50 protein-coding genes, 9 tRNA genes, 4 rRNA genes, 2 pseudogenes and 1 other annotated feature (1 of these 66 running past the window's edge) are annotated in these 56,963 nt (G+C 50.0%); of the genes and pseudogenes, 42 read left to right on the top strand and 23 right to left on the bottom strand.

Translation table 11 applies throughout. The annotated features are described in order from the left end of the window. The first annotated feature begins 271 nt into the window (after nt 1-271). Nucleotides 272-367 carry a protein MgtS gene (gene mgtS / locus O1Q98_RS19775; protein ID WP_164512957.1) on the top strand — a complete coding sequence of 32 codons (96 nt, stop codon included), beginning with the start codon at nt 272-274 and terminating at the stop codon, nt 365-367. Nucleotides 368-481: 114 nt separating this feature from the next. On the opposite strand, the gene O1Q98_RS07255 is transcribed toward mgtS, so the two are convergent. After that, nucleotides 482-1,075, bottom strand: a complete 594-nt coding sequence (locus tag O1Q98_RS07255; protein WP_125258472.1) for an ankyrin repeat domain-containing protein — start codon at nt 1,073-1,075, stop codon at nt 482-484. A gap of 105 nt (nt 1,076-1,180) precedes the next feature. Continuing rightward, nucleotides 1,181-2,668 (bottom strand): catalase KatB, encoded by a 1,488-nt coding sequence (gene katB, locus O1Q98_RS07250; protein WP_240632720.1) that lies wholly within the window; start codon nt 2,666-2,668, stop codon nt 1,181-1,183. A 111-nt stretch (nt 2,669-2,779) separates the two neighbouring features. On the opposite strand from katB, the gene O1Q98_RS07245 reads away from it, so the two are divergent. Continuing rightward, a complete protein-coding gene (locus tag O1Q98_RS07245; RefSeq protein WP_125258474.1) occupies nt 2,780-2,965 on the top strand; it encodes a hypothetical protein in 186 nt (61 codons plus the stop codon). Between the two features lie 261 nt (nt 2,966-3,226). Here O1Q98_RS07245 and O1Q98_RS07240 read toward each other — a convergent pair whose 3' ends face one another. Further along, nucleotides 3,227-4,000: a (S)-acetoin forming diacetyl reductase gene (locus tag O1Q98_RS07240; RefSeq protein WP_125258475.1), complete on the bottom strand. Its 774-nt coding sequence runs from the start codon at nt 3,998-4,000 to the stop codon at nt 3,227-3,229. A gap of 443 nt (nt 4,001-4,443) precedes the next feature. Here O1Q98_RS07240 and O1Q98_RS07235 point away from each other — a divergent pair, with 443 nt between their 5' ends. From O1Q98_RS07235 to cybB, 3 genes are all read left to right on the top strand, one after another. Then, nucleotides 4,444-5,097 (top strand): hypothetical protein, encoded by a 654-nt coding sequence (locus O1Q98_RS07235; RefSeq protein ID WP_125258476.1) that lies wholly within the window; start codon nt 4,444-4,446, stop codon nt 5,095-5,097. Between the two features lie 23 nt (nt 5,098-5,120). After that, a complete protein-coding gene (locus O1Q98_RS07230; RefSeq protein ID WP_125258477.1) occupies nt 5,121-5,750 on the top strand; it encodes a LysE family translocator in 630 nt (209 codons plus the stop codon). A gap of 457 nt (nt 5,751-6,207) precedes the next feature. Then, nucleotides 6,208-6,741, top strand: coding sequence for a cytochrome b561 (gene cybB, locus O1Q98_RS07225; RefSeq protein ID WP_125258478.1), 534 nt, complete (start codon nt 6,208-6,210; stop codon nt 6,739-6,741). Nucleotides 6,742-6,840: 99 nt separating this feature from the next. On the opposite strand, the pseudogene O1Q98_RS07220 reads toward cybB, so the two are convergent. After that, nucleotides 6,841-7,333 (bottom strand): annotated as a pseudogene (locus O1Q98_RS07220) (SRPBCC family protein). 874 nt (nt 7,334-8,207) lie between these two features. Then, nucleotides 8,208-8,720: a GNAT family N-acetyltransferase gene (locus tag O1Q98_RS07215; protein ID WP_125258479.1), complete on the bottom strand. Its 513-nt coding sequence runs from the start codon at nt 8,718-8,720 to the stop codon at nt 8,208-8,210. 354 nt (nt 8,721-9,074) lie between these two features. On the opposite strand from O1Q98_RS07215, the gene pncC reads away from it, so the two are divergent. From pncC to luxS, 13 genes and pseudogenes are all read left to right on the top strand, one after another. After that, complete coding sequence (gene pncC, locus O1Q98_RS07210; RefSeq protein ID WP_125258480.1) at nt 9,075-9,563, top strand: nicotinamide-nucleotide amidase; 489 nt, start codon at nt 9,075-9,077, stop codon at nt 9,561-9,563. A 146-nt stretch (nt 9,564-9,709) separates the two neighbouring features. Further along, nucleotides 9,710-10,787, top strand: a pseudogene (gene recA, locus O1Q98_RS07205) (recombinase RecA). Between the two features lie 87 nt (nt 10,788-10,874). Further along, nucleotides 10,875-11,351, top strand: coding sequence for a regulatory protein RecX (locus tag O1Q98_RS07200; protein WP_125258482.1), 477 nt, complete (start codon nt 10,875-10,877; stop codon nt 11,349-11,351). 138 nt (nt 11,352-11,489) lie between these two features. After that, on the top strand, nt 11,490-14,117 hold the full coding sequence (gene alaS / locus O1Q98_RS07195) for an alanine--tRNA ligase (protein WP_125258483.1): 2,628 nt from the start codon (nt 11,490-11,492) through the stop codon (nt 14,115-14,117). 319 nt (nt 14,118-14,436) lie between these two features. Next, nucleotides 14,437-14,622, top strand: coding sequence for a carbon storage regulator CsrA (gene csrA / locus O1Q98_RS07190; protein ID WP_005972168.1), 186 nt, complete (start codon nt 14,437-14,439; stop codon nt 14,620-14,622). A 358-nt stretch (nt 14,623-14,980) separates the two neighbouring features. Further along, nucleotides 14,981-15,073: transfer RNA gene (locus tag O1Q98_RS07185), tRNA-Ser, on the top strand. A gap of 8 nt (nt 15,074-15,081) precedes the next feature. Continuing rightward, a tRNA-Arg gene (locus O1Q98_RS07180) sits at nt 15,082-15,158 on the top strand. Between the two features lie 62 nt (nt 15,159-15,220). After that, nucleotides 15,221-15,297: transfer RNA gene (locus tag O1Q98_RS07175), tRNA-Arg, on the top strand. A 47-nt stretch (nt 15,298-15,344) separates the two neighbouring features. Then, nucleotides 15,345-15,421 (top strand) — tRNA-Arg (locus O1Q98_RS07170). A gap of 265 nt (nt 15,422-15,686) precedes the next feature. Further along, nucleotides 15,687-16,253: a fructose-1-phosphate/6-phosphogluconate phosphatase gene (yqaB, locus tag O1Q98_RS07165; protein WP_125258484.1), complete on the top strand. Its 567-nt coding sequence runs from the start codon at nt 15,687-15,689 to the stop codon at nt 16,251-16,253. Then, nucleotides 16,250-16,672, top strand: a complete 423-nt coding sequence (locus O1Q98_RS07160) for a YqaA family protein (protein ID WP_125258485.1) — start codon at nt 16,250-16,252, stop codon at nt 16,670-16,672. Before yqaB ends, O1Q98_RS07160 begins: the two co-directional genes overlap by 4 nt. A gap of 79 nt (nt 16,673-16,751) precedes the next feature. Further along, nucleotides 16,752-18,335 carry a glutamate--cysteine ligase gene (gene gshA / locus O1Q98_RS07155; RefSeq protein ID WP_125258486.1) on the top strand — a complete coding sequence of 528 codons (1,584 nt, stop codon included), beginning with the start codon at nt 16,752-16,754 and terminating at the stop codon, nt 18,333-18,335. 179 nt (nt 18,336-18,514) lie between these two features. Then, nucleotides 18,515-19,030 (top strand): S-ribosylhomocysteine lyase, encoded by a 516-nt coding sequence (gene luxS, locus O1Q98_RS07150; RefSeq protein WP_125258487.1) that lies wholly within the window; start codon nt 18,515-18,517, stop codon nt 19,028-19,030. 99 nt (nt 19,031-19,129) lie between these two features. On the opposite strand, the gene O1Q98_RS07145 is transcribed toward luxS, so the two are convergent. Then, nucleotides 19,130-19,924, bottom strand: coding sequence for a cytochrome C assembly family protein (locus O1Q98_RS07145; protein WP_125258488.1), 795 nt, complete (start codon nt 19,922-19,924; stop codon nt 19,130-19,132). A gap of 173 nt (nt 19,925-20,097) precedes the next feature. Between O1Q98_RS07145 and ffh the strand changes: the two genes are divergently transcribed. The 5 genes from ffh to rplS all read left to right on the top strand — a co-directional run bounded on the left by ffh (nt 20,098) and on the right by rplS (nt 23,636). Beyond that, a complete protein-coding gene (ffh, locus tag O1Q98_RS07140; protein ID WP_125258489.1) occupies nt 20,098-21,459 on the top strand; it encodes a signal recognition particle protein in 1,362 nt (453 codons plus the stop codon). A 156-nt stretch (nt 21,460-21,615) separates the two neighbouring features. Next, nucleotides 21,616-21,864 (top strand): 30S ribosomal protein S16, encoded by a 249-nt coding sequence (gene rpsP, locus O1Q98_RS07135; RefSeq protein WP_125258490.1) that lies wholly within the window; start codon nt 21,616-21,618, stop codon nt 21,862-21,864. Nucleotides 21,865-21,882: 18 nt separating this feature from the next. Beyond that, nucleotides 21,883-22,431, top strand: coding sequence for a ribosome maturation factor RimM (gene rimM / locus O1Q98_RS07130; RefSeq protein ID WP_125258491.1), 549 nt, complete (start codon nt 21,883-21,885; stop codon nt 22,429-22,431). 38 nt (nt 22,432-22,469) lie between these two features. After that, entirely contained in the window at nt 22,470-23,225 is a 756-nt protein-coding gene (trmD, locus tag O1Q98_RS07125; protein WP_125258492.1) for a tRNA (guanosine(37)-N1)-methyltransferase TrmD, read from the top strand. A 63-nt stretch (nt 23,226-23,288) separates the two neighbouring features. Continuing rightward, nucleotides 23,289-23,636, top strand: coding sequence for a 50S ribosomal protein L19 (gene rplS / locus O1Q98_RS07120; RefSeq protein WP_035340197.1), 348 nt, complete (start codon nt 23,289-23,291; stop codon nt 23,634-23,636). 158 nt (nt 23,637-23,794) lie between these two features. Here the strand turns inward: rplS and O1Q98_RS07115 are convergent, their stop codons facing one another. Continuing rightward, nucleotides 23,795-24,166 (bottom strand): hypothetical protein, encoded by a 372-nt coding sequence (locus O1Q98_RS07115; protein ID WP_125258493.1) that lies wholly within the window; start codon nt 24,164-24,166, stop codon nt 23,795-23,797. A gap of 58 nt (nt 24,167-24,224) precedes the next feature. Continuing rightward, complete coding sequence (locus O1Q98_RS07110) at nt 24,225-24,599, bottom strand: DUF2799 domain-containing protein (protein ID WP_125258494.1); 375 nt, start codon at nt 24,597-24,599, stop codon at nt 24,225-24,227. Between the two features lie 475 nt (nt 24,600-25,074). Here O1Q98_RS07110 and O1Q98_RS07105 point away from each other — a divergent pair, with 475 nt between their 5' ends. Continuing rightward, nucleotides 25,075-26,139 (top strand): 3-deoxy-7-phosphoheptulonate synthase, encoded by a 1,065-nt coding sequence (locus O1Q98_RS07105; protein ID WP_125258495.1) that lies wholly within the window; start codon nt 25,075-25,077, stop codon nt 26,137-26,139. Between the two features lie 12 nt (nt 26,140-26,151). Continuing rightward, complete coding sequence (gene tyrA / locus O1Q98_RS07100; RefSeq protein WP_125258496.1) at nt 26,152-27,273, top strand: bifunctional chorismate mutase/prephenate dehydrogenase; 1,122 nt, start codon at nt 26,152-26,154, stop codon at nt 27,271-27,273. A gap of 143 nt (nt 27,274-27,416) precedes the next feature. On the opposite strand, the gene pheA is transcribed toward tyrA, so the two are convergent. From pheA to bamD, 3 genes are all read right to left on the bottom strand, one after another. Further along, nucleotides 27,417-28,574, bottom strand: a complete 1,158-nt coding sequence (pheA, locus tag O1Q98_RS07095; protein WP_125258497.1) for a bifunctional chorismate mutase/prephenate dehydratase — start codon at nt 28,572-28,574, stop codon at nt 27,417-27,419. A 22-nt stretch (nt 28,575-28,596) separates the two neighbouring features. Further along, nucleotides 28,597-28,721 (bottom strand) — a sequence feature (Phe leader region). A 182-nt stretch (nt 28,722-28,903) separates the two neighbouring features. Further along, complete coding sequence (gene raiA / locus O1Q98_RS07090) at nt 28,904-29,239, bottom strand: ribosome-associated translation inhibitor RaiA (protein ID WP_125258498.1); 336 nt, start codon at nt 29,237-29,239, stop codon at nt 28,904-28,906. Nucleotides 29,240-29,533: 294 nt separating this feature from the next. Next, a complete protein-coding gene (bamD, locus tag O1Q98_RS07085) occupies nt 29,534-30,265 on the bottom strand; it encodes an outer membrane protein assembly factor BamD (protein WP_125258499.1) in 732 nt (243 codons plus the stop codon). A gap of 133 nt (nt 30,266-30,398) precedes the next feature. On the opposite strand from bamD, the gene rluD reads away from it, so the two are divergent. The 11 genes from rluD to O1Q98_RS07030 all read left to right on the top strand — a co-directional run bounded on the left by rluD (nt 30,399) and on the right by O1Q98_RS07030 (nt 40,820). Beyond that, a complete protein-coding gene (rluD, locus tag O1Q98_RS07080) occupies nt 30,399-31,376 on the top strand; it encodes a 23S rRNA pseudouridine(1911/1915/1917) synthase RluD (protein ID WP_125258500.1) in 978 nt (325 codons plus the stop codon). A gap of 4 nt (nt 31,377-31,380) precedes the next feature. Further along, nucleotides 31,381-32,121, top strand: a complete 741-nt coding sequence (yfiH, locus tag O1Q98_RS07075; protein WP_125258501.1) for a purine nucleoside phosphorylase YfiH — start codon at nt 31,381-31,383, stop codon at nt 32,119-32,121. Nucleotides 32,122-32,256: 135 nt separating this feature from the next. After that, the gene (clpB, locus tag O1Q98_RS07070; protein ID WP_125258502.1) at nt 32,257-34,830 is read left to right on the top strand and encodes an ATP-dependent chaperone ClpB; all 2,574 of its coding nucleotides are present in this window, start codon (nt 32,257-32,259) and stop codon (nt 34,828-34,830) included. A 473-nt stretch (nt 34,831-35,303) separates the two neighbouring features. Further along, nucleotides 35,304-36,843: ribosomal RNA gene (locus O1Q98_RS07065) — 16S ribosomal RNA — on the top strand. Between the two features lie 68 nt (nt 36,844-36,911). Further along, nucleotides 36,912-36,988: transfer RNA gene (locus O1Q98_RS07060), tRNA-Ile, on the top strand. A 58-nt stretch (nt 36,989-37,046) separates the two neighbouring features. After that, nucleotides 37,047-37,122: transfer RNA gene (locus O1Q98_RS07055), tRNA-Ala, on the top strand. A 166-nt stretch (nt 37,123-37,288) separates the two neighbouring features. Further along, nucleotides 37,289-40,199: ribosomal RNA gene (locus O1Q98_RS07050) — 23S ribosomal RNA — on the top strand. Nucleotides 40,200-40,319: 120 nt separating this feature from the next. Then, nucleotides 40,320-40,435, top strand: a 5S ribosomal RNA gene (rrf, locus tag O1Q98_RS07045). Nucleotides 40,436-40,449: 14 nt separating this feature from the next. Further along, nucleotides 40,450-40,525: transfer RNA gene (locus O1Q98_RS07040), tRNA-Thr, on the top strand. 38 nt (nt 40,526-40,563) lie between these two features. Continuing rightward, nucleotides 40,564-40,679, top strand: a 5S ribosomal RNA gene (gene rrf / locus O1Q98_RS07035). Together the 16S, 23S and 5S rRNA genes with 4 tRNA genes alongside form the textbook arrangement of a ribosomal RNA operon. A gap of 64 nt (nt 40,680-40,743) precedes the next feature. After that, nucleotides 40,744-40,820: transfer RNA gene (locus O1Q98_RS07030), tRNA-Asp, on the top strand. A gap of 643 nt (nt 40,821-41,463) precedes the next feature. Here the strand turns inward: O1Q98_RS07030 and O1Q98_RS07025 are convergent. The 6 genes from O1Q98_RS07025 to gloB all read right to left on the bottom strand — a co-directional run bounded on the left by O1Q98_RS07025 (nt 41,464) and on the right by gloB (nt 48,098). Next, on the bottom strand, nt 41,464-41,685 hold the full coding sequence (locus O1Q98_RS07025; RefSeq protein WP_125260387.1) for an acyl carrier protein: 222 nt from the start codon (nt 41,683-41,685) through the stop codon (nt 41,464-41,466). Between the two features lie 17 nt (nt 41,686-41,702). After that, nucleotides 41,703-43,139, bottom strand: coding sequence for an AMP-binding protein (locus tag O1Q98_RS07020; RefSeq protein WP_125260386.1), 1,437 nt, complete (start codon nt 43,137-43,139; stop codon nt 41,703-41,705). Continuing rightward, on the bottom strand, nt 43,136-44,254 hold the full coding sequence (locus tag O1Q98_RS07015) for a membrane-bound O-acyltransferase family protein (protein ID WP_125260398.1): 1,119 nt from the start codon (nt 44,252-44,254) through the stop codon (nt 43,136-43,138). The genes O1Q98_RS07020 and O1Q98_RS07015 overlap by 4 nt, the downstream gene beginning before the upstream one ends. A 129-nt stretch (nt 44,255-44,383) precedes the next feature. After that, nucleotides 44,384-45,517, bottom strand: a complete 1,134-nt coding sequence (locus tag O1Q98_RS07010; RefSeq protein ID WP_125260397.1) for a D-alanyl-lipoteichoic acid biosynthesis protein DltD — start codon at nt 45,515-45,517, stop codon at nt 44,384-44,386. A 336-nt stretch (nt 45,518-45,853) separates the two neighbouring features. Continuing rightward, the gene (gene mltD / locus O1Q98_RS07005; protein ID WP_125260385.1) at nt 45,854-47,248 is read right to left on the bottom strand and encodes a murein transglycosylase D; all 1,395 of its coding nucleotides are present in this window, start codon (nt 47,246-47,248) and stop codon (nt 45,854-45,856) included. A 70-nt stretch (nt 47,249-47,318) separates the two neighbouring features. After that, nucleotides 47,319-48,098, bottom strand: coding sequence for a hydroxyacylglutathione hydrolase (gene gloB, locus O1Q98_RS07000; protein WP_125260384.1), 780 nt, complete (start codon nt 48,096-48,098; stop codon nt 47,319-47,321). 54 nt (nt 48,099-48,152) lie between these two features. Here gloB and O1Q98_RS06995 point away from each other — a divergent pair, with 54 nt between their 5' ends. Further along, complete coding sequence (locus O1Q98_RS06995) at nt 48,153-48,878, top strand: class I SAM-dependent methyltransferase (protein WP_125260383.1); 726 nt, start codon at nt 48,153-48,155, stop codon at nt 48,876-48,878. A gap of 28 nt (nt 48,879-48,906) precedes the next feature. On the opposite strand, the gene rnhA is transcribed toward O1Q98_RS06995, so the two are convergent. Continuing rightward, entirely contained in the window at nt 48,907-49,467 is a 561-nt protein-coding gene (rnhA, locus tag O1Q98_RS06990) for a ribonuclease HI (protein WP_164513022.1), read from the bottom strand. Between rnhA and dnaQ the strand changes: the two genes are divergently transcribed. Further along, nucleotides 49,421-50,155, top strand: coding sequence for a DNA polymerase III subunit epsilon (gene dnaQ / locus O1Q98_RS06985; protein ID WP_125260381.1), 735 nt, complete (start codon nt 49,421-49,423; stop codon nt 50,153-50,155). The genes rnhA and dnaQ overlap by 47 nt on opposite strands. 133 nt (nt 50,156-50,288) lie before the next feature. Continuing rightward, a tRNA-Asp gene (locus O1Q98_RS06980) sits at nt 50,289-50,365 on the top strand. A 233-nt stretch (nt 50,366-50,598) separates the two neighbouring features. Here O1Q98_RS06980 and speD read toward each other — a convergent pair. From speD to O1Q98_RS06965, 3 genes are all read right to left on the bottom strand, one after another. Next, nucleotides 50,599-51,393, bottom strand: a complete 795-nt coding sequence (speD, locus tag O1Q98_RS06975) for an adenosylmethionine decarboxylase (RefSeq protein ID WP_125260380.1) — start codon at nt 51,391-51,393, stop codon at nt 50,599-50,601. 29 nt (nt 51,394-51,422) lie between these two features. Continuing rightward, nucleotides 51,423-52,286, bottom strand: coding sequence for a polyamine aminopropyltransferase (gene speE, locus O1Q98_RS06970; protein ID WP_125260379.1), 864 nt, complete (start codon nt 52,284-52,286; stop codon nt 51,423-51,425). A gap of 111 nt (nt 52,287-52,397) precedes the next feature. Further along, nucleotides 52,398-52,742 carry a YacC family pilotin-like protein gene (locus tag O1Q98_RS06965; RefSeq protein ID WP_125260378.1) on the bottom strand — a complete coding sequence of 115 codons (345 nt, stop codon included), beginning with the start codon at nt 52,740-52,742 and terminating at the stop codon, nt 52,398-52,400. Between the two features lie 223 nt (nt 52,743-52,965). Here O1Q98_RS06965 and O1Q98_RS06960 point away from each other — a divergent pair, with 223 nt between their 5' ends. Together O1Q98_RS06960 and O1Q98_RS06955 are read left to right on the top strand one after the other, a co-directional pair. Next, nucleotides 52,966-54,570 (top strand): ABC transporter permease, encoded by a 1,605-nt coding sequence (locus O1Q98_RS06960; protein ID WP_125260377.1) that lies wholly within the window; start codon nt 52,966-52,968, stop codon nt 54,568-54,570. A gap of 7 nt (nt 54,571-54,577) precedes the next feature. Beyond that, nucleotides 54,578-55,639, top strand: coding sequence for an ABC transporter ATP-binding protein (locus O1Q98_RS06955; RefSeq protein WP_125260396.1), 1,062 nt, complete (start codon nt 54,578-54,580; stop codon nt 55,637-55,639). 73 nt (nt 55,640-55,712) lie between these two features. Here the strand turns inward: O1Q98_RS06955 and O1Q98_RS06950 are convergent, their stop codons facing one another. Further along, entirely contained in the window at nt 55,713-56,045 is a 333-nt protein-coding gene (locus tag O1Q98_RS06950) for a hypothetical protein (protein WP_125260376.1), read from the bottom strand. Nucleotides 56,046-56,257: 212 nt separating this feature from the next. Beyond that, nucleotides 56,258-56,710: a GNAT family N-acetyltransferase gene (locus O1Q98_RS06945; RefSeq protein ID WP_125260375.1), complete on the bottom strand. Its 453-nt coding sequence runs from the start codon at nt 56,708-56,710 to the stop codon at nt 56,258-56,260. A 143-nt stretch (nt 56,711-56,853) separates the two neighbouring features. On the opposite strand from O1Q98_RS06945, the gene hpt reads away from it, so the two are divergent. Beyond that, nucleotides 56,854-56,963, top strand: the start of a protein-coding gene (gene hpt, locus O1Q98_RS06940) for a hypoxanthine phosphoribosyltransferase (RefSeq protein ID WP_205744281.1). The gene runs 424 nt beyond the window's last position; 110 of the gene's 534 nt are visible here — the first part of the coding sequence; its start codon is at nt 56,854-56,856; its stop codon lies off the right edge, out of view.

The following is a 56,963-nucleotide window of genomic DNA, read 5'->3' as shown; positions in this document are numbered from 1 at the left end:
GTTTTTTCTCCCCCGCCATACTTAGCATGACGTTGCTGCATGTAGCATCAAGATAACGTGACTGGCGTTACGCTTTTTATGCCGTTCGGTCACGGATATTGCGCGTGCAATATTAATGTTTGTTTAACTTTCGACCGATATGATGAATGAGTGATGCAACAGTGCATGTAGTGAAGCGGGGCATCGGCGTACCCATTCACCGCAGGCAATAGGGCTGCAATAGTGGTTGGAAGGTGAACACTTTTACATGATGTGACCACAGGAGGACGCGATGTTTGAACCCATCTCTGTTTATCTTGCTGTGCTGGCAGTAATTGTCATTCCCGGGTTTCTGGCCGCATTTCTCAGCCCGCGATGGAATGACTAAACATCAACAGGCACAAATACTGTCACCTTTGCACGCCCCGCCAGTGATGTCTGTCGGGGCGTGTTGTTGATACGGTGCTCACTCTTTCGAGACAGCGCGCATAATGTAAAAAAACTAATGCCCGCGTACCTCCCCTTGCCCCAGCGTGTGCACACTGTTGCCAAAGGCATCTGTGGCGCTCAGGTCTGCGCCTTTTGCCTGTAATGCAGTGAGGATCTCGCTGCGTTGAAATAAAGAGGCATACATGGCAGCGGTTTGCCCGACGTGGTTGCGCAGATTTGGGTTACACGTAGCGGCCATCAAACGCTGGGCTATCTTGAGCTCCCCTTTGAAAATCGCGCCCATTAATGCCGTATTGCCGCGCTTATCCTGCTGGCAGGGGTCTGCGCCATGAGCCAGTAGCAACGCCAGCGTGTCATCGTGGCCGTGATAGGCGGCAAGAATAACCGCGCTGTACCCCTTTTCGTCTGCCGTATTCAGGTTATAACCGGCACGGATGAACTCTGCCATCATGGCATTGTTACCGCTGCGCGCCGCATCCCATAAGTAACGGTTTAACTGCGCCTGTAGCGCTTGCTCGTCGTGTGCGGCTGCGGGGGCAGGCGATGTGGGCTGCGCGTGTACGGGGACGGTGGGTTGAGAGGGGGGAAGCTGCGCCAGCGCTGAGGTCAGCACCAGCAGCAGAGCGAATGGTAACAGCGGTTTCATAATGATAGTTCCTTTATCATGTTAGAGGTGCGCGTGTTGTCATAAACAAACCATGCCATTGCGCACACGTGGGCGAATGGCATGGTCGGGTGGGGCGGCAGTGCGTTACTCGGTGAGTTTGCCCGCCAGTGCCTGGACTTTATCCAACGAGCCGTTGGCGACAGTAGTCAGCCGGGTGCCGTAGGTAGCATCGGCTTTGTAGAAATAAGACAGCATAATGTGTTTGCTCTCGTTATCCGCCAATGCCAGCGCCGAGCCGAGGCTTTTTACCAGATCGTCCTGATCTTTAGCGCTGTATGAGCGATACAGCTCGCCCGTCTGTTTAAAATTCTGCTCTTTCTGAATTTTTCGCTGTTGGGTCGTGCCGCTCAGGGTTGCCTGGCTATAGCGCGCTGACGCCAGCTCTTCGCGTGGATAGAGGCGACTTGGCTGGTAGTTCACGCCTTTATTCTGGCTGTGGCCGCTGTTCAGGCTACCGTCCTGATTGACGTTATTGGCGGGTTTTAACGGCGCATTAATCGGCAGCGTTAAGCCGTTGGCCCCCAGACGATACATTTGCGTGTCGGCGTAGGAGAACAAACGGCCTTGTAACAGGCGGTCTTCAGAGGGTTCGATGCCAGGCACCAGATTAGCCGGAGCCATGGCTACCTGCTCGGTTTCCTGAAAGAAATTATCCGGGTTTTTGTTTAGCACCATCTGGCCGATTTTACGCTCCGGCACCCCAGGCCAGACTTTGGTGGCATCCAGCGGGTCGAAATCAAATTTTTGCAGTTCCTGCGGGGTCAGCACCTGAATATACAGATCCCACTTCGGGTAATCTCCCCGCGCAATGGCTGCCACCAAATCGTTGGTCATGTGGCTGTAATCTTTGCCTTGTACCTCCTCGACCTGTTTAGGGTCGAGGTTCTTCACGCCCTGCAATGTTTTCCAGTGGAATTTCACGTAATGCACTTCGCCTTTGGCATTCACCAACTTATAGGCATGAACACTGTTGCCGTCCATGTGGCGATAACTGGCTGGCGTCCCCTCATTGGAGTAGAGCAGTGTTAACGTTCTAATGGCTTCCGGTACGTGGGAGAAAAAGTCAAAGCGGCGGCCATCATTGTCCTGATTGGTGCGTGGGTCGGGCTTGAAGGCATGCACCATATCCGGGAATTTAATCGCGTCACGAATAAAAAAGGTGGGGAAATTATTACCGACCAGATCCCAATTACCTTGTGTTGTGTAGAACTTGGTGGCAAAGCCACGTGGGTCACGCAACGTTTCAGGTGAATGATTGCCGTGTACGACACTGGAGAAACGTACAAATACCGGCGTTTTCGTGCCTTTTTTGAAGACCTCGGCGCGGCTCAGGTCTGTGAGGTCATCGCTGGCGGTGAATTCGCCATGTGCGCCGGTTCCCCGTGCGTGTACAACGCGTTCAGGAATACGCTCCCGGTCAAAGCGCTGCAATTTTTGTAACAGCTGCACATCTTGTAGCAGTACCGGGCCGTTGGCGCCTGCGGTCTGCGAGTTTTGGTTATCGCCGACAGGCGCGCCGTTATCTCGCGTCAATGTGTCAGCCTGTACGCTGCCAGCAAGCAGCAGCGCCATCAATGCAATGCGTGGTTTTTTCGCACGATTGGGGCGGGAGGTCGCAGTGTGATTGCTCATAACTTTCCTTATCTTCCATGTAAGTAAACAACAATAGGGGTGGGTATTGCTGTGAGTCCGTGTCCACCGTATGGCGAAAAGCCATCAGCAGAGAAAGTCTATCGTTATCCGTCTATTGGGCCGCTTCATCTCACCTCATGGGAGAAAAGCGTGTTTTTCTATGAAATGGACGGTGAAAAACGCCTGCACCGGTTGCGTGCCGCCTTGTCAGGCATCATGGCAACGCGGTTACTGTAACGGTTTTATGGGTTCAGCAAAGCGCAGTTATCTCTATCGAATTAATAGGCATACTCAGAGTAGGGTAAAAGTAAGAACAGTGAACCCGCTCTCAGACAACATAGCTGATAATACAACCGGGAGTGGACTGAGCAGGGATGAGCAGGGATGAGCAGGGATGAGACGGGAGGCGGGGCATGATGCCCGTCTGATGATGCTCTGCGGGGGTCATCGTCATACCCCGTCAGAGCATTCGGTCAAATCGCGATGGTAAGGCGGCGATTAATTAAAAACCATACCGCCATCGATAAGCAAAGATTGGCCTGTCATATAATCAGAATCGGGACTGGCAAGGAAGGAAACACAGGCCGCAACGTCCTGTGGTTCAGACAAACGGCCAAGGGTGATGCGTTTAGCAAATTCAGCCGTACCATACCCGAGTGGTTTGCCCGCCGCCTGTGAGATTTGACGATCGATCTCCGCCCACATCGGGGTGTTGACGATACCGGGGCAATAGGCGTTAACGGTAATCCCGAGGGAAGCCAGGTCGCGTGCGGCTGTTTGCGTTAAACCGCGCACGGCGAATTTGCTTGAGCTGTAAACGGCCAGCTCTGGGTTGCCGACATGGCCTGCCTGTGACGCGGCGTTAATGATTTTGCCACCGTGCCCCTCAGCTTTGAACGCTTCTACCGCAGCCTGAATTCCCCAGATGACTCCTTTTACGTTGATGTTATAAACCTTATCAACGATTTCCGGTGTGATGTCTTCAATCAGCGTCGTCGGGGCGATACCGGCGTTGTTAACAATCACATCAAAGCCGCCTAGCCGCTGGCGGGCGCTTCGTACCGCATCAAAGACCTGTTCACGCTCGGCAACATCCGCCGTGAACGCGATGGCCCGGCCGCCTTGCTGCACTATCTCCTGCGCTACCAGGCCTGCGCTATCCGCATTGTAATCGACAACGGCAACGGCAAAACCCTCTTTTGCCAGCCGATGAGCAATAGCGCGGCCGATGCCTTGACCGGCTCCCGTCACCAACGCCACTTTCTGTTTCATGACCTGCTCCCATGTTGTGAGTAAAAGGTAAATCTCAGTGCTATTGGCAGGCTAACGCGCAGCTACAGGAATGAAAACTTATAGTAAATATCGAAGACTATCAGTTTCATGGATTAACTTTTTATCATTAAAAACACATGTAATGATTTGTACTGCTATTTCTGTAGTTATTGGTGGTGTCATCTTTAGGGTGATCCGACATCGGGGCGTAGGAAACCGCATCCGTGGGATAACGTGAAAAACGTTGTCAGGGTAGGGTGGATTGTCAACCGACACAGGCAGAGTGATAATCGCAATAGCCTATTCGCGCGGATGTCAGCCATTATTTAGGTCGTTGGTATATCTGTGCGGCAATACTGTCGGTGCCGTATTGCTATTGATATATTACTTTTTGCGTATGACGTCTGATGCCTTGCCACTGAATACCAGAAAAGCCGGAAACCATGAGCTATATCGATACCATTAAACACGAGCTGGTGGGTTTTTTGAATGGATTGCCCATTTACCATCCTCTCGAAGACGTGACGGATTCCCCCTGGGGCGCCGAGGATTTTTCCTGTACGCCTGATAATCTGATTATCGGGGGAGGAGCCGGTGAGCATCCGGCATTGGTGATTCATCAACTTGGGGCATTAGTCGCGTCTTATTTGCTGCTCAGTCTGCAAAAACACAATGAGTTCTTTCCCGACCAGCCTGACCCTTTACCCGCCCTTTCGGTCGATAGGCTGTTCGAGATGTCAGAGCGTCAGCGTTCGCTGGAGTTTTGTGGCTGGTCGATGAATCACGTGAAAGAGTTTGTCAGTCTGGCCAGCTCGCCGTTGCACCCTAATCCGCTGGCTGAATCAGGCAATGCCGAAGAGTGGGTAGAGCACTCCATCGGCGAGTTCGTTTACTATTCGCTGCCGGAATTAAACCCGCTGGATGCGGAAATGGCTGCACTGCCTGGCATGGGAACCTGGTTCCCCGGTTATTGGATGTGCAATGTGACGTGTCCGCCGCCAAACTATGTCAAAACCCGTAAGCAGTCGCTGTTGTCCGGCGCATTTCAGGAGCATGGGTTTTTCCGCTGGGATTATCACTACCCGCCACAAGAGTAATCGCACTTAGGGAGGTGAGCGAGATGATCAGTCTGTCGCAGTTAGTGCCGTTTGCCGCAATTGCTTTGGGCCTGGTGTTAACGCCTGGGCCTAATATGGTCTACCTGCTTTCTCGCACCCTGTGTCAGGGGCGGCGAGCAGGCCTGCTCTCGCTGGCCGGAGTGGGGCTGGGGTTTTTGTGTTACATGCTGGCGGCGGCATTGGGGATTACCGCGCTAGTGATGGCCGTACCCATGGCCTATGATGCTCTGCGCATTGCGGGGGCGGTTTATCTGCTGTGGCTTGCCTGGCAAGCGTTACGCGCTAAGGGCTCCCCTTTGCAACTGCGCACGTTGCAGCCGGACAGTGACCGCCGTCTGTTTGTTATGGGGTGCGTGACAAACCTGCTCAATCCCAAAGCCGCCGTACTGTATTTGTCACTGTTGCCGCAATTTATTCATCCAGAACAGGGCGACGTGCTGGCGCAGTCCCTTTTGCTTGGGTTCACGCAAATCGTCATCAGCATCTCGGTGAATGCCACACTGGTGATGATGGCCGGATATATCGCGGTTTTTCTGGCTGCGCGCCCTCGCTGGCAGCAGCTTCAACGCGGGGTCATGGGCACGGTTCTGGCTACGCTGGCGGTGCGCATACTCAGCGAGGGAAAGCGGTAATCCTGTTTCGCGTAGCCTTGTTTGGGAGAGTGTGACAGCTGTCAAATTCGACTTACAACCCGCGAATCAACCTTACTGACGGATGACAGTTCTATACACAGCAGCTGGTAATGTTTGTCTCAACCCTTGTTGATGTTGTGTTATTCATCCCTGTCAGAGAATTGTTATGTTTCCCGCCCACTCCGGCGGGATTTTTTTTGCCTGAATCGCTCATCATGGAATTCACGGCTGTCGGGCTAAAACTAATGCTGGCTTAATGTTGTGAAATTAAGCTAGCGGTGCTTTTTTTCCTTTGGCGTGGTTTGGCTGGAGGCGAACCCTGCTTATGTCGCGCTGGTTTCGGCTGGCAGGCAAGTGTTCAATCGGTTGGCATTCCCCCTTGCCTGCGGTATAGAAGTAAGGGGAAGATGTTGTTTGTACGTTCATACTTTGTACGTTTATACAGAGAAGGAATTCCATGAAGACCAAATATCATTCATCTCAGATAGCCTTGCACTGGCTGGTGCTGCTGTTGGTGATTATCACTTATGCTGCAATGGAGTTACGTGGTTTTACGCCACGTGGGAGCAGTGCGCGGGCACTGATGTCTACGGTTCACTATAGCTGTGGCGTTGCGGTATGGGCGCTGATGATTTTGCGTATCGCTGTGCGCTTTATTTACCCGACACCGCCTATCACGCCGCAACCCGGAAGACTGGTTTCAATTGCTTCCCATGCCGCGCACGGCTTTTTGTACCTGATGTTCCTTGCGTTACCGCTGCTTGGCATCCTGGCGATGTACTACCGTGGCATTGACTGGTCGATTTTTGGGATTAGCATGCCAATCGCTGCTGAGGCGAATGATGATATCACCCACACCCTGAAGGAAATCCATGAGCTGCTGGCCAATGCGGGCTATTTCCTGATTGGTTTGCATGCGATTGCGGCGTTATACCACCACTATGTGGTGCGTGATGACACCTTACTTCGCATGATGCCGAATAAAAAGTAGTGCGGTAGTGCTAATCCGGCAGCGATGTTAATCGATGTCAATCGATGCCAATAACAGGCGAAGGCAACCCCTTCGCCTGTTTGTTTTTTCAGGCGGTTATCACCGTGCGGGGGATGATGAACCCGTCTCCGGCGGCTTATTGCGATATTCTTCAGCCATATCGCGAAAGCGCAAGAGCGTTTTATGTAACATCTCTTTTGGCAATAACTGGAACATTTGGCTGAGGGTCTTGCCGAAAAAACCGCCCGGCGGCTCAAAGCGAATACTGAGAGTGACCTCTGTACCGCCGCGCTCACGCTGTGGGCGAAAAGTCAGCCGACCATCATTGGGGATTCTTGCTCCCGGCAACGAATGCCAGTAAATATACTGGCCCGGTTGTTCATCCATAATCCGCGCTTGCCATTCAATGTACTGTCCCAGCGGCGCTTTCATGCGCCAGCGTGAGTCCGTGTCAATTGATAATGTCTATCCTGGCGACATGCTCCATCAATACAGGCAGTGTTTTCGGGTTTCGCCAGAGATCGAAGAGCAGTGCGGCGGGTTGTGGAATAAATAAACTGCTGCTGATGTGATCGGTAAAGCGATCGGTCATGCCCGCAGTGCGTATAAAAGGTGGCACGTGCTATTTCTCCTTATCAATCACTGTTTAGCCATGCCCATTGGCTGCGCATTCGGTGATGGCTGAATAGCGCTTCAACCGCTTTGAAATGGCGTCAGGCCTTCGGGGGAAGTTTACGTGATGCCTGTTGTCTGCTGCAAATGCCGCGCTAACAAACATGTCGTCTCTTGGTGAAGGCAAAGACGCGCTATCACCAGAAGAGTGGATAGCCTGTGTCTGATCGCAAAAATGAAGAATAATGGTAGATAGCACAGCAAATGGCGGCACATCTGTTATGCTTTAACTTAGTGTTATCGACTGTCGTGCCATGTTATTTAGCAATAAATATATTTTTAATTAATGTTTGGGCCCATCGGATGATGGGCTTTTTTTTTATAAAAATAAAACCCACGATGATAGTAAATGGCGGTATTGTTATTTGGTTTTTTATTAAATTTATGTTGTGTCATCTCTCGTTAAAAATAATGTTTTTTATTTTATTTGTTAAGGTTGCTTTAATCTATCTCATGTATTTTTGAACTCAGATAACCTCTCTACCGCGTCAAACACCAGGGCAGTTGTTTTACATTATTAGAAAGTTCCCGCCCACCGAAAGGTGGGCTTTTTTTTGCTATGACGTGATATAAAAATAATGGTTTTTTATTTTTCCTAATGTTGGCTTAATCTTTATATCATAGTATTTATCTCAGGCGGTGAAAGCCGCCGACCTGTGTCTTCAGGATGCTTCATGCCAGAGAATAGTGTCTTTTGCCCACCTTTACGGTGGGCTTTTTTTTATTTCTATGCCGCCTGCCTGCAACGCGATTTATTTAGGGGATAATATGTTTAAGGCGTAGTGTTCTATTGCTTATATTCTTGGTTTTAATGCCAGAGCCCATCGCTGGGTGTTATTATCAGTTGTTACGTTAGGTATTATTGAGTCCGTGTTAATTGTGTGGGGGAGTAATGGGTTTTCTACAGGGGAAAACCCTAGTTTTTGATATAGCCGTATTGCAGAGTCATTATCAGCTTTCACCATTAACGAAAGCCGGGATACATATTCTCTCGCATCATGAATTAACGCCTTCATGAGCTGCTCTGCTGCGCCACTCCCACGTAATCTTGCCTGAAGATAAACACTACAAACGGTAGCCTCGTCTGGCTTCTGATAGTAAAAAGCGGCAATACCGCTTAGTGCGCTATTGGGATTAAAAATACCCCAAACCTGCTGTTCTTTCAGACGAGTGAGAAAATAATCATCGCTTTCGGCCTGCTCTTGTTCCCATCGGCTACCGAAAGCCGCTGGTGCCAGCTGTAATCCTTCAAGTCGTATACGACGAAATTCGGCCAAATCAGCGCCAGTGAGTTTGCGAATAAGCATATAAGCCTGACTCCCATGCTAAACCAACGAAGTAGAGTAATTACATGCCGGTGATATCAACCGCTGATAAAAACAGCAAACCTAACGGCATTGATGATAAAAACATGAGCCATAAAAAAAGCCCCGAGGCGGGGCATGCATGTCGTAAAACGCTATCGTCGTTGTTGTTGTTTGCCAGACAGTGGCTTGGCTGATAGTGATACTACGTCATATCGACATGACATGATGCGCGCTGCCTCGCATTCCCGATAAACAGTCAATGGATTGCGGCAAAAAGGCTATCCCGCGAAAGTCGCGCTTTACTATGATAATGCCATCTCAGCGTGGCCGATGACCCAAATAAAAGGAAATGAAATGACCGAGCCAGAAATAGCGCAATTGAGCATGCAATTGGGCGATCGTCTAAAGGCGATACAGGCAAAAGTGACTTGTGCAGAGTCTTGCACCGGAGGGTTTTTAGCAAAAACCATCACCGATGTGGCCGGGAGTTCGGCGTGGTTTGATTATGGGTTTGTCACCTACAGCAATCAGGCTAAACAGGACTTGATTGGCGTATCGGTTGATACGCTGGCCCGGTATGGCGCCGTCAGTCAGGAGGTGGTGGCGGAAATGGCGTTGGGCGCGCGCCATCGCGCCGGAGCCGATATTGCTGTGTCGATAAGCGGCATTGCTGGGCCAGATGGCGGAACACCTGACAAACCGGTGGGAACAGTATGGTTCGGCTTCGCCACTCGTCCAGATAATGTTGTCACTCAGGTGGTGCAGTTTGCGGGCGATCGTCAGGCCGTCAGGTTGCAAGCGGTAGCTTTTGCCCTGCGATTCCTGCTGACACAAATTTTATGAAAATGGGCTTGATGCTGTATGCGTATACAGTATAATGACGCCCATCAGTTCAGTGATGTACGTATAAACAACCGTGTAAAAATCAAACTGATTTTGCGGTGGAATGCGGCAGAAAGCGATAACGCGCGACAGCGACAGGAGTAGCAATGGCTATTGATGAGAACAAACAAAAGGCTCTGGCGGCTGCGCTGGGGCAGATCGAAAAGCAATTCGGTAAAGGTTCTATCATGCGTTTGGGCGAAGATCGCTCAATGGATGTTGAAACTATCTCTACAGGCTCCCTGTCTCTGGATATCGCGTTGGGTGTGGGCGGTCTGCCGATGGGACGTATCGTTGAGATCTATGGCCCAGAGTCCTCTGGTAAAACAACGCTGACGTTGCAGGTCATCGCTGCCGCGCAGCGTGAAGGCAAAACCTGTGCGTTTATCGATGCCGAGCATGCTCTTGATCCTATCTATGCGAAAAAGTTGGGCGTAGATATCGATAATTTATTGTGTTCCCAGCCTGATACCGGTGAGCAAGCGCTGGAAATCTGTGATGCTCTGGCGCGTTCCGGGGCCGTTGATGTCATCATCGTTGACTCCGTTGCCGCTCTGACCCCGAAAGCTGAAATTGAAGGCGAAATTGGCGACTCTCATATGGGGTTAGCTGCCCGTATGATGAGCCAGGCGATGCGTAAACTGGCGGGAAATCTCAAGCAGTCGAACACATTGCTGATTTTTATCAACCAGATCCGTATGAAAATCGGTGTGATGTTTGGTAATCCAGAAACAACAACCGGCGGTAATGCATTGAAATTTTATGCTTCGGTACGTCTTGATATTCGCCGTATTGGCGCAATCAAGGAAGGCGACGAAGTCGTGGGGAGTGAGACCCGCGTTAAAGTTGTGAAAAACAAAGTTGCCGCACCTTTCAAACAGGCCGAGTTCCAGATTCTGTACGGTGAAGGGATTAATACGTACGGTGAACTCGTCGATTTGGGTGTGAAATACAAACTGATCGAGAAAGCGGGTGCCTGGTATAGTTACAACGGCGACAAAATAGGCCAGGGGAAAGCGAATGCCTGTAACTTCCTGAAGGAAAATACGGCGATTTCCGCTGAACTGGATAAAAAATTACGTGAGCTTTTACTCCAATAAAGATAATGAGTTAGTGCCTGCCGTTGCTGGCGATGTCGCTGAGTTTGATGCAGACACGGGCAGCGATGTTAACGAAGATTTTTAATACACCACTCACCCTGTCTTTATCCAGTATGTAAGCCATGGTGAGTGCTGAAAGCGTACTGCCGGAGAATTCATTTAAGTGACAGCGATGTCGGATATACTGCGTTATGCGATGAATGTGCTGGCGGTACGCGATCATAGTGAACGAGAACTGCGTCGTAAAATTACAGCGTACCTGCATTCCTCCTGTGCGTGTGCAAAGGCGGAAAATGGAGCAGTGAATGAGCAGGTCGAATGTGCTTTAAACTACTGTCGTCAACAGGGATGGTTAGATGATGAGCGCTATGCCAGTCGTTATATCAGCAGCCGTAGTCGTAAAGGATACGGATTACAGCGTATTGCCGCCGAGCTTCATCAGCGCGGAATAGATAAATTAACCCAGCATCAGGCACTGTTATCTTGTGATATTGATTGGCAAGAACAGATAAAAACTGTCGCAAATCGTAAATTTGGCACCGCCCTACCGACCGATTGGTCATCACGTCTCAAAGTGCAGCGTTACTTGCTTTATCGTGGTTTTTCTCACGATGACATTCAATCGTTATATATGAATTTTTCCGATTGAACGCATACGGGATTTTACTTCCCCCCTAAGAAAATTTATCTTATTCCCACTTTTTTGTTCGCGTTTGGCTTGGTCGCATCAGCATGCTGCATCCGCCTTGCCCGCGACTGTTCTTTTCGCTTCATTATCAGGACAATTATGAGCAAGAGCACCGCTGAGATCCGTCAAGCGTTTCTCGATTTTTTTCATAGTAAAGGACATCAGGTTGTCGCCAGTAGCTCTCTGGTGCCTAACAACGATCCCACTTTGCTGTTTACCAATGCCGGGATGAACCAGTTCAAGGATGTATTCCTGGGGCTGGATAAACGTAACTATGTGCGAGCCACGACGTCTCAGCGTTGCGTTCGTGCGGGTGGTAAGCATAACGACCTGGAGAATGTTGGCTATACCGCACGTCACCATACCTTCTTTGAAATGTTGGGTAACTTCAGTTTCGGTGATTATTTCAAGCGAGATGCCATTGCTTATGCCTGGGAGCTGTTAACCAGCCCTGAATGGTTCGGTTTACCTAAAGAGAAATTGTGGGTAACGGTTTATGCCACCGATGACGAGGCCTATGACATTTGGGCCAATGAGGTAGGTGTTCCCCGCGATCGTATCATCCGTATCGGTGATAACAAAGGTGCGCCCTATGCGTCAGATAACTTCTGGCAGATGGGGGACACCGGGCCTTGTGGGCCTTGTTCCGAGATTTTCTACGATCATGGCGATCACATCTGGGGTGGGCCGCCGGGAAGCCCGGAAGAAGATGGCGACCGCTACATTGAAATCTGGAACCTGGTGTTCATGCAGTTTAACCGTCAGGCAGACGGCACGCTGTTGCCGCTACCCAAGCCCTCTGTAGATACCGGCATGGGGCTGGAGCGTATTTCGGCGGTTTTACAGCATGTGAACTCCAATTATGAGATTGACCTGTTTAAAACGCTCATCGCTCAGGCGGCCAAGGTTGTTGGCACCGATGATCTGAACAATAAATCTCTGCGGGTGATTGCCGATCATATTCGCTCGTGTGCATTCCTGATTGCCGATGGCGTGATGCCATCGAATGAAAATCGGGGCTACGTGCTGCGCCGTATTATTCGCCGCGCGATCCGTCATGGGAATATGTTGGGCGCGAAAGAGACGTTTTTCTACAAACTGGTTGGAACCTTGATAGACGTCATGGGGCCTGCCGCTGAGGAGCTAAAACGTCAGCAAACGCAGGTTGAGCAAGCGCTTAAAAATGAAGAAGAGCAGTTTGCTCGCACGTTAGAGCGCGGTTTGCTGCTACTGGATGAGGAAATCAAGCAACTTAAAGGCGACACCCTGAGTGGTGAAGCCGCGTTCCGCCTTTATGATACCTATGGTTTCCCGGTTGATTTAACGGCTGACGTTTGCCGTGAGCGCAATCTCAAAGTGGATGAAGCGGGTTTTGAACGTGCGATGGAAGCACAGCGCCAACGCGCGCGTGAGGCTAGTGGGTTCGGCGCTGACTATAACAGCCTGATCCGTGTTGAATCTTCAACATCGTTCTCTGGGTATGAGCATACAGAGCAGTTCTCTGAGGTGGTCGCGCTTTACCGTCAGGGCGAGTCTGTTAACGAAATCCATGCGGGCGACGACGCGGTTATTATCCTGAGTGAGACGCCATTTTATGGTGAATCCGGTGGACAGGTCGGCGATCAGGGGGTGTTGTCATCAGCCTCGCTGCATTTCCAGGTAACGGATACCCAGAAATACGGTCAGGCAATTGGGCATATCGGTAAACTGGAGCAAGGTGTGCTCCGCGTTGGTGAGCGCGTGAATGCGGTTGTCGATCACGCTCGCCGCGATCGCATCCGTCTTAACCACTCCGCTACGCATTTATTGCATGCCGCATTACGTCAGGTGCTGGGTGAGCATGTTGCCCAGAAAGGATCGCTGGTCAATGACAGCTATCTGCGTTTTGATTTTTCTCACCCAGAGGCCATGAAGCCTGAGCAAATTCGTCAGGTCGAGGATATTGTTAACACCCAGATTCGCCAGAATTTGCTGATAGAAACGCAGGTGATGGCACTGGATGCGGCGCGTGAAAAAGGCGCGATGGCGCTGTTCGGCGAAAAATATGATGAACACGTGCGCGTGCTGTCAATGGGCGAGTTTTCGATTGAGCTGTGCGGTGGTACTCATGCTAACCGCACTGGCGATATCGGTTTGTTTAAAATTGCCTCTGAATCAGGTACTGCGGCTGGCGTGCGTCGTATTGAAGCCGTAACCGGTGATGGTGCGGTTGCTGCTGTGCATCACCAAAGCGATGTCTTGCATGAGGTCTCGCAACTGGTGAAAGGCGATAGTCAGACTGTCGCCGAGAAAGTGCGAGCGTTGCTGGAGCGGGCTCGTGGGCTGGAGAAAGAGCTTCAGCAATTAAAAGAGCAGCAGGCAGCGCAAGAAAGCTCTTCTTTGTCAGGGAAAGCAAAAGAAGTGAAGGGCGTCAAACTCTTAGTGACGCAGCTTAGTAATGTAGAGCCTAAGCTATTGAGAACGATGGTTGATGATCTGAAGAATCAACTGGGTTCGGCGATCATTGTGTTGTCAACCGTCGCGGATGACAAAGTCAGCCTGATCGCTGGAGTCACCAAAGAATTGACCGATCGCGTGAAAGCCGGTGAGTTGGTCGGTTTTGTGGCCGGTCAGGTTGGTGGCAAAGGTGGTGGCCGCCCTGATATGGCTCAGGCGGGCGGAAATGACGTTGATGCGTTACCATCTGCGTTAGCCAGCATTGAAGCTTGGGTAGCGGATAGGCTATAAATACTTAATAGGTGTTGTTGCGGCAAAAACGCCATGACTTTGAGTGGTTTTGGCGTTTTTGGCCTGCGGCAAGGATGCTGTAAGCGAGGTCAGGCTGCTGATATCTTGGGTTTCCCAAAGAAGTTGTATGATGACAGCTAGGTTGTGATAACAAAAAACGCAAGCTGTCTTATATCGACTAAACTGAACACTAGTAACAAACAATGAGTGCGATGATGCGTTGTTTTGGTCATCCAGGTTTACGCTGTCCCTAGGCATGATGGATAATGATGGGAGAGCGCAGAGACCTGACTCTTTATAATCTTTCAAGGAGCAAAGAATGCTTATTTTGACTCGTCGAGTTGGCGAAACCCTCATGATTGGCGATGAGGTTACGGTTACCGTACTAGGAGTAAAGGGCAATCAGGTTCGTATTGGTGTTAATGCACCGAAAGAAGTCTCTGTACACCGTGAAGAAATTTACCAGCGTATTCAAGCAGAAAAGTCACAGCCCACTTCTTATTGATTGAATAGCGTCTCGTCTTAGCGAGGCGCTGTTGCTATTCAGGCAGTAATGCCAGCCTCTTGCATTTTCTGTTCTGTTTCTCCCGTCTGCTACAGACTGCATCCTCCTTGCCCCCGTCATATTCTTCTCCTCGGTATTTTTATATCGGTGACTACTTTCACGTACCTATAGGAATAACTGGTTGTTTTACTGATGATAAAGTGCTCTTTTTGCTGTAAATCCACTCTCATTGGGTGTGAAATGTTCAAATGAGTGCAATCTCGGAAAAATTGTTTGACTTATAAGTCCGGGAAAGTAATATGTGCGCCACGCAGACGGGTGAGCGCTAGTGAAAAAGATTAGCCTCGCAAGTCGGTACGGTGAGGTGGCCGAGAGGCTGAAGGCGCTCCCCTGCTAAGGGAGTATGCGGTCAAAAGCTGCATCGAGGGTTCGAATCCCTCCCTCACCGCCATTAAATATGCATCCGTAGCTCAGCTGGATAGAGTACTCGGCTACGAACCGAGCGGTCGGAGGTTCGAATCCTCCCGGATGCACCATTTAATGTACCGGTTCAGTCAACGCGCGTAATTCAAAAGAAGTTATCAGTACGTCTTAATATGCATCCGTAGCTCAGCTGGATAGAGTACTCGGCTACGAACCGAGCGGTCGGAGGTTCGAATCCTCCCGGATGCACCATTTCAGCACGCTGTTTATCCTCTTTTAACCATCTTTGATTTAGACATGCATCCGTAGCTCAGCTGGATAGAGTACTCGGCTACGAACCGAGCGGTCGGAGGTTCGAATCCTCCCGGATGCACCATCTCGTTATCCATTCTGCCTGATACTGCCCATTTCCATAAAATCGTTTCTTATTCTTCGTCTGTTTTCAACATTTCCCTGTTGCCTGGCCTGCATGTGATACATCAGTCAGATTACCTATCATTGGTGTGCTCTGAATGACCTCGTTAGCATATTAAGGCAATACATTATCTATTCCTCTGTTTTTAATGGGGTTATTGAATGAGCGACAATCTTTTGACTTTGCGATACAGTAATTGCCTATTTTCGGCGAGTGTGGAGTCATGATGTACGATCGCTATCAAGGCCTTATTTTTGATATGGATGGCACGATTCTGGATACCGAGCCAACCCATAATCAGGCTTGGCAACACGTGCTGTCAAAATATGGAATGCACTATGATAGGGATGCTATGGCGGCATTAAATGGCGCGCCGACCTGGAGAATTGCGCAGGTTATTGTAGCTCACCACCAGTCTGATATAGATCCCCATCTACTCGCAGCAGAAAAAGCGGCGATTACCGAAGCGATGTTAATGGATACGGTAAAGCCGCTCCCCCTCATTGAGGTGGTTAAAGCGTATCATGGCCGTCGGCCTATGGCGGTTGGGACAGGAAGTACCCGTTATCTTGCTGAACGCCTGCTGCGCCATTTAGGGCTGCGTGACTATTTCACTGCGCTGGTTGGCGCGGATGATGTGTTACAGCACAAGCCTTTTCCTGACACCTTTTTACGCTGCGCGACGTTGCTGCAGGTAACTCCGTCTGATTGCGTTGTTTTTGAAGATGCTGATTTCGGTGTACAGGCCGCCAATCGTGCAGGTATGGCCGTGGTTGATGTAAGAACACTGTGACTGAGTTTTGGGCCGTTGTTTCTCTATTCTGGAGTAGTTTTCTGAGCGCAACCTTATTGCCAGGTGGTTCTGAGGTGGTATTGGTGTCATTACTCGTCGGGAGTTTTGCCCCGCCGTGGGTGTTGCTCGTTACCGCGTCTATTGGCAATACCCTCGGTGGGATTACCAATATCGTAATCGGTCGGCTGTTGCCTGAGGTGAAGCCCCAAAGGGGCTTAAATACAGCCCAGCGCTGGTTGCTGCGTTATGGTACGCCAGCATTGTTGTTTAGCTGGGTTCCGGTGATGGGTGATGTGTTATGCGTGCTGGCAGGTTGGTTCAGAATGCCCTGGACGAGCTCAATACTGTTTATCTTGATTGGCAAGGTTCTGCGTTATCTGCTTGTTGCTGGCTTGACGCTGAAATGGGGGATGGGGTGAGTTGTAATCGGCATTTCTGACCCCATATACCATCCATTATTCTTATTAACATGACTATTATTCATAGCGGGAGGTCAATGTGATCCCGGACGTATCAAATGCGCTATCCTGGCTGGAGAAACATCCCCAGGCGATCAAGGGGATTCAGCGAGGTATCGAGCGTGAAACGCTGCGTGTAATGGCAAATGGGCACCTGTCAAAGGCTGGGCACCCAGAGTCATTAGGTGCCGCGTTGACCCACCCTTGGATTACTACCGATTTTGCTGAAGCGCTGCTGGAGTTTATTACCCCGGTTCACAAAGATATTGACCATTTGCTGGCTTTTCTGCGTGATATCCATCGCTATGTGGCACGCCATCTCGGTGATGAGCGCATGTGGCCGCTCAGTATGCCGTGTTTTATTGAGGCGGAAGAAGCGATTGAACTGGCGCAGTATGGCTCTTCTAATATCGGTCGCTTTAAAACGCTATACCGGGAAGGCCTGAAAAACCGCTACGGTGCGCTGATGCAAACCATCTCCGGTGTGCATTATAACTTCTCTTTGCCACTGGCATTCTGGCAGGCTCGAGCGGGAATTACCGATGCAGTAGAGGGGAAAGGCGCTATCTCTGCCGGATATTTTCAACTGATTCGTAACTACTATCGCTTTGGCTGGGTTATCCCGTATTTGTTTGGTGCGTCGCCAGCCATCTGTTCCTCTTTTTTACAGGGTAAAGAGACGCATCTGCCGTTTGAGCGTTCAGGAAAAGGCATGCTCTATTTACCATACGCGACGTCGTTGCGTTTGAGCGATCTTGGCTATACCAATAAATCGCAGAGTAACCTGGGTATTACTTTTAATAGTCTTGAAACTTATGTGGCGGCGCTTAAACGGGCAATTCAAACGCCATCGCAAGAGTATGCGGATATTGGGTTAAAACAGGGGGAACGCTACCTGCAACTCAATACCAATGTCTTGCAGATAGAAAATGAACTCTATGCGCCTATTCGCCCCAAACGCGTGACCCGGCCAGGAGAGTCGCCGTCCGATGCGCTATTGCGTGGCGGTATTGAATATATCGAAGTCCGTTCGTTGGATATTAACCCTTTCTCAGCAACCGGCGTCAGTGCCGAGCAGGTGCACTTTCTCGATCTGTTCCTCATCTGGTGTGCGTTGGCTGATGCGCCTGAAATGAGTGAGGAAGAGTTACTTTGTACTCGTAAAAATTGGAACCGGGTGATTCTGGAAGGGCGCAAACCGGGCCAGACCGTTGGTATAGGGTGTGATTCCAGTCGTCAAACGATTGCAGAGGTAGGTCGGACATTGTTTGCTGACTTGCGCAGAGTAGCGGAATTATTGGATAACGATCACGCGAAGCCGACTTATCAGCAGGTCTGTGATCAACTGGTCGAAGCATTTGATAAACCTGAGCTGACTTTTTCTGCACGCGTGCTCGACATGATGCTGGAAAGCGGCAGCGGCGGGGTGGGGTTGCGTTTAGCGGCTGAATATCGCGAGCAGTTGCTGCAAGAGCCGCTGGAGCTTTTATCCGATGCCCAGTTTGCCTCTGAGAGTGAGCGTTCATGGCAGCATCAGCGTCAACTGGAAACGGAAGACACGCTAAGTTTTGATGCCTACCTGGCAAATCAGTTTGCGAGCAACCGTGCATCTTCTGGCGAATAGGTCAGACTGTCGTCATCCCTCGCGGGAAAAAAGAAAGGCCACCTGGAAGGGTGGCCAAAAAAACATCTCTGATAATAGGGATGATGATAATAAATGCGCGTCTTTCATTAATTATGACCGGTTGCTGTAAGAAAAGTTTCCTGACAACGAAAAATAAATTTTCATGAGGAGGTGGCAATATGCCATTACTGGATAGTTTCACTGTCGATCATACGCGTATGGCGGCCCCTGCTGTACGGGTTGCTAAAACCATGACTACCCCTCATGGTGATACCATTACTGTTTTTGATTTACGTTTTTGCCGCCCCAACAGCGAGATTATGCCTGAGCGAGGCATTCACACGCTGGAGCACCTGTTTGCCGGTTTTATGCGCGATCATCTCAACGGGGATGGTGTGGAGATTATTGATATCTCTCCGATGGGATGCCGTACCGGATTTTACATGAGTCTTATCGGTACACCAGAAGAGTCACGTGTTGCAGGAGCCTGGAAAGCGGCTATGGAAGATGTTCTGAAAGTGACTGACCAGCGTAAAATTCCAGAGTTGAATGAATATCAATGTGGTACTTACGCCATGCATTCTCTGGAAGAGGCTCAGGAGATCGCACGCCATATTCTGGCGCAGGACGTCGCCGTTAATAAAAACGATGAGTTAGCGTTGCCGCAAGATAAGTTGGCCGAGCTGCACATTTAAGTTTGTCGCTATCGGCACATCAATCGTTACTGAGAAAAAAGAGGGCGGCGAAGCCCTCTTTTTTACTGCCTGACTGCCTTACTGCAAGCCGGAGGAGGGTTATTGCACCAGAAAATTTTGAATGACCCGACTACCAAAGTAGGCCAGTGTGAGAAGTAGTGCGCCAATCAAGTTAAAATGCACGACCCGCCGACCTCGCCACCCTTCATGGTAATGCCCCCACAGCAACAGGATATAAACAAACCAGGCCAGTAAAGAAAACAAGGCTTTATGCAAGCTGTCTTTATTACTGAACAGGTCATTCATATAAATAAGCCCTGTGCATAATGTTAAGGTCAGTAAAATGACGCCTATCTGGGTAATGTGAAACATTTTACGTTCAATACTCAGCAAGGGCGGCATATCCGCAGCGAAACTCAGCCGTTTGGTTTTAAGCAGATAATCCAGCAATGCCAGCTGTAGCGCATACAATGCGGCTATCATTAGCGTGGCATAGGCAAAGAGCGCTAAACCGATGTGTACCATCAGCCCCGGCAGGGCTTCGAGATGAGTAATGAATTCGCCGGGCATGAAGCTTGCGAATGCCAGATTGATAAACGCAAAGGTGTAGACGATAGGTAACAGAAACCAGCCGCGATTGCGTGAGGCGACAATCGTCATCACCGTACAGATGATAAGGCTGATAAGCGAACCCATATTCAGCAAGCTGAGATTTTGCCCGGCTTGCACGTCAAATATTCGCTGGTAGAGCGCCACGGCATGGCAGGCCAGGGCGACAGCGGCCGAAACCACTGCCAGACGGCGATAGGCCCCGTTTTTCCTCACCAAACTTGGGATAATGAGCCCAAGGCTAAGGAAATAGGCCGCTAAAGCGACAATGGCGAAGACAGACATAGCGATAAGTTATTTAATACCAACTAAGTAAAATGGAGAGCCAGTATAGCCTTAAGTCACCTGCGGCTCCAAACCGTTATCCGTGCGGGCGCACGCAGATTGGTCTGGCTTTCGTGTTATACTTCTGGCCGTTTGTGTCGCGGTAGCGGCCCGTTTCACATTGAGCATGAGATATGTTTGAAAATTTAACCGATCGACTATCGCGCACTCTGCGCAATATCAGCGGCCGTGGGCGGCTGACGGAAGACAATATTAAAGAAACGCTACGTGAAGTACGTATGGCGCTGCTGGAAGCAGACGTAGCGTTGCCGGTGGTACGTGATTTTATCAACCGGGTTAAGGAACAAGCGGTAGGGCATGAGGTCAACAAAAGCCTGACGCCGGGCCAGGAGTTCGTCAAAATTGTGCAAAATGAACTGGTTGTCGCTATGGGCGAAGTCAACCAGTCATTGAATTTGGCTGCACAGCCGCCTGCTGTGGTGCTGATGGCGGGCCTGCAAGGTGCGGGTAAAACCACGAGCGTCGGGAAGCTGGGTAAATTCCTGCGTGAAAAGCAAAAGAAAAAAGTGTTGGTGGTTTCGGCTGACGTGTATCGCCCAGCGGCGATTAAACAGTTGGAAACATTGGCGCAAACTGTCGGTGTGGATTTCTTTCCTTCTGAAGCGCATGAGAAGCCTATCGACATCGTTAATAGTGCGCTGCAGCATGCCAAGCTGAAATTCTATGATGTACTGCTGGTCGATACCGCCGGGCGTTTGCATGTTGATGACGCCATGATGGATGAAATCAAGCAGGTACACGCCTCTATCAATCCGGTAGAAACGCTGTTTGTGGTTGACGCCATGACCGGTCAGGATGCGGCGAATACCGCCAAAGCGTTTAATGAAGCGCTGCCACTGACAGGGGTGATATTGACAAAAATTGATGGCGATGCCCGTGGTGGCGCCGCGCTCTCAATTCGTCACATCACCGGAAAGCCGATTAAGTTTCTGGGCGTCGGTGAGAAAACGGATGCGCTGGAGCCATTCCACCCTGACCGCATTGCCTCGCGTATTCTTGGCATGGGCGATGTGCTGTCGCTGATTGAAGAACTGGAGAGCAAGGTTGATCGCTCTCAGGCGGAAAAACTGGCCAAAAAGCTCAAGAAAGGTGACGGTTTCGATTTAACCGACTTTCTGGATCAGCTCAAGCAAATGCGCAACATGGGCGGTATGGCCAGCATGATGAGTAAGCTGCCGGGCGTTGGCCAATTGCCTGATAATGTCAAATCGCAGATGGACGATAAGGTGCTGGTGCGGATGGAGGCCATTATTAATTCAATGACCCAGCAAGAGCGCGCCAAACCGGAAATCATTAAAGGCTCGCGCAAGCGTCGTATCGCGATGGGCTCAGGAATGCAGGTGCAGGATGTCAACCGTCTACTCAAGCAGTTCGATGATATGCAACGCATGATGAAGAAGATGAAGAATGGCGGTCTGGCTAAAATGATGCGCAGTATGAAGGGGATGATGCCGCCGGGATTTCCGGGGCGTTAAACCTTTATGTGAAGTCGCCCGGGAAAGTCGCGGTGCAAAGGTTGGGTTTTAGATTGCTTTTTGCACCAAAATGAGTAAAATCTTCGGGCTTTTTATATGACACTGGGCCCCGTTCCTCGATGGGGCCCGGTTGTTTTATTAACTAAAGAGGATGTTATGGTAACAATTCGTTTGGCACGTGGCGGCGCTAAAAAACGCCCGTTCTATCAAGTGGTCGTGACCGATAGCCGCAATGCGCGTGATGGTCGTTTCATTGAGCGCGTAGGTTTCTTCAACCCGATCGCAACTGGCAAAGCTGAAGAGCTGCGTCTGGATCTTGACCGTATCGAGCACTGGGTTGGCCAGGGCGCAACTGTTTCTGATCGCGTAGCTGCGCTGATCAAAGACGCTAAAAAAGCAGCGTAACCTGTCGCGGTGGTGGCAATGAGCAAGCAACTCAGCCCGAAAACCCCGGTTAACCCGGTTGTATTGGGAAAAATGGGGTCTACATACGGCATCAGAGGGTGGCTCAGAGTATTTTCCTCCACCGAAGACGCCGAAAGTATTTTTGATTATCAACCGTGGTTCATTCAGAACAAGGGGCAGTGGCAGTCGATCGAGATCGAAAGCTGGCGGCACCATAATCAGGATCTGGTCATCAAGATAAAAAATATTGATGATCGGGAGGCGGCGAATTTACTCACCAATTGCGAAATTGTGGTGGATTCAGCCGAATTGCCTGAGCTGGATGAGGGAGATTATTACTGGAAGGATCTTATTGGCTGCTCTGTTGTCACTATCGGTGGCTATGAGCTGGGAAAAGTCATCGACATGATGGAAACCGGTTCAAATGACGTGCTGGTCGTGAGAGCCAACCTAAAAGATGCTTACGGCGTGAAGGAGCGGTTGATTCCGTTTCTGACTGAGCAGGTTATCAAGCACGTTGACCTGTCTACTCATCGTATTGAAGTAGACTGGGATCCTGGTTTTTGAACTCTGTCAATCAAGCAGTGAATGAGTGGAACGACGCTATGTGGATTGGGGTTATCAGCCTGTTCCCTGAGATGTTTCGCGCCATTACTGAGTATGGAGTCACTGGCCGGGCAGTTAAAAAAGGCCTGCTGAACGTACAGTATTGGAGTCCTCGTGACTTTACTTACGATCGGCATCGCACCGTGGATGATCGCCCTTATGGCGGAGGTCCCGGTATGCTGATGATGGTGCAACCCTTACGGGATGCGATCCACGCAGCAAAAGCAGCGGCAGGCGAAGGAGCCCGGGTGATTTATCTGTCACCGCAGGGCCGCAAATTAGATCAGCAAGGTGTACGCCAACTTGCCGCCAATCAGAAAATGATTTTGGTTTGCGGAAGGTATGAGGGCATTGATGAACGTGTCATTAAAACCGAAATTGACGAAGAGTGGTCAATCGGTGATTACGTTCTCAGTGGCGGAGAGTTACCAGCAATGACGCTGATTGATTCAGTCGCTCGGTTTATTCCCGGCGTGCTGGGTCATGAAGCTTCGGCACAAGAAGATTCTTTTGCCGATGGATTGCTGGATTGTCCGCACTATACCCGTCCTGAAGTGTTGGAAAGCATGAATGTCCCGGCGGTATTGCTGTCAGGCAATCATGCGGAAATACGCCGCTGGCGTTTGAAGCAGTCGCTTGGCCGAACCTGGCTTAGAAGACCTGAACTTCTGAAAAGCCTAGCTCTGACTGACGAGCAAGCAACGTTGTTAGCTGAATTCCAACGAGAATATCAGTCTGGACAACATGAATATTAGGGGGACGTGACGGCGATGCTGTGCGAACCCAAATATCAGTTTACCTAGGGTAAGAGACACATTATGAGCAACATTATTAAGCAGCTTGAACAAGAGCAGATGAAGCAAGACGTACCTGCGTTCCGTCCGGGTGATACCGTGGAAGTGAAGGTATGGGTCGTTGAAGGTTCTAAAAAACGTCTGCAGGCATTCGAGGGCGTGGTTATCGCAATCCGTAACCGCGGTCTGCATTCTGCATTCACTGTTCGCAAAATTTCCAACGGCGAAGGTGTTGAGCGCGTATTCCAGACGCACTCCCCGGTAGTGGACAGCATTACCGTTAAGCGCCGTGGTGCTGTACGTAAAGCCAAACTGTACTACCTGCGTGAGCGTACTGGTAAGGCTGCTCGTATCAAAGAGCGTCTTAACTAATAACGCGCTTTCGCAACATCCAAAAGCGAGTAAGGGGTGGCATATGCCGCCCCTTATTATTTCGTTGGTATTAAATCCGGTTGCATTATGGCAGGGTGAATAAAAACACTGATTGGCTAACCGCTGGGTACCACCGTGTTTTTATGGTGCGGATAATATTACCAGCTCAGTGATTTTTTACTGTCTTTTAACTCTTTGTCATACATGAGTTTCAATGTGGCATAGCCACACATATCGATGCGGTTGCAGTAGTTATCAATCACTTTTTTGAGCGTATCCTTGCTCTCCACGCTGGTGAGTGCTTTAAAGGCCGTCAGGTTACTTTCTTCCATCATTCTGGCTGTAGAAGCATTGTTCATGCCGGTCACTTTCATTTCATTTTGTACGCGTGTTTGAATATATTTAACAACAGAGGCTTTTTCGGCTTCAGAGCCTTTGAACGTTAACGGGTTAACAAATCCGGCAGGCGCTGCCAGAGATGCCAGTGGAAGAACGGTCAAAAGTGCAGCCAGCCCCAGTGCTTTTTTCATTTATGCTCATTCCTTAATCAATAAAATGTATATTACACAATAAAAATGGGATTTTATCTTATCCAGCGTTGGTTGATATATGCGTTTGATCAATCGCAGATTGCCATATTTGTCTTAATTTTTCAGCACCTTGTACGCTATCGCAGCTTGATGGGAACGTTTTTCCGGTTTGTCCCCATTTTACCAGCGTCGCCGGGCGGCATAACTCTGTTTGACCCGCACCATATCCAGCTAAATAAGCAGGCCTATCAATGTCCGTATTATCAGACCATTCAGACAACATTTCGTTATCCTTCACCACACCGCCGCTGGTTGCATCTTTGTAACCTATGTCATACCAAAAATGGTGGCTATTTTTATCAACGGGCGGTACAGGGAGTGAATGACAACCAGTAAGCAATAGACATGTTGTTAATACCATCGTTTTTGTCATCAAAGCTCCAGTCTGATTAGCTAATTCGCTGATTCACCGCCTCTTTCCGTTGAGATATTACGCGATTTTCCCGTTTTCTTTAATCACTTGATTGCTCTTATCCTGAATCGGTCGTCCGCTATAGACAGTAAAGGCTCGCAAATCAGTGGAGGGAGGAAGTTTTATCAGTGTATTTTTTTGTTTACGTTTTTGGGGTTAGAATGAGGTGGAACGGTCAGATTTCAGTGGGTTTCGTCTGTACTTTTAGGTTTTCATGCGGTGATAGCGATAATCATGCCTCAATATCGGATGGTTTCTGCTCCTGGTAAGCTGGGCATCCCGGTAAGCGGGGAACAGGTCAGCAATATGACTTAGAGTGGATGTTTTTCTTTACGGTTGGTGGGTTGATAAATTTACATCCTGTGTTAAGGTATGAACCTGTTACCACAGGTGACGCATCGCTCTTACGACCAAAGGACTCTACAGGACAGCCATCATGCAAAAAGACACGCTCAACAATATTCACATCAGCGACGAACAGATACTGATTACACCGGATGAGTTGAAAGCCAAATTTCCACTCAATGAGCCGGAGCAGCAGGCGATAGCGCTGTCGCGTCAAACCATTGCCGATATTATTCATGGTAATGACCGACGCTTGTTGGTGGTGTGCGGGCCGTGTTCCATTCATGATACTGATGCTGCATTGGAGTATGCGCGTCGTCTGAAGTCCTTGTCTGCCGAGTTGAGCGACCGGCTATATATTGTCATGCGTGTCTATTTTGAAAAGCCCCGTACTACAGTTGGCTGGAAAGGGCTGATTAACGATCCTTATATGGATGGCTCCTTTGATGTCGAAGCTGGGTTACATATCGCCCGTGATTTACTGGTCAAATTGGTCAATATGGGGCTGCCGCTGGCAACCGAAGCGCTGGATCCTAATAGTCCACAGTATCTGGGTGATTTGTTCAGTTGGTCGGCCATCGGTGCAAGAACCACGGAATCGCAAACGCACCGAGAAATGGCTTCTGGCCTTTCTATGCCGGTCGGCTTCAAGAATGGTACGGATGGCAGTCTGGGAACGGCTATCAATGCAATGAAGGCTGCATCCATGCCACACCGTTTTGTGGGGATTAACCAAAGCGGGCAAGTTTGCCTGTTGCAAACCCAGGGCAACCCAGACGGGCATGTGATTCTGCGCGGCGGCAAAAAACCAAATTACGGCCCAGAAGATGTCGCGGAATGCGAAAAACAGATGCGCGATGCGGGACTGAACCCGGCGCTGATGATAGATTGTAGCCACGGTAATTCCAACAAAGACTATCGCCGGCAGCCGCTGGTCGTGGAGTCTGCTCTTGAGCAGATTAAAGCGGGCAACCGCTCTATCATTGGTTTGATGCTGGAAAGCCATATCAATGAAGGTAATCAGTCTTCAGAGCAACCTCGCGCTGAGATGCGTTACGGCGTTTCGGTGACGGATGCCTGTATCAGTTGGGAAAGTACAGAGACATTACTGCGCTCGGTTCATCAGGAACTGCGTGCATTAAGCGCCAATCAGTAAGGAGAAGAATCGATGGTCGCTGAACTGACCGCATTGCGAGATCAGATTGATGAGGTAGACAAGGCATTGCTGGCTTTGTTGTCGCGCCGACTGCGCCTGGTAGCAGAAGTCGGTGAAGTAAAAAGTCGCTATGGCCTGCCTATTTATGCGCCTGATCGGGAAGCTGCGATGTTGAGTTCACGACGCGAAGAAGCGCAGGCGTTGGGCGTCCCCCCTGATTTAATAGAGGATGTTTTGCGCCGAGTGATGCGAGAGTCCTATGCCAGTGAAAATGATAAGGGCTTTAAGACGCTTTACCCGTCTTTACGCCCTGTGGTCATCGTCGGTGGGCGAGGGCAAATGGGGCGATTGTTTGACCGAATGCTGACGCTCTCTGGTTATCAGGTGCGTATTCTTGAGACCGAGGACTGGCCACAGGCTGAAACGTTGCTGGCTGATGCTGGTATGGTGATTGTCAGCGTGCCTATTCATGTCACCGAACACGTGATTGCCAAACTGCCACGATTGCCAGACGACTGTATTCTGGTTGACTTGGCGTCGGTAAAAAGTGGCCCGCTGCAGGCAATGCTCTCTGCTCATCATGGACCTGTCGTTGGCCTGCACCCGATGTTTGGCCCGGATATCGGCAGCCTTGCCAAGCAAGTCGTCGTCTATTGTGATGGTCGTCAGCCAGAAGCTTATCAGTGGCTCCTGGAGCAGATTCAGGTTTGGGGGGCCAGACTGCATCGCACCAGCGCCGTTGAGCATGATCAGAATATGGCATTTATTCAGGCGCTGCGTCACTTTGCTACGTTTGCTTACGGCGTGCATTTGGCTGAAGAGAATGTACAGTTGGAGCAATTGCTGGCGCTTTCTTCACCCATCTACCGCCTTGAGCTGGCAATGATTGGCCGTCTGTTCGCACAAGACCCTCAATTGTATGCTGATATTATTATGTCATCGGCCGACAATCTGGCATTAATTAAACGGTACTATCAGCGCTTTGGTGAAGCGATCGCGCTACTGGAAAGTGGTGATAAAGCCGCATTTGTCAGCAGCTTTCAAAAGGTTGAACACTGGTTTGGCGATTATTCTCGCCGCTTTATGGCTGAGAGCCGCACGTTGCTGCGCCAGGCGAACGACATTCGCCAGTAAGATATTGATAAATCATATCAAGCCATCTGCGCATAACTGCAGGTGGCTTTTTTATGGGTTAAATGTAGCGTGAGGCGTGATATCTCTGGAGAGTGTGACCCGGCAGACAGGGGATCCTCCTGCCGAGATACTGTTTACATCATTTATGCGGGCTCAACCGGAACCACGTTTTCGCTAGGGTAACAGCCGAGTACCTTCAGCGAACGAGTGATGCCAGCCAGTTCTTGTATGGCTTTACCGGTATTGTCATTACGCAGATTGGCCTGAACATCAATATAAAACATCTCTTCCCAAGGGTTGCCGTGTATTGGCCGTGATTCCAGCTTCGTCATAACAATACCGTGCTCACGTAATACCAATAGTGCTTCGACCAGCGCCCCGGATTGTTGTCCGGTTGCCATGAGTAGCGTGGTTTTGGCTGGAACCTGTTCTGTGACATCAATCGGTTTACGCGCCAGGACAATAAAACGCGTGATATTTTGTGCCTGATTCGCCAGGTTATGCTCCAGTACCTGCAATTGGTAGAGCATTCCCCCGGCTTCACTACCAAGCGCTGCAACCTCAGGGGTGTTAATTTCTGCTACTTTTGCCATTGCTGCGGCGGTGCTTTCACAGTATTCGATTTTCCAGTTAGGAAAACGATGAATGAAGTTGCTGCATTGCTGGAAAGGTTGTGGATGGCTATAAACAGTTTGAATGCTATCGAGCGTTGTCTCTGTCGCAACGAGCACACAGTGGTCGATAGGGTTGGTTAGCTCGCCGACAATCGATAAGCTGGTGTGCTGCAAAAGGTCATAGACTTCATTGATGGAGCCAGAGCTGGTGTTTTCGATAGGCAAGACTGCATAATCAGCCTGACCGGTTTCCACTAAATTCACAATATCCTGAAAACGCTGGCAGCCGCATTCAACCATTTGCTCAAAATGCCGGGCGGCATACTGCCGGGCAGCCAGGTGAGAATAGGAACCTTTGGGGCCAAGAAAGGCAATGCGTGCAGACGGTGATGCGCCAGGATTGAGGTGTTGCTGTAGCAGTGCCTGCTGGGTGAGTACCGAGTCCTCAATAATCAGTTGGAACAGGCGGGTAACATAATGGCCGTCAAGATGATGTTTTTTACCCTCTTCGACCAGATAGGACAGTAAATCCCGCTCGCGATCCTTATCACGAATCGGGCGGTGAGTATGTTGCTTGGCATGGGCCACATCCAGCGCTAAAGCACGGCGTTGCGCCAGTAATTCGATGAGTTGTATATCTAATGCAGTAATACGCTCGCGCAGCGCCAGTAATGGGTTATCGGTCATGATGTCTACCTGTTGGCTGTCAAATAAAAAAGCCCCCTGAGTCAGGGGGCTTTTTTTGTTCGTCTTCGTATTCTTACTCACACGACAAAACGCCCCGTATTGGGGTGGGTAAAGAAAAATACGAAGAAAAACACACGATGGGCCATGCTGATGGATTTCCTTGTAAGACTTGCCCTTAAAGTAACTGTTGCCTTTTCACCCTGTCAATACAAAATCAGCCCCGTTCGAGGGCGAAATAGCGTAATAGGGAGAATAGCGCGTGGGTTTTACAGAAAACGCGCCTTACGGCGCGTTTCAGACAACATGTAGAGTCAGTTATTGATCGCTTTTTACTCTTCTGATGCCTGGAGGTTTACATCTTTTATGCAGCTATCAGCACGTCGGGCTTCAGACTTGTGCTGCACTTTATTTAACTGCCGCTCAAGTTTTGCAATCAATTCATTCACCGCCGCATACATATCATCATGTTTTGCTGTCGCCACCAGAGGGCCATTCGGTGTACCGATTGTTGCATCAACGACAAACCCTTGTGGTTCCTTAGACAGGATAATGTGCGGGTTAATCAAGTTGGCTTGCCACTTATCCAGTTTGCTGAGACGGTCTTCGACATGCTGACGTATTGCGGGAGTGATATCCATTTGCTTACTGGTAATGTTGATAGTCATAAAAACTTACCTCTCTGCCTTTTCCGTCTTTGGTGACTTCAGCATACCCCGAGTCTTTGCAAAGTGGGTGATTTTGATCACCTTTTTTGGTCACTTTTACGGCATCCGAATTGATTTGTGAGGTGCCTTCGGGAACGTTGAGTCCAGCCTTGTCGCCAGATTATTGCTGTGCCATTATCGATAGGATGTGTTGAATGTTAATCGCTCTAAAATCCTGAGAATGTAGCGAATCAGGCGATAAAAAAACGGCAACATGGTTGCCGTTTAACGCTGATGTAAGGCTGGTGCTAATCATCATGAGGGGTTTGCCGCAATAATTTTTGCGACTTTATCCGCCTGCGCCGTCAACTGGAGTTCTTTATAGGCTTTTTCCATCAGCGGCAGCGCCGTGTGTGTCGCCTGAGTATCCGGGTAATCCTTCAGCATTTGCTCTACACGGTTGACCACGGCAACATAAGCGCCGCGTTTCGTGTAATACTGTGCGACAGACAGTTCATACTTGGCCAATCTTTCTTTCAGGAAAGCAAGACGTTTGCTGGCATCATTGGCATACTGGCTGTTCGGGTAGCCCTGAAGCAACTGATTGAACGCTTTGAACGCTGCGCGGGAATATTGCGGGTCCCGGTCTGAACGGTCAACGCCAAAGAAATTTTGCAATGCGCTTTCGTCCTGCGCCATGTTGGTTAATCCGCGCATATACAGGACATAATCGACATTCGGATGGGTTGGATTAAGGCGTATAAAACGGTCAATAGATGCCTGAGCTAACGGCAGCTCTGAGGACTTGTAATACGCATAAATCAGGTCTAGCTGAACCTGCTGGGCGTAAGGCCCGAACGGATAACGGTTATCCAACGCTTCCAACTGTGTGATGGCTGACTTAAAGTTGCCATCCTGAAGCTTTTGCTGGGCAGTGGCATACAGTTCTGATGGTGGACGGTCTGGAACCGCATCTTTGGAATTGGAGCAACCAGCCAGCGTCAGGCTCAACGTGGCAGCTGCCACCAGGTATTTCATACGCTTCATGACGATTTGATTATCCTCAGAGTGTGTTTCCGGGAAACTGTCCGTTAAGCTCCCGATTAAGACCAGCTACAATGGTACATTATTTTAAACGGCGTCGCCGTTAAAACCCAACGTTAATAAGAAGCAACCTACTATGTCCCAACAAGTACAACTCACCGCGACGGTGGCCGAATCTCAACTAGGACAACGTTTAGATCAGGCTTTGGCCGAATTGTTCCCTGATTATTCGCGTTCTCGCATAAAAACGTGGATTTTGGAACAACGCGTACAGATTAACGGCAACATGGTCGATAGGCCAAAAGAGAAAGTGCTTGGTGGGGAGTCTGTCGCCATTGATGCCTTGATTGAAGAAGAAGAGCGCTGGGAAGCCCAGCAGATAGCGCTGGATATTGTCTATGAAGATGACGATATTCTGGTTATCAACAAGCCCCGTGATTTGGTGGTACATCCGGGGGCCGGTAATCCTGATGGCACGGTGTTGAATGCATTGCTACATCACTATCCGGCTATTGCTGATGTGCCGCGTGCAGGTATTGTCCACCGTTTAGACAAAGATACGACCGGCCTGATGGTCGTCGCGAAGACGGTGCCTGCACAAACCAGATTGGTCGAATCGCTGCAGGCGCGTGAAATCACCCGTGAATACGAGGCCGTAGCCATAGGCACCATGACGGCAGGCGGCACAGTCGATGAACCCATTGCGCGTCATTCAACCAAACGCACCCATATGGCAGTGCATCCAATGGGGAAACCCGCTGTCACTCATTACCGCATCATGGAACATTTCCGCGCGCATACTCGCCTGCGTTTACGCCTTGAAACCGGGAGAACGCATCAGATTCGTGTGCATATGGCCCATATTAACCATCCCTTGGTTGGGGATCCGCTGTATGGCGGCCGCCCGCGTTTGCCTAAAGGTGCCTCTGCTGAATTTATTGAAACGCTACGTGGTTTTGATAGGCAAGCCTTACATGCCACCATGCTACGTTTGTATCACCCGATAAGCGGGGTTCAAATGGAGTGGCATGCACCTTTGCCGCAGGACATGGTCGCGCTGATCGCTGCGCTTAAAGCAGATACTGAGATGTTCAAAGATCAACTAGATTGGTGATGATATGTCATCTGTTTCTCCGTTATTGATTCCTGATTGGCCAGCGCCGTGTACAGTGCGAGCCTGTAGCACCCGGCGTCTTGGTGGCGTGAGTCACGCGCCTTACGACTCCTTCAATCTCGGCGCGCATGTGGGCGACGATGTTGATTGTGTGCAGGAAAACCGTCAGCGTCTGGTGAGTCTGGCGGAATTACCGGCGATGCCCTACTGGCTTAATCAGGTACATGGCACGCAGGTAATAGCTCTGGATGGCGCGATACCTGAATCATTGACGGGGGATGCCGTTTACACACGAACTAAAAATCAGGTGTGTGCAGTCATGACGGCTGACTGTTTACCTGTGCTGTTTTGCTCATCTGATGGTCAAGAAATTGCGGCCGCGCACGCCGGATGGCGTGGGCTACACGCTGGCGTTCTTGAGCAAACGCTGTGCCATTTTCGCGCCAATCCGGCGGATATTATGGCATGGATGGGGCCCGCTATCGGGCCGCAGCACTTTGAAGTCGGCGCGGAAGTGCGCGAGGCATTCCTTGATGTTGATGCTGCTGCGGATTGCGCTTTCGTTGCTCATAATGGTAAATTCCTCGCCGATATTTATCAGTTGGCTCGCTTGCGTTTACAGGCTGCGGGCGTTAGCCGTGTGTTTGGTGGCACGGCGTGTACGGTGAGTCATCGCGAGCATTTTTTCTCTTACCGTCGAGATAGAACCACCGGACGTATGGCAACTTTAATCTGGCTGATATAACCTATTGAATTAAGGCGATCCGGAGGGATTAACGTTTTTCCTTCCATTATTACTGGCAAAATAATCTTGAATTTTTGAGGGATGACCTCATTTAATCTCCAGTAGCAATTTTGACCAGTATGTATGGGAGGAGTTATGCGTCTGGATCGTCTTACCCACAAATTCCAGCTTGCTCTTGCTGATGCCCAATCCCTTGCCCTTGGCAAGGATCATCAATTTATCGAACCTCTTCATGTGATGAGCGCGCTGTTGAGCCAGGATGGCGGCACGGTCAGCCCATTGTTAACGGCTGCCGGAGTGAATGTTAGCCGTCTTAAACATGAGATTGATCTGGCGATGAGTCGTTTACCGCAGGTAGAAGGGACCGGTGGCGATGTCCAACCCTCTAGTGAGCTGCTGCGCACGCTGAATCTCTGTGATAAGCAGGCGCAGAAAAAGGGCGACACGTTTATCTCTTCCGAACTCTTTGTGCTGGCGATATTTGAATCTCGTGGCACGTTGGGAGAACTGCTAAAGAATGCCGGTGCTACACAGCAGAATGTGTTACAGGCCATTGAGCAAGTTCGCGGCGGGCAACCGGTTAACGATCAAAGTGCCGAAGATAATCGTCAGGCGTTGAAAAAATTCACCATTGATCTCACGGAACGGGCGGAACAAGGCAAACTTGACCCTGTCATCGGTCGCGATGAGGAAATTCGCCGCACTATCCAGGTACTACAACGCAGAACCAAGAATAACCCGGTATTGATTGGTGAGCCTGGCGTTGGGAAAACAGCGATTGTTGAAGGGTTGGCACAGCGTATCGTTAATGGCGAAGTTCCTGAAGGCCTGAAGAACAAGCGTGTGCTGGCGCTTGATATGGGCGCGCTGGTTGCGGGGGCTAAATACCGTGGTGAGTTTGAAGAGCGTTTAAAAGGTGTTTTGAACGACCTGTCTAAACACGAAGGTAGCGTTATTCTCTTTATCGATGAATTACATACCATGGTCGGCGCAGGTAAAGCTGATGGTGCGATGGACGCCGGTAATATGCTGAAGCCAGCGCTGGCACGCGGCGAGTTGCACTGTGTAGGGGCCACCACACTGGATGAGTATCGCCAGTTTATTGAAAAAGATGCTGCGCTTGAGCGTCGTTTTCAAAAAGTCTTCGTGGCCGAACCGACGGTCGAAGACACCATCGCGATTCTGCGTGGTTTAAAAGAACGGTACGAATTGCATCATCACGTACAAATCACCGACCCAGCAATCGTTGCTGCCGCCATGTTGTCGCATCGGTACATCTCCGATCGGAAATTGCCTGATAAAGCTATCGACCTGATTGATGAAGCGGCTTCCAGTATTCGTATGCAGATTGACTCTAAACCGGAACCGTTGGATCGCCTTGACCGGCGGATTATCCAATTGAAGCTCGAACAGCAAGCATTGAAGAAGGAATCGGATGAGGCCAGTCTGAAACGTCTGGAGATCCTCAATAGTGAACTGGATCAGAAAGAGCGCGAATACTCGGCACTGGAAGAAGAGTGGAAAGCAGAAAAAGCCTCGCTGACGGGTACGCAAAATATTAAAGCCGCGCTGGAACAAGCGAAAATCTCGTTGGAGCAGGCAAGACGCCAGGGGGATTTAGGGCGAATGTCGGAACTGCAATACGGCAAAATCCCTGAACTGGAGAAACAGCTTGCGGCAGCCACGCAGGCTGAAGGCAAAACCATGCATCTGCTGCGTAATCGTGTAACCGATGCCGAGATTGCCGAGGTACTGGCCCGCTGGACGGGGATTCCTGTTTCACGGATGCTGGAAAGCGAGCGGGAAAAGCTGCTGCGCATGGAGCAGGAACTACATCAGCGGGTTATCGGACAGAATGAAGCGGTGGAAGCCGTCGCTAACTCGATTCGCCGTAGCCGCGCCGGGTTGTCTGACCCCAATCGCCCGATTGGTTCGTTTTTGTTCCTGGGGCCGACCGGTGTGGGGAAAACCGAGTTATGCAAGACGTTAGCGTCGTTCTTGTTTGATAGCGATGACGCCATGGTGCGTATTGATATGTCCGAGTTTATGGAAAAGCATTCGGTTTCTCGGCTGGTCGGTGCGCCTCCAGGGTATGTTGGCTATGAAGAGGGCGGATATCTGACCGAAGCGGTACGCCGCCGGCCTTATTCCGTTATCTTGTTGGATGAAGTGGAAAAAGCACATCCTGATGTGTTTAACATTCTGCTTCAGGTGCTGGATGATGGGCGTCTGACTGACGGGCAAGGCCGTACGGTAGATTTCCGTAATACGGTAGTAATCATGACGTCTAACCTTGGGTCAGACCTGATTCAGGAACGATTCGGCGCAATGAATTATGTTCAGATGCGCGATATGGTGCTGGACGCCGTTAGCCATAACTTCCGGCCGGAATTTATCAATCGTATCGATGAGGTTGTCGTATTTCATCCGCTCGGGCAGGCTCACATCTCTGCTATAGCGCAGATCCAACTGCAACGTCTTTATAAGCGCATGGCTGAGCGGGGTTATCATATGGCGATTTCCGAGGAGGCGCTCGCCTTACTTGGTAAGTCAGGATTTGATCCGGTCTACGGCGCGCGGCCGCTAAAACGTGCGATACAGCAATTGATAGAAAACCCGTTGGCGCAGCAAATCTTGTCGGGGTCTTTACTTCCGGGTAAACCGATTAATCTGGACGTTGAACACGAGAGTATTGTTGCCCACCAATAACCCTTTTGAGGGGTGTTACGGGGGATTCAAACCCAGCAATCGCTGGGTTTGAACATGTTATAGCCACCAATAACCGGTTTTTGCTTTGTTTTTAATCGAAAGAGTGCTGTTTTGGGCGATAAATGTGCGGTCGGTAATTTTTTTGCAATTAGGGCTTGTCAGGCCGCAGGAAGTCCCTATAATGCGCCTCCACTGACACGGCAACAGCGGCAACGCAACGCAGTGTCAGCGAAGAAGAAACGAAAATAAACGTTGACTCTTCATGAGGAAAGCGTAGTATACGCCACCTCGCGACAGCAGGCTCAGGCCGGTCGCACTGCTCTTTAACAATTAATCAGACAATCTGTGTGGGCACTCGCAGGACACTTCGCAAAAACTTTTGTGAAAGTCTTGAAGAGTGACAACAGTTAATTCATTACGAATAAACAGTAAATTCTTTGAGCACGTTTTCTTCGGAAAACACAATCAAACTTAAATTGAAGAGTTTGATCATGGCTCAGATTGAACGCTGGCGGCAGGCCTAACACATGCAAGTCGAGCGGTAGCACAAAGGAGCTTGCTCCTTGGGTGACGAGCGGCGGACGGGTGAGTAATGTCTGGGAAACTGCCTGATGGAGGGGGATAACTACTGGAAACGGTAGCTAATACCGCATAACGTCTTCGGACCAAAGAGGGGGACCTTCGGGCCTCTTGCCATCAGATGTGCCCAGATGGGATTAGCTAGTAGGTGAGGTAATGGCTCACCTAGGCGACGATCCCTAGCTGGTCTGAGAGGATGACCAGCCACACTGGAACTGAGACACGGTCCAGACTCCTACGGGAGGCAGCAGTGGGGAATATTGCACAATGGGCGCAAGCCTGATGCAGCCATGCCGCGTGTGTGAAGAAGGCCTTCGGGTTGTAAAGCACTTTCAGCGGGGAGGAAGGCGATAAGGCTAATAACCTTGTCGATTGACGTTACCCGCAGAAGAAGCACCGGCTAACTCCGTGCCAGCAGCCGCGGTAATACGGAGGGTGCAAGCGTTAATCGGAATGACTGGGCGTAAAGCGCACGCAGGCGGTCTGTTAAGTTGGATGTGAAATCCCCGGGCTTAACCTGGGAACTGCATTCAAAACTGACAGGCTAGAGTCTCGTAGAGGGGGTAGAATTCCAGGTGTCGCGGTTTAATGTGTAGATATATGGAGGAATACCGGTGGCGAAGGCGGCCCCCTGGACGAAGACTGACGCTCAGGTGCGAAAGCGTGGGGAGCAAACAGGATTAGATACCCTGGTAGTCCACGCTGTAAACGATGTCGATTTGGAGGTTGTGCCCTTGAGGCGTGGCTTCCGGAGCTAACGCGTTAAATCGACCGCCTGGGGAGTACGGCCGCAAGGTTAAAACTCAAATGAATTGACGGGGGCCCGCACAAGCGGTGGAGCATGTGGTTTAATTCGATGCAACGCGAAGAACCTTACCTACTCTTGACATCCAGAGAAGCCTGCAGAGATGCGGGTGTGCCTTCGGGAGCTCTGAGACAGGTGCTGCATGGCTGTCGTCAGCTCGTGTTGTGAAATGTTGGGTTAAGTCCCGCAACGAGCGCAACCCTTATCCTCTGTTGCCAGCACTTCGGGTGGGAACTCAGGGGAGACTGCCGGTGATAAACCGGAGGAAGGTGGGGATGACGTCAAGTCATCATGGCCCTTACGAGTAGGGCTACACACGTGCTACAATGGCGTATACAAAGAGAAGCGACCTCGCGAGAGCAAGCGGACCTCATAAAGTACGTCGTAGTCCGGATTGGAGTCTGCAACTCGACTCCATGAAGTCGGAATCGCTAGTAATCGTAGATCAGAATGCTACGGTGAATACGTTCCCGGGCCTTGTACACACCGCCCGTCACACCATGGAGTGGGTTGCAAAAGAAGTAGGTAGCTTAACCTTCGGGAGGGCGCTTACCACTTTGTGATTCATGACTGGGGTGAAGTCGTAACAAGGTAACCGTAGGGGAACCTGCGGTTGGATCACCTCCTTACCGAGTGAAGAGTCTGCGTGGTGTCCACACAGATTGTCTGATGAAGAAAACGAGCAGTAAAACCTTATAGGCTTGTAGCTCAGGTGGTTAGAGCGCACCCCTGATAAGGGTGAGGTCGGTGGTTCAAGTCCACTCAGGCCTACCAGTTTCGCGAGGGTGCGAGAGCACGGCGCGGGGCTGAAAAAGGTTGTACTCACTACGATGGGGCTATAGCTCAGCTGGGAGAGCGCCTGCTTTGCACGCAGGAGGTCTGCGGTTCGATCCCGCATAGCTCCACCATTAACGAATGACTTCAGAGTGTACTGGAAACAGTATGCTGCGAAGTATTCTGCTCTTTAACAATCTGGAACAAGCTGAAAATTGAAACGACAGCATGTGTATGCGAATGCATGTGTTGTTCGAGTCTCTCAAAATACTCATATCCCGAAACACTTTCGGGTTGTGAGGTTAAGCGACTAAGCGTACACGGTGGATGCCTAGGCAGTCAGAGGCGATGAAGGGCGTGCTAATCTGCGATAAGCGTCGGCAAGGTGATATGAACCGTTATACCCGACGATACCCGAATGGGGAAACCCAGTGTGTTTCGACACACTATCACACACTGAATTCATAGGTGTGTGAGGCGAACCGGGGAAGTGAAACATCTCAGTACCCACAGGAAGAGAAAGCAAAAGCGATTCCGTTAGTAGTGGCGAGCGAAACCGGAAGAGGCCAAACCTGAATCGGCTTGTGTGTCAGTGGAAGCGTCTGGAAAGGCGCACGATACAGGGTGACAGTCCCGTACACGAAGATGCACAGGTCGTGAGTTCGATGAGTAGGGCGGGACACGTGGTATCCCTGTCTGAATATGGGGGGGACCATCCTCCAAGGCTAAATACTCCTGACTGACCGATAGTGAACCAGTACCGTGAGGGAAAGGCGAAAAAGAACCCCGGCGAGGGGAGTGAAATAGAACCTGAAACCGTGTACGTACAAGCAGTGGGAGCCTTGATTTATCAGGGTGACTGCGTACCTTTTGTATAATGGGTCAGCGACTTATATTCTGTAGCAAGGTTAACCGAGAGGGGAGCCGCAGGGAAACCGAGTCTTAACTGGGCGTTAAGTTGCAGGGTATAGACCCGAAACCCGGTGATTCTAGCCATGGGCAGGTTGAAGGTTGGGTAACACTAACTGGAGGACCGAACCGACTAATGTTGAAAAATTAGCGGATGACTTGTGGCTGGGGGTGAAAGGCCAATCAAACCGGGAGATAGCTGGTTCTCCCCGAAAGCTATTTAGGTAGCGCCTCGTGAATTCATCTTCGGGGGTAGAGCACTGTTTCGGCTAGGGGGCCATCCCGGCTTACCAACCCGATGCAAACTGCGAATACCGAAGAATGTTATCACGGGAGACACACGGCGGGTGCTAACGTCCGTCGTGAAGAGGGAAACAACCCAGACCGCCAGCTAAGGTCCCAAAGTCATGGTTAAGTGGGAAACGATGTGGGAAGGCCCAGACAGCCAGGATGTTGGCTTAGAAGCAGCCATCATTTAAAGAAAGCGTAATAGCTCACTGGTCGAGTCGGCCTGCGCGGAAGATGTAACGGGGCTAAAACCATGCACCGAAGCTGCGGCAGCGACACTATGTGTTGTTGGGTAGGGGAGCGTTCTGTAAGCCTGTGAAGGTGGCCTGTGAGGGCTGCTGGAGGTATCAGAAGTGCGAATGCTGACATAAGTAACGATAATGCGGGTGAAAAACCCGCACGCCGGAAGACCAAGGGTTCCTGTCCAACGTTAATCGGGGCTGGGTAAGTCGGGACCTAAGGCGAGGCCGACAGGCGTAGTCGATGGACAACGGGTTGATATTCCCGTACTTGGTGTTACTGCGAAGGGGGACGGAGAAGGCTATGTCATCCGGGCGACGGTTGTCCCGGTTTAAGCGTGCAGGTGGGTGGACCAGGCAAATCCGGTCTGCTGTTAACACTGAGGCGTAATGACGAGGTACTACGGTACTGAAGTGACAGATGCCCTGCTTCCAGGAAAAGCCTCTAAGCATCAGGTAACATTGAATCGTACCCCAAACCGACACAGGTGGTCAGGTAGAGAATACTCAGGCGCTTGAGAGAACTCGGGTGAAGGAACTAGGCAAAATGGTGCCGTAACTTCGGGAGAAGGCACGCTCCTGTTGGTGAAGTCCCTTGCGGACGGAGCTGACGGGAGTCGCAGATACCAGCTGGCTGCAACTGTTTAATAAAAACACAGCACTGTGCAAACACGAAAGTGGACGTATACGGTGTGACGCCTGCCCGGTGCCGGAAGGTTAATTGATGGGGTCAGCCGCAAGGCGAAGCTCTTGATCGAAGCCCCGGTAAACGGCGGCCGTAACTATAACGGTCCTAAGGTAGCGAAATTCCTTGTCGGGTAAGTTCCGACCTGCACGAATGGCGTAATGATGGCCAGGCTGTCTCCACCCGAGACTCAGTGAAATTGAACTCGCTGTGAAGATGCAGTGTACCCGCGGCAAGACGGAAAGACCCCGTGAACCTTTACTATAGCTTGACACTGAACCTTGAGCCTTGATGTGTAGGAGAGGGTGGTGGCTTTGAAGTGTGGACGCCAGTCTGCATGGAGCCAACCTTGAAATACCACCCTTTAATGTTTGATGTTCTAACGTGGGCCCCTAATCGGGGTTGCGGACAGTGTCTGGTGGGTAGTTTGACTGGGGCGGTCTCCTCCCAAAGAGTAACGGAGGAGCACGAAGGTTAGCTAATCCTGGTCGGACATCAGGAGGTTAGTGCAAAGGCATAAGCTAGCTTGACTGCGAGAGTGACGGCTCGAGCAGGTGCGAAAGCAGGTCTTAGTGATCCGGTGGTTCTCGAATGGAAGGGCCATCGCTCAACGGATAAAAGGTACTCCGGGGATAACAGGCTGATACCGCCCAAGAGTTCATATCGACGGCGGTGTTTGGCACCTCGATGTCGGCTCATCACATCCTGGGGCTGAAGTAGGTCCCAAGGGTATGGCTGTTCGCCATTTAAAGTGGTACGCGAGCTGGGTTTAGAACGTCGTGAGACAGTTCGGTCCCTATCTGCCGTGGGCGTTGGAAGATTGAGGGGGGTTGCTCCTAGTACGAGAGGACCGGAGTGTAACGCACCACTGGTGTTCGGGTTGTCATGCCAATGGCATTGCCCGGTAGCTACGTGCGGAAGAGATAACCGCTGAAAGCATCTAAGCGGGAAACTTGCCCCGAGATGAGTCTTCCCTGGGCCCTTGAGGCCCCTGAAGGGACGTTTAAGACGAAGACGTTGATAGGCTGGGTGTGTAAGCGCAGCGATGCGTTGAGCTAACCAGTACTAATGACCCGAGAGGCTTAACCTTACAACACCGAAGGTGTTTTGGTGAGAGACGCAGAGAATAGATTCAGCTTGTTCAGAGATTGGTTCGGGTGGTTATGTGGAAGTGAGAGCGGAGCATAACGGCCGGAATGAAAAGAATTTGCCTGGCGGCGATAGCGCGGTGGTCCCACCTGACCCCATGCCGAACTCAGAAGTGAAACGCCGTAGCGCCGATGGTAGTGTGGGGTCTCCCCATGCGAGAGTAGGGAACTGCCAGGCATTAAATTGTGTGTGCTGATATGGCTCAGTTGGTAGAGCGCACCCTTGGTAAGGGTGAGGTCCCCAGTTCGACTCTGGGTATCAGCACCAGTTTAGTTAGGGATAATGTTCGGCAGAAAAAGAATTTGCCTGGCGGCGATAGCGCGGTGGTCCCACCTGACCCCATGCCGAACTCAGAAGTGAAACGCCGTAGCGCCGATGGTAGTGTGGGGTCTCCCCATGCGAGAGTAGGGAACTGCCAGGCTTCAAATTGTGGTGTAACAGCACCGGTTATCGAAATGACCTCTTCGATAACATACAGAATCGGTGGTGCGGTAGTTCAGTCGGTTAGAATACCGGCCTGTCACGCCGGGGGTCGCGGGTTCGAGTCCCGTCCGCACCGCCAACATAATCAAGCCCTGAGCATAAGCTCAGGGCTTTTTGCTATATGACGCAACCCAATAATGATTTTTCGCCTCGGTGTTGTCACGGTACTCCGGTATTCTTCTCTGCAAAAGTGAGCGTGAAAGCTCTCAATAAATCCGTTCTACTATATTCAATCATGAGAAATCCAATTGAGTCGCTTCCTGGGTTTGAATCATTCAGACCATTCAGACCATTCAGACAAAGAGGCGATCTCTTAGCAGCGAGTCTTTTTACATTGTAAGCACATCTGTTTGTCTTGTGGTGAGCGTAAATACGTTCCCAACGCAGTTGCTGCCAGCACTACAATGTCATGTTCCAACAGCGAATATCTGCTGTCTAACCAATGGTACTGGCATCGCGTTGCGATAAAAACACGTTGACTGATGTATGACTTCCTTAGTGTCTTGCTATTGGCCTTTCGTCAGAACTTTTTTGCCCTGGAGCCACCTAAAACGTCTGCCTCACGCAGGATAGTAATTAAAAATGAAGACGTGACTAATACCATAGGGATTAATCAGCAGAAGGGGGATTAGGATAAGGATATTGGGTTTGATGGCGAACAAACGCGCAGCGTTAGAATTGCAGAGTTGAGCCCTGCAGAGTATGCAGGGCGTAGAGAGACGTTAACCGCGATTCTCTTCAATGTAGCGAGCTAAATCCGCAGGAGTTTTCAGAACATTGGCCACTTCGGTCGGCGGGATCATGCAGCCGTATGTGTCTTGAACTTCCAGTACCAAATCCACGGCTAGAATCGAGTCGAGAATGTCAGACTCAATTAGCTCATCGTTAAACCCTACTTTGCGGGATAAAACCTTTTCAAACAGGGCAAGTATTTCTTGTTCCATAATTTTTCCTGAAGTCATTAATTTGTGCGAGCATGAGAGTCGAGCAATTTACGATCGATTTTGCCGTTAGGATTAAGCGGTAAGGCATCCTTGATGATAATTTGCGATGGCACCATGTAGTGAGGAATGACTTTTGACAGTGATGTCTTAATCGTTTCCGGTGCTAAGTGTGTCACACAAAAAGCGGCAAGGCGTAAAACACCACCGCCGGATTTCATCAATGGCAAAACGACGGCTTCATTAATCCCCTGCATGGCCAACAGGCGATTTTCAATCTCGTTGATTTCGATACGGTAGCCGTTAAGCTTGATCTGGCTGTCATTTCGTCCCTGGCAATAAATCAGTTGCCCATCTTCATAGCCGAGATCGCCGGTTTTGTAGCCACGATAGATCTCACTTTCCCGATGCAGCAACTTTTCAGCGTTCTCTCTTTCCAGGCCCAGATAGCCACGCATGACATTCTTACCCCAGATGATCAGCTCACCTTCAGCGGTAATTTCCATCCTGGATTCCGGCATCATTGTACCGACAGGGAGGACGTCATTTTCGCTGTGTAGAATGTCGTCAGTAATTTCGATAACCGTCGTGGCGATGGTGGCTTCGGTCGGGCCGTAGGAGTTGAGAATTTTGGCATGGGGGAAGCGACGACGGAGCTGCTTCACTAAGGCCTTGTTTAACACCTCGCCAATAAATATAAAGACACTGAGCGATGGCAAATATTCCGCATTAAACTGGGGGGAAAGCAGCCTTTGGTAGGAAAATGAAGGGGTGGAAACCCAGACAGAGACATCGTTGGTTTTCAGGCGCTCTAACCAGTTTTCTGCGGCGATATCCTCTTTGGCATTCAGCACGATATGTCCACCGGTTGCCAGGTTGGCCAACAGAGGGATCAATGAGAGATCGAAACTGAATACCGCGTGGTTCATCAGCACCGGTATGTCTGGCAATGCGAAATCCTGACGTACCCATTTCATGAAGTGCCACAAGCTTTCACGCCCAATTTGTACCCCTTTGGGTTTTCCCGTGCTGCCAGAGGTGAACATGATATACGCGAGATCCTGTTCAGCTAACACCTGGCCCTCTTCACCGGTAGCGATAAACTGCCTGGCGGCGACATCGTAATAGTAAGGTGCGCTTGCCAGTTGGCAAATCTCATTGAGGCGTTCTTTGGGGTAGATACAGTCTACCGGGATGTACGGGATGTTATGTAGCAGGCAGCTATAAATAGCGACGGCAAATTCGGCCTGCTGATGCCCATACAACACAACGGGTGTACCGGCTGGCTGCTGGCAATTCTGATAGCGCTGCCACCACTCTGTCACCGCAACAGAGAGCTGTTGCCAGGTTAGCGCCTCATCGCTGCCGCTAATCGCCAACTGATGTGGAGATGAAGGCTTGAGTAAAGCCGCACGCAGGAAATCCTGCAATTCATGAAGTTCGGTATGAAGGTTCATAGAGGTGACATTCCGCTAAAAATGTAAAGGGAGGCCGAAGCGCTTGCCAGCGTCAGAATTCGTCCCAAAAACACAATAACCGGATACTGTAGCCAGTTGCCGAACGCCTGACTACGTTTGGCTGACCACTGTAACATGTTGTGAGCAACAGAAATGGCGCCGAACAGCGCGCCGCTGATGATGTAGTGTTGTTCTAACCCGTTCCATGCCCCCATACAAAACAGCGTGCAGAAGATACCAATATTCTGCGCCAGCGTTTTGTTTTGACGGAAAAAGTCGAGTTTCATCAGATTCATATAAATCGGCATAAAGACCACATCTCTTAACCATTCAGACAAACTGATGTGGAAGCGCCGCCAAAAATCCTGTGGATTTTTAGCCAGAATTGGCATGTTGAAGTTGGCTGGAATATTCAGGCCAAATAAACGTCCGGCACCGATAGCCATATTACTGTAGCCAGCGAAGTCGAAATAAAGGTATGCACTGTATGCCAGCGACATCACGACACCAACGCTTAACGTGAATGGGCGATGGTTCCAGGATTGGATGACCAGACTATCTATCAACATGGCAAATAAAAACTTCTGAATAATACCGATAAAAATTTGTTCCATGGCAGGTAAAAACTGCTCACGGCTGATAGTAAAGGTTTTCTTATTGATGTCGCTAATCCAGGTACGCCAGCGATACATTGGGCCCGCTTGAATAATAAATGGCATAAACAGATAGCAACAATAGTGCAGAAAATTCTGACCATCTTTTTTGCTGCGATAAAGCAAGACATCAATTGCGCGAAAGGTCATAAATGAGAGACCAATCATGCCCCAATGGTTATTGAGATGCAGCTTGACTAAAAATAAGGGAAGCAGTGTCAGACTGACGGCTTGCCAGGTTTTTAGCCAGCCTTTTTCTTTCAGGGTAACGAGAATATAAAAGCTAAAGAAGACTGCCACAGGAACAAGGTAATCACCCTGGAAAATATATCCCCAGCCTAATGCGACCAGCGCAGAAATGGCAGCTAAATAAGTCAGCCGGTAACTGAATACTCTATTCACCAGCGCAAACAGCAATGCTGACAAAAATAGAAAGAAAAAGAATGCTCCAGAGCTGTACATCATTCACCTGTCAGAATTTTTGGTATTCAAAGTGCGCTTTTAAACTCATGCTGTCATCGACGGATGTCCATGCGACAATCGTAATGGCTAAAAAGAGATAAAGAAAAAAGAGGCGAATAGCATTTTTCATCATTTAAAACTCTCAGCAATAAAGCGATCCATCGCAACCCATGCCAGCTCAGTTGGGTGCAGGCTGTCCCAGTTCCAGCCATTCTGATAGGGCTGTGCATACATATCGAAGTAGGGCACCTGATTCTCTTCAAGAACAGCCGTAATCTGGCGATCTACCGGCCAGAACACATCAGTATTTCTAATTGACCAGGGGTTAATGGCATCGATAATGACGACGACCTGAACATGACGTTCTTTCAGCAGGTTAATGGTGGCTTTGAACGCCTGCATTTGCTTTTCAGCCGGCGGTTCAAGCCATTCATCCTGTGATGGGTCGCTCTCGAAAACAGATTTATCCATCCACAGCGTTTGGGGACTTTGCTGGCGAGACTTGTTCAGTTCGCGGGCATGTTCTAATTCTTTATCCCAGTCAGGCACCTTGTTGACGGCTAACTGCGAAGGCCAAGGCTGTGCTGGTTGAGGCGAAATCTGTAACCTGTCCAGCCAGTCGTTTTTTATCATTTCACAGAACGAGGCAAATTGATAACTCACCTCTTGCCAGATAATTGGCAGGTTCCAACCATGTATTTTCATTTGGTTAAATGTTAAATGGCTTATCTCACCTTCATCGATGTGCTGTAAATAATCGACCATGAAGGGGCGCGCCTTTGCATCATCCATCAATGGATTAAAGACGGGAGCAGGAAAGTTATCAGCAAAAATAGCGGGGGGAATACCTTTTGAATAAAAGCTATCGGGAGCCAGTAACAGCACGACCTTACTGTTAGCATTCAGCTCATTTTTAAAACGTGATAGCAACAAAAAATGGGTAATATTATCAACATAACTATCGCCATACGCGACCACGGGGCGATTTAATTGGTTGTTGAAGTAATTATAAAGCGCGTAATATTCATCTTCAGACGTAGAAATTTCCGATGCGCCTAAGATAAAAATCGCATTTCCCTGTAAAGCATGAGAAATCGTGGCTATTTTTTCCTTGTGTTCCTTTGGTGTTCCTTCCATCGTTCTTATCAATGGTTGGAATTTTAGGGCCGGATCAATGCTTGTCACCAGAGGAGGAACACTAAGAAACAGGACAGCCAGGGTAGCCATCATGATATGTAGGCAGAGAGTATTTTTGATTTTGATCATAAAAGTATGGCTATATGACTTTTACTTGTTTAAGGTTTGTTAATTCGCATCTTCACAGTCAATTGGACACTGTTTTTTTGCGATACTATATACCAGGCTTATCGTTAATGATGAGTATTGCCGTGTAACGGTATGTACAGTGTTTAAATGGCTACTGTTTCTATTGCGTTATTTACACTACGCGGATTCACTGACTAAATTTACTTTTATGATGGGTCAACACCCCGTGGCCATGGGCATACGTAGTGGCGAAAGGTCACTTGGATTGGGCAAAAAAAATGCCAGTCATATTAAATGACCGGCATTTTTTGTACTGATGTTTAAGCTGTTCAATCAGGACTCTGGTGATTCTCTGCGTGTTACGAAGAGCGTCAATCGATCGCCTGGCTGAACGTTGTTCTCTTTCATCGCAGCATTCCAGCGCATGACGTCGTTGATGTTGACCCCATGGCGTTTCGCAATACTGGCAAGAGAATCGCCTTTACGAACCTGATAAACGATAGAGCTTTGCTTGTTGCTGCCGACAATATCAGGAACCGTTGTCGCACTGGCTTTTGCAACTTGCAGCGTCTGCCCTACTTTTAGCGCGCTTCCCTTAAGGTGATTCCAGGTTTGCAAATCCTGAGCGCGTACGTTCATGCGTTTTGCAATGCTCGACAGCGTATCACCTGAACGTACTTTATATTCCTTGGTACGCGCTACCGCTTTGGGTTGCATGGCTCTTGCAGGCTGCACGTCAAGCGTATCGTTATCGGCCAAAGAACCTTTCAACTGTCCCACGTGAGACTTGGGTACCATAATGTAATGCGGGCCATTTGGATCGGTAACATTACGTGTGTAACCCGTGTTGTAGCTCTTAAGCTTGGTAACAGACAAACCCGCAAGTTCAGCGGCTTGTGTCAGTTCCATCTGCTGGCCTAAGTCAACCCGCGCCAACGCACGGTTTTCATTAGGTTTAGGCAGATCAATACCGTACTTCTTGCTGTTTTTGAGAATGTCACTCAGTGCCAACATCTTAGGCACGTACATTGACGTCTCATAAGGCAGTGCCAGCGCCCAATAATTTGTGGGGCGGCCTTTAGCCTTATTCGCCTTTACAGCTTGCATGATTCGGCCTTCGCCCGCATTGTAAGCGGCGATCGTGAGTAACCAATCGCCATCAAACATACGGTTCAGACGCTGCATAATGTCCAATGCAGCCGTTGTGGATGCAACCACATCACGACGCCCGTCATACCATTGGGTATGTTTCAACCCGTAATTGCGCCCGGTGCCAGGAACGATTTGCCAAAGCCCTACGGCATTGGCAGACGATCTGGCATTTGGGTCAAAAGCGCTCTCCACTATGGGTAGTAGTACTAGTTCCATCGGCATCTTACGTGCTCTAATCTGCTCGACTATCCAGTACATGTACGGCTCTGCCCGTAATGTTACATCGTGGAGATAGCTCTTATTTTTCAGGTAACGCTGTTTTTGCTCGCGGATCCGGCTATTTTCCGGAACCTCCATCTTCAGCTCGTCGCCAATGAAGTTCCACAGGTCTCGTTGCGCGATGCTTTCATCATCTAACCATCGCGCGCCGGTCTCTCGACCATTTGTGTACTTTCCTGCTTCACCTTGACCTGCCGAAGACAGACTCTGTGCATGCTGTTTGGATTGGGAGGTGTCATTCGTCACCTGACAACCAGACAGCAAGACCGAGGCGACGATAATCGCTTTAGTCTTCATATGTGTGTCAATAGTTGCTTAAAAGACAGACAATAATACTTTGATTGGCTATTCAGCACAACAAAAAACGTCAGAAATGATTTTTCATTGTGCGTAAATGCGCAAAAATTTGCCAATCCCCTTTGATGTCTGGATTAATAGACAATTTTCTTTTTAAATCAATGTCATGAGAACGTAAAAAAATATTTATTCTGCGTTCAAGCCCGATATTTGAGGGTATGGAAGCCTCTCCTTTCTCGTGTAATTGTCTGATTTTCAGTAAATAATCATGAATTTCATTATTTTCCGGCCAGACGTGATGAGCGAACTCCAGATTGGACAATGTGTATTCATGCGCACAACATACCAAGGTTTCATCAGGTAAATTCGTCAGGCGGATCAATGATTCGAACATTTGTTGCTCTGTCCCTTCAAAAATGCGACCACAGCCCGCAGAAAATAAGGTATCACCACAAAAAAGATAGGGCGGATTGTAGTAGGCAACGTGTCCAGCGGTATGCCCTGGCACGGAAAGAACAGAAAATCCCCATCCCGCCACGTTTACGACATCTCCCTCCTGTATGATGTGTGTCGTACCGTAGCGTTGAGTTTCATCAGGACCATAAATTTTGCAGTCAGGATAGTGCCTGACCAGTTGTTCAACGCCACCGGTGTGATCGTGATGATGATGAGTCAATAAAATGGCGCATGGAACAAGTTGGTGTTGTTCAAGTGCGTGCAGCACAGGCACGGCCTCTCCGGGGTCAACAATAACGCAAGGTTTTTTCCCTGAGCGATGTTCTGCTGGGTCATCATTGACCAGTAACCAGATGTAATTATCCTGAAAAGCAGAAACGCTGATAAGATTCATGATGCATCCTCATTCTTGCATGTCTTTGCACTTAGCCGAGGAAGATACTAGAACATGAAGCCAGCACAAATCTCGCAAAAATTCGTCGTGCCTGACTCATGGGAGAGTATTCCCTGGGGAGAGCATTACCGCCATACCTTGGATAGGGCACTCGCTCCGTGGTGGAGTAAGATTTTCGGCTTTCACCTGCTGAAGGTTGGTGCGTTGAGTGGCTCGATTGATAGTCAACTTTGCTCAATCCCACATCAGGTTACTATCCGTCAGGCCGGTCATTGTGCGGATGTGATTGCCGATCCCTGTCAGTTACCTTTTGCCGAAAAGTCGGTGGATGCTTGCCTGCTTGCCCATGTATTGCCGTATTCATCCGATCCTCATCGAGTGATCCGCGAAATCGATCGCGTGTTGATTAACGATGGCTGGATCATTCTCAGCGGATTTAACCCTATCAGTCTTATCGGCCTTGGCAAATTGTTGCCCGGCATGCGTAAACGCCAGCCCTATTGCAGCCGTATGTTTAGCCAGATGCGGGTAATGGACTGGCTGAGTTTGCTCAATTATGAAGTGTTGTCTCATGATTGCTTGCAGGTATTGCCGTGGCGAGAGTTGGAGCAAGGACGCTGGAATAATCGCTTACCTCTGCTCGGATGCCTTAACCTGATTATTGCCCGCAAACGCACAATTCCGTTAACGATGACGCCAATGAAAGTTCGGCTGCGTCACTCATCATTACGGCATCCGCTAGGTGTGATGAAGAGTTATCATACCCGTCATGATGAGTGAAGAAATAGGGCTATTCTTGCAATCGTCGTTATTCTGGTTGATATCCTGTATCGTCAAGCGTCGGAGCTCCTGCCGCCTGGCGGGCTAGCTCATCGCAGCGCTCATTTTCCGGGTGGCCGGCATGGCCCTTAACCCATAACCAATTTAACCGGTGGTGCTGAATCGCGTTATCCAGCCGTTGCCAGAGATCCACATTCTTGACCGGTTTTTTCTCGGCAGTTTTCCAGCCTCGCTTTTTCCAGTTATGGATCCACTGAGTGATCCCCTGGCGAACATATTGGCTATCGGTGCTGAGTGTGACATCACAGGGGGTGGTGAGTGTTTCGAGCGCAACAATAGCGGCCATTAACTCCATGCGGTTATTGGTCGTCAGACGATAGCCCGCGCTCAAGGCTTTTTCATGCTGTTTGTACCGCAGCAGCGCGCCATAACCACCAGGGCCTGGATTGCCAAGGCAAGAACCGTCGGTGAAAATCTCTACCTGTTTTCGCATCTCTGGTAGACTCTTATTCAAAAGCACAAGTCTGACATAAACGAAACCGATGAGCACTGGAATTACACGACAAATCGTTCTCGATACAGAAACCACCGGTATGAATAAGCTGGGGGTGCACTATGAAGGGCATAAAATCATTGAAATTGGTGCCGTTGAGGTTATTAACCGTCGTCTGACAGGGCGCCATTTCCATGTTTACCTCAAGCCTGATCGGTTGGTTGATCCTGAAGCGTATAACGTTCATGGCATTAGCGATGAGTTTCTCGCTGATAAACCAACCTATGCAGACGTCGCTGACGAGTTTCTCGATTTCATTCGCGGCGCAGAGCTGGTTATTCATAATGCTGCGTTTGATATCGGCTTTATGGACTATGAATTCCGGTTGCTGGGACGCAATATTCCGAAAACTGACACGTTCTGCACCATCACTGATAGCCTGTTGATGGCGCGTCGCTTGTTTCCCGGCAAGCGCAATAATCTGGATGCATTGTGCGATCGTTACCAGATAGACAACAGTAAACGTACGCTGCACGGCGCATTACTCGATGCCGAAATTCTGGCTGAAGTCTATCTGGCAATGACTGGCGGGCAGACCTCGCTGGCGTTTTCGACTGACGGGGAAAATCAGCAGCAGGTGACACAGAGTGAGACTATTCAGCGAATCACTCGCCCAGCCTCATCATTGACCGTGTTGTATGCTGGTGAAGAGGAACTGGCGGCCCATGAGCAGCGCCTGGATTTGATTATGAAAAAGGGTGGAAATTGCCTATGGCGTAACTGACCCGCGCGCTATCGGGCCGTTGTGATCGTTTTATGCTGAAAATGTAAGCAAACAGAAGTAGTTAGTAATAAAAAACGTTGACGCAAACGGTGGCTACTCGTAATATTCACCTCGCTCTCACAGAGCACAGCGCGGTGCGGTAGTTCAGTCGGTTAGAATACCGGCCTGTCACGCCGGGGGTCGCGGGTTCGAGTCCCGTCCGCACCGCCAATTATTTCTAAGCCCTGAATCGAAAGATTCAGGGTTTTTTGCTTTTAATTCGAAAATGATTTTCATCACCATCACCATCACCATCACCGCAGAAATGTTGTCTTTACGCGCTTTTCGTGTGTGAGGACATGATGAGTCAACATGGATAGGCGATACGCAATGGATGTGTATGTAGTGCAAGAAAAAAGTATCGAATTGATAAGCCTGGAGAAAACCTCCAGGCTATTGCGATATCACACTGTGGCGATATTTCTACCGTAGTAGATTTCCTGCATTTCCCGATAGAGCAAATCGGTAATGCGTTTCCGTTCTTGTGGGCTCAATTCTTCAGGGCTGACGTTAAACAGGTAGTGCCTGAGATCAAAATCTTTCAGCAGCATTTTGGTGTGAAACATGTTTTCCTGGTAAACATTGACGTCCATTAAATGGTAGAGCGATTTCATATCATCTGACATGAAGTTCTGAATAGAATTGATTTTATGGTCGATGAAATGTTTGACGCCGTTGATATCACGAGTAAAGCCACGCACCCGATAATCTATGGTGACAATATCTGATTCTAACTGATGGATCAGGTAGTTAAGTGCTTTTAGCGGCGAAATGACGCCACAGGTAGACACCTCAATATCCGCGCGAAATGTACACAATCCCCCGCCAGGATGGCTTTCTGGGTAGGTATGTACGCAGATATGGCTCTTGTCGAGGTGAGCGACTACCGCATTTGGCAATGGGCCGGGATGCTCGGATGTGTCCACATCGCGAGGGTCCATGGGTTCTTCGCTGACCAGTATGGTGACGCTGGCTCCTTGTGGCTCGTAATCCTGACGAGCAATATTCAAAATATTGGCGCCGATAATGGAGCAGGTTTCACTGAGAATTTCTGTCAGACGGTTCGCGTTGTACTGTTCATCAATGTACGCAATATAGCCATCTCGATCGGCTGGCGTCTTTGCGTAGCAGATATCGTAGATACAAAAACTCAGGCTTTTGGTCAGGTTGTTAAAGCCATGTAGTTTCAGCTTTTGCAATTTAACTCACCCCCTTATGATGCCTGCAATCAGCACTCGGCTGACAAGGCATTCAGTAGATATTGTGGCAGAGCAAAGCTGCCGATATGAATGGCCGGATTATAGTAACGGCATGTGATGCCCGCAGCATCAAAACGCTGCTGTAACGTATCTGGTGTGATGGCTCGCAATGCAGGGTTATGACTTGCCCAGGCAAACGTCATGATGCCGCCATAGTAGGTCGGAATGGCGGTTTGATAAAAACTCACATCGCTGAAATATGACGTCAGTTTCTGATGGCTGTTAACGGCTTCGTCTTGTTGCAGAAAGCAGACGCCGTTTTGCGCCACGAAGATGCCGCCTTCATTCAGGCAGCGTGCGCAGCCTTGATAAAAATCCGATGTAAACAGGCTTTCACCTGGCCCAATCGGGTCGGTGCAGTCGGAAATAATGACGTCGAATGTATCCTGGCAGGCGTTAACGAAGTTTACGCCATCGTCGATGACGAGCTGAAAGCGAGGGTCGTCGTAAGCGCCAGCGCTGTGATTGGGCAGATATTGGCGGCAGAATTCAACCACGCCGGCATCGATTTCAACCATGGTAATCTGCTCGATGCCCTGGTGACGGCATACTTCTCGCAGCATACCGCCGTCGCCGCCGCCGATAATCAGGACTCGTTTGGCATTGCCGTGCGCCAGTAATGGCACGTGGGTCATCATTTCGTGGTAGATGAATTCATCGCGCTCGGTGGTTTGCACCACGCCGTCTAATGCCATTACACGGCCAAGTGCCGCATTTTCGAAAATGATCAGATCCTGATGGTCAGTCTTTTGGTGGTAGATAACCTGGTCTATTGAAAAATACTGACCGAAATTTGCATGCAGGGTTTCATACCAAATCTCTTTCCGGGCCATGTCAGGGCTTCCTCCGCGATAACAGCCATGAAAATTGGCGCGCTATGATAGCTAACTCTCAGGGGGCTTGCACGGTCAAATTTCACGCAGTGCGGAGGATTTTTCGCATCATCAGGGGGTGGCAAGCAGACTGAGTGAATTACGTGCCAGTGACTGGCACTTTTTCGGCGTGGCAATCGCGATACCGCTTAAATCGCGATAACTGGCTTCACCCAGCGCTATCATGTCGAATTGGCTATAGTTACTTAAGTCCCAACGATTTTGCTGGGCAAAACCGACCAATGCCCGACGAATCTGATCGTTAGGGAGGTCTTTATAACCGCAATTGTTTTTCAGGTAGACAAATATCGCCGTAAGATCCGCGAGATCCTCGGCTTCAAAATCATTCAATGCCTGACTGGCGGAGGAGAAGCCCAACAGAGAGAGCAAAAGCAGCACCAGCGCGGAGTGTTTCATAATTCAACCTGTCTCATCATCCATTAACTGACGTTATTGCAGTTACCGAGCGATATTTCAAGTTTTATTGAATCAGGTTGTGCTGCGCGAGGGAAGGGCCTGTAAGCGGGCTTTTTGTGCCAATGGCGTAATTACCGGCTATTTATCAACGTTTGATGCCATGACGTCGGCGTCAGGCTTTGATATTAATAGTACAGTTCAAATTTAACGTACCGATATTCCAATGACTTCAGGTATCTGGCGCATCAGCAGTGTGCTGTTGGCGGGAATATTCTTGTTCCCGGTAGTGGCAGTGGTCGCAATGGCGCTGAGTGCGTCTGGCGATGCTGTCTCGGTATTATCGCGCGCCTTACCCGTCTATGGCATCACGTCGCTGATGTTGGTGTCCGGTTGTGTACTGTTTGGCCTGTCGTTGGCATTACCATTAGCCTGGTTGATGGCGAATTACCGTTTTTCCGGCCAGCGATGGTTGCATCGCGCATTATTACTGCCGTTGGCTGTGCCTGGCTATTTGCTGGCGGCGGTATACGGCGATGTGATTGGTTACGAAGGCCCGGTCAAGCAAACGCTGTATGCATTGTCATTTGACGTTGAATCTATGCCGCAGTCAGCCTGGCAACTTGGGGGAAGAGCAGCGTGCGCCAGTCTGTGTCTGGCGCTGGTGTTGTTTCCCTATATCTATTTGCTGGTGCGAACGGCGTTAATGTCGCAGCCTGTTGGTTTCAGGCAGGCGGCGTATTTGATGAACCACAGTCGTGCCCAGGTGTTTTGGCGAGTGGTGTTTCCTATGGCGCGCCCGGCCATCGCACTCGGTGTTGTGGTGATGATGGCGGAGGCCCTGAGTGATTACGGCGTTTCCTCCTATTTTTCTCTGCGTACTATCACCACCGCTGGGCTGGATTTGTGGCGCGATAAAGCGCAGCACGCGAATGCCGCCCTGTTGATGTCATTACTGGTGCCGTTGAGCGTCTTGATGTTGTGGCAAGGGCGTCGTAGCCGTGAGCGGCAATTACGTTATCAGGCTGGCAATAAACCGGTGGATGAGTTGCCAATGCTATACGGCTGGCGGCGTTTCATGACGTTATTTTTCGGCACCATGCTGGTTGTCATCGCGTTTGTGATTCCCGTCGGGCGGCTTATTTTCTGGGCGGTTATTTCGGAGTCACCCACCTGGAGCCTGCCTTTCCTGCTGGCTTTTATCTGTAGCCTGCTTGCCTCTTCAAGCACGACACTGCTGGTTATTGGTCTGGCATTGGTTTGTGTGTTTGATCTTAAAGCGGTTGGTAATCTGACTTACCGTAACCCATTGCGCTGGCTTAACCTGAATCGCCTGTTGCCCTCAACGTTGCTGGGGATGGGCTTGTTAGTGCCATTTTTGGGGTTGGATGCCTGGCATGCTGCGTCTGGTGGGGGGAATGATGAGCCCTGGGCCGGTTCTATACTGGTACTGGTTCTGTCCTACTGCATGCGCTTTAGTGCGTTACTGTTAGACCGACTGCAAATTCGCCTTTCCCGGCTGCCATCAGCCATGAATCATATTAGTCAATCAATGGGTTATACCCCGGCGCAGCAGGTTTTATGGGTCTATTTACCGCAGGTGCGCCATTGCCTGATTGTCGGTATCGTCCTGGTGTTTACTGAAAGTTTACGTGAGCTGAATATATCGTTGTTTTTGCAGCCGTTTGAAATAGAAACCATGGCGACCTATGTGTTTCGTTTCATTATGGATGAGCGATTGCCTCTCGTCGCTACACCGGCATTGATGCTGGTTGCCGTGGGGATGATCCCGCTGTTTGGCATCACCCGTTTGATGAACATGGAGGGATAGGGGAATGATGACGACTCCCGAGATGTTGAACGTTGCGTCGCTGAGTTGCCGTTATCCGCAGCATGACGTATTGGAAAACGTGAGTTTCTCCATTCATGCCGGTGAAATGGTATGCCTGCTGGGGGCCAGCGGCGACGGTAAAACGACCTTACTTAAAGTCATTGCAGGGCTACAGCCGCTGGATAAAGGCCGTATTACCATTGCCGGACAGCGCGTGGGTGAGTCGCCTTCTCCGCAAGAGGCGTCGCCCCGCCCGGTGGGAATGGTGTTTCAGGACGATGTCCTGTTTCCGCATTTAACGGTCATGGAAAACATCACCTTCGGTTTGCGTGGCAAATCGGCAGAAGAAATCAGCACCATGGCGATGGATGCGGTAACGCTAATGAAACTGGAGGCCGTCACTCGCAATTATCCTCATGAATTGTCTAAAGAACAGCACCAGCGTGCGGCGATTGCCCGTTCGCTGGCGGGCCAACCGAGATTACTGCTGCTCGATGAGCCTTTTGCGACGGTGGATAGCCAGATTCGTTATCGACTCATCAGCGAATTGCGCCATATTTTACGCCAGCGCCAGATTGCGGCGCTGTTTGCAACATCCGACAGGGAAGATGGGTTTGCCTTTGCCGATCATCTGATTTTGATTCATGAAGGCGGCGTGGTGCAGCAAGGATTTTCGGCGGATTTGTACTACCGGCCCGTTAATCGCTATGTGGCCGATTTTATGGGAAATGCTAACTATCTCCCGGTAAAAATCAGTGGGGACAGGCAATGGCAGAGTTTTCTTGGCGAACATCAGGCGACGCGTGCTCTGAAACTGGCGCATGGCGCACGCTATGACTGGCTCGTCAGGCCGCAGGAGATAGCCCTTGCTTTGGATGAGGAGGGGCCAGGCATCATTGTTGACCGGCTCTTTATGGGCAATAGTCACTTTTACCGCGTGCATGTCAATGAACTGGAATTGCAGGTGCAAAGTGGCAACTGGTTTGAGGCCGGGCAGCCGGTAAGACTGAGCATCCGTACTGATTTGCCGGTGCTGTTTGCGCCGGAAAAAATCAATGATGCGGTGTAGTCGGTGTTATTCGGTGTACTGCGCGTTATGCGGGAGCGTTATCCGTCGCCCCCGTGTTATTGGCGAAACGCGGCTACTTCACGGCGTTTTGTGCATGCGCCTCGGGCATGATCATCGGCGGGATTTCACGCACAGTGATGCTCACCTCGTAGGTTTTACCGTTGCCTTGCGGTACGTTTGCCACCAGTTTGTTGACGGCTTGAATCGGATCGCTGGCTTGCAGTGACGCGTGATACAGCGCAGGCGGCGGGGGAAGAAAGCCCGGTGGGGGGACAAACGCCCCGTGCGGCGCAAATGCCGGTGGTTCTGCGCCTTCAGGATGTGCGGATGCCTCCGCGATGGCTGAAAACAGCGATACGCCAGCGATAAGTGCTACGGTGGTAAAGACATTGCGTAATCTCTTCATGTTACACCTCTCCATAGGTTGTTCATGATAGGTTGTTCATGATGTCATGGGTCGTTCATGACACGTGACATATGAAAAACCTTGCCGCGCACTGGTGCAACGCGCTTTACCCTCTTTTATTCGTCGATAACACTATCACCCCATCATTAACGTAATCTGTTCATCGTTAACACGATCCTGACGGTTGCGATTTTCACTCCTCTCGGGCTCGATTAAGCCGTGGGCGGGCTGATATCGCCCGCAAGCTTATGCCAGGCGCTGGGGTGGGCTTCAAAGCCGATTTTCGGGTAATACTCGACGGCCTGTGGCGCGGCAATCAGAATCAGGCGGCACTGCGGTTTGAGTTGCTGTGCGGTATGTGCAATCAGTTCCCGGCCAATGCCGCGATGCTGATAGGTTTCATCCACGGCCAGATCGGAGAGGTAACAGCAGTAATGGTAGTCCGTCACACTGCGAGCCACGCCAACCAGCGTATCGTCATGCCATGCTGTTACCAGCAGATCGGCTTCGCTTAACATGCCTGCCAGCGTTTCATGCCTATCTAACGGTCGCCTCGGGCCTAGCGATGTGCGGTTAAGCAACTGAATAAACTGCTCGACGGTAATGGCGCGATGACACTGGTAGGTGATGCGCGTATCGGACATTGCGGGGGATAACGCCGTCATGTTTTCTCCGGTATGGGTGAGGGGCGACGGCTTCTGTTATACTGCGCGCCGTGATGAATTGCGACACCTCCTGATGGCGTGTCTGCACTGGAGTATGGCCAGCCTGGCCGATACTGAATGTCTTTTTTCAATGAGTTATCAGTATGATGAAACATACGGTGGAAGTCATGATCCCTGAAGCAGAGATCAAGGCTCGGGTTGCTGAACTCGGACGTCAAATCAGCGAGCACTACCGCAGCAGCGGTAGCGATAT

Source organism: Dickeya lacustris, assembly GCF_029635795.1.
Lineage (GTDB): Bacteria > Pseudomonadota > Gammaproteobacteria > Enterobacterales > Enterobacteriaceae > Dickeya > Dickeya lacustris.
The sequence above is the reverse complement of the archived record's forward strand: the minus strand, read 5'-3'. Positions and strand labels throughout refer to the sequence as shown.

What these genes read in the sequence shown, in the direction of transcription:
- mgtS (WP_164512957.1), top strand. Translation starts at nt 272, where the DNA reads ATGTTTGAACCCATCTCTGTTTATCTTGCTGTGCTGGCAGTAATTGTC.
- O1Q98_RS07255 (WP_125258472.1), bottom strand. Translation starts at nt 1,075, where the DNA reads ATGAAACCGCTGTTACCATTCGCTCTGCTGCTGGTGCTGACCTCAGCG.
- katB (WP_240632720.1), bottom strand. Translation starts at nt 2,668, where the DNA reads ATGGCGCTGCTGCTTGCTGGCAGCGTACAGGCTGACACATTGACGCGA.
- O1Q98_RS07240 (WP_125258475.1), bottom strand. Translation starts at nt 4,000, where the DNA reads ATGAAACAGAAAGTGGCGTTGGTGACGGGAGCCGGTCAAGGCATCGGC.
- O1Q98_RS07235 (WP_125258476.1), top strand. Translation starts at nt 4,444, where the DNA reads ATGAGCTATATCGATACCATTAAACACGAGCTGGTGGGTTTTTTGAAT.
- O1Q98_RS07230 (WP_125258477.1), top strand. Translation starts at nt 5,121, where the DNA reads ATGATCAGTCTGTCGCAGTTAGTGCCGTTTGCCGCAATTGCTTTGGGC.
- cybB (WP_125258478.1), top strand. Translation starts at nt 6,208, where the DNA reads ATGAAGACCAAATATCATTCATCTCAGATAGCCTTGCACTGGCTGGTG.
- O1Q98_RS07215 (WP_125258479.1), bottom strand. Translation starts at nt 8,720, where the DNA reads ATGCTTATTCGCAAACTCACTGGCGCTGATTTGGCCGAATTTCGTCGT.
- pncC (WP_125258480.1), top strand. Translation starts at nt 9,075, where the DNA reads ATGACCGAGCCAGAAATAGCGCAATTGAGCATGCAATTGGGCGATCGT.
- O1Q98_RS07200 (WP_125258482.1), top strand. Translation starts at nt 10,875, where the DNA reads ATGTCGGATATACTGCGTTATGCGATGAATGTGCTGGCGGTACGCGAT.
- alaS (WP_125258483.1), top strand. Translation starts at nt 11,490, where the DNA reads ATGAGCAAGAGCACCGCTGAGATCCGTCAAGCGTTTCTCGATTTTTTT.
- csrA (WP_005972168.1), top strand. Translation starts at nt 14,437, where the DNA reads ATGCTTATTTTGACTCGTCGAGTTGGCGAAACCCTCATGATTGGCGAT.
- yqaB (WP_125258484.1), top strand. Translation starts at nt 15,687, where the DNA reads ATGTACGATCGCTATCAAGGCCTTATTTTTGATATGGATGGCACGATT.
- luxS (WP_125258487.1), top strand. Translation starts at nt 18,515, where the DNA reads ATGCCATTACTGGATAGTTTCACTGTCGATCATACGCGTATGGCGGCC.
- O1Q98_RS07145 (WP_125258488.1), bottom strand. Translation starts at nt 19,924, where the DNA reads ATGTCTGTCTTCGCCATTGTCGCTTTAGCGGCCTATTTCCTTAGCCTT.
- ffh (WP_125258489.1), top strand. Translation starts at nt 20,098, where the DNA reads ATGTTTGAAAATTTAACCGATCGACTATCGCGCACTCTGCGCAATATC.
- rpsP (WP_125258490.1), top strand. Translation starts at nt 21,616, where the DNA reads ATGGTAACAATTCGTTTGGCACGTGGCGGCGCTAAAAAACGCCCGTTC.
- rimM (WP_125258491.1), top strand. Translation starts at nt 21,883, where the DNA reads ATGAGCAAGCAACTCAGCCCGAAAACCCCGGTTAACCCGGTTGTATTG.
- trmD (WP_125258492.1), top strand. Translation starts at nt 22,470, where the DNA reads ATGTGGATTGGGGTTATCAGCCTGTTCCCTGAGATGTTTCGCGCCATT.
- rplS (WP_035340197.1), top strand. Translation starts at nt 23,289, where the DNA reads ATGAGCAACATTATTAAGCAGCTTGAACAAGAGCAGATGAAGCAAGAC.
- O1Q98_RS07115 (WP_125258493.1), bottom strand. Translation starts at nt 24,166, where the DNA reads ATGAAAAAAGCACTGGGGCTGGCTGCACTTTTGACCGTTCTTCCACTG.
- O1Q98_RS07110 (WP_125258494.1), bottom strand. Translation starts at nt 24,599, where the DNA reads ATGACAAAAACGATGGTATTAACAACATGTCTATTGCTTACTGGTTGT.
- O1Q98_RS07105 (WP_125258495.1), top strand. Translation starts at nt 25,075, where the DNA reads ATGCAAAAAGACACGCTCAACAATATTCACATCAGCGACGAACAGATA.
- tyrA (WP_125258496.1), top strand. Translation starts at nt 26,152, where the DNA reads ATGGTCGCTGAACTGACCGCATTGCGAGATCAGATTGATGAGGTAGAC.
- pheA (WP_125258497.1), bottom strand. Translation starts at nt 28,574, where the DNA reads ATGACCGATAACCCATTACTGGCGCTGCGCGAGCGTATTACTGCATTA.
- raiA (WP_125258498.1), bottom strand. Translation starts at nt 29,239, where the DNA reads ATGACTATCAACATTACCAGTAAGCAAATGGATATCACTCCCGCAATA.
- bamD (WP_125258499.1), bottom strand. Translation starts at nt 30,265, where the DNA reads ATGAAGCGTATGAAATACCTGGTGGCAGCTGCCACGTTGAGCCTGACG.
- rluD (WP_125258500.1), top strand. Translation starts at nt 30,399, where the DNA reads ATGTCCCAACAAGTACAACTCACCGCGACGGTGGCCGAATCTCAACTA.
- yfiH (WP_125258501.1), top strand. Translation starts at nt 31,381, where the DNA reads ATGTCATCTGTTTCTCCGTTATTGATTCCTGATTGGCCAGCGCCGTGT.
- clpB (WP_125258502.1), top strand. Translation starts at nt 32,257, where the DNA reads ATGCGTCTGGATCGTCTTACCCACAAATTCCAGCTTGCTCTTGCTGAT.
- O1Q98_RS07025 (WP_125260387.1), bottom strand. Translation starts at nt 41,685, where the DNA reads ATGGAACAAGAAATACTTGCCCTGTTTGAAAAGGTTTTATCCCGCAAA.
- O1Q98_RS07020 (WP_125260386.1), bottom strand. Translation starts at nt 43,139, where the DNA reads ATGAACCTTCATACCGAACTTCATGAATTGCAGGATTTCCTGCGTGCG.
- O1Q98_RS07015 (WP_125260398.1), bottom strand. Translation starts at nt 44,254, where the DNA reads ATGTACAGCTCTGGAGCATTCTTTTTCTTTCTATTTTTGTCAGCATTG.
- mltD (WP_125260385.1), bottom strand. Translation starts at nt 47,248, where the DNA reads ATGAAGACTAAAGCGATTATCGTCGCCTCGGTCTTGCTGTCTGGTTGT.
- gloB (WP_125260384.1), bottom strand. Translation starts at nt 48,098, where the DNA reads ATGAATCTTATCAGCGTTTCTGCTTTTCAGGATAATTACATCTGGTTA.
- O1Q98_RS06995 (WP_125260383.1), top strand. Translation starts at nt 48,153, where the DNA reads ATGAAGCCAGCACAAATCTCGCAAAAATTCGTCGTGCCTGACTCATGG.
- dnaQ (WP_125260381.1), top strand. Translation starts at nt 49,421, where the DNA reads ATGAGCACTGGAATTACACGACAAATCGTTCTCGATACAGAAACCACC.
- speE (WP_125260379.1), bottom strand. Translation starts at nt 52,286, where the DNA reads ATGGCCCGGAAAGAGATTTGGTATGAAACCCTGCATGCAAATTTCGGT.
- O1Q98_RS06965 (WP_125260378.1), bottom strand. Translation starts at nt 52,742, where the DNA reads ATGAAACACTCCGCGCTGGTGCTGCTTTTGCTCTCTCTGTTGGGCTTC.
- O1Q98_RS06960 (WP_125260377.1), top strand. Translation starts at nt 52,966, where the DNA reads ATGACTTCAGGTATCTGGCGCATCAGCAGTGTGCTGTTGGCGGGAATA.
- O1Q98_RS06955 (WP_125260396.1), top strand. Translation starts at nt 54,578, where the DNA reads ATGACGACTCCCGAGATGTTGAACGTTGCGTCGCTGAGTTGCCGTTAT.
- O1Q98_RS06950 (WP_125260376.1), bottom strand. Translation starts at nt 56,045, where the DNA reads ATGAAGAGATTACGCAATGTCTTTACCACCGTAGCACTTATCGCTGGC.
- O1Q98_RS06945 (WP_125260375.1), bottom strand. Translation starts at nt 56,710, where the DNA reads ATGACGGCGTTATCCCCCGCAATGTCCGATACGCGCATCACCTACCAG.